This window comes from Neptunomonas qingdaonensis (assembly GCF_900113275.1).
Classification (GTDB): domain Bacteria; phylum Pseudomonadota; class Gammaproteobacteria; order Pseudomonadales; family Balneatricaceae; genus Neptunomonas; species Neptunomonas qingdaonensis.
Genome location: NZ_FOOU01000004.1, coordinates 288,358 through 346,028 on the forward strand (window position 1 = coordinate 288,358; position 57,671 = coordinate 346,028).

The window sequence follows — 57,671 nt, forward strand, 5'->3', positions numbered from 1 at the left end:
ACAAGAATAAACAGCAACGTTATCGCGTTGATTTCTCGGTTGCCTACCACTCCGATATCCGTAAACTCGTTGAAATCATTAAGGAAACAGTCGCTGCACACCCTCAAGTGATGAGCGGTGACAAACTACCGATAGAAGAGCGTCCTGATTGTGAAATTGATAGCTTTGGAGACTCGGGCGTTAACATGTTTGTAGAGTTCTGGATGGAAGGCATTGATGATGGTAAAAACCGAGTCGGTGGAGACCTTTTATTATCGATCTTTGAAGCGATGCGCGAAAATGGATTCGAAATTCCATTCCCACAACGCGAAGTACGTATTATTCAAGAGACTCAGCCCCATAACCCCGGGCCTTTTAAGTAATCGGGCAGCTTTGAACTGTAATAAGCTGCCCCTGCGCATCTCCTTATAGCCTGAAATATTGGCCGAAAGATGTCTAATACTACTTAATAACGTCATTAACCACGAATTCACGCTTAAGTTTTTTTGCTTGAGTAGTCTACTATCGACGACTTAACTAAAGACATCTTTTTGGAAGTCGAATGGGGCGATTAATAACTAATGTATTACGGTAAATGATATTTTGCCCCCAATAAACTTCTAAATAGTAAGGTATATTACTCATCGGAATACCACTAAACCAAAAGTTCCCTGCCCGATCGGTATAAACGGGTGTACTTCTTCCAAATTTTGGGTGTACCAATGAAACGGTGAGTCCCGGTGCCGGAGCGCCTTGCTGTGCTTTGCTGCATAGAGATCCTTGGACGACTGTGGTTTGTTGTTGGGCATGTGACATGTTAGTCACTAGAACTATCAAAAAAAACAGATAAGAACGTATGTGCGTTTTCATTGCTAGGTACCAAACGAAGGGACTGAGGTTAAAGGCGGCAAATTTTTAGGAATAGGTATAATGTTAGCGTTAGATGGCTTTATTTCATCTATAGCCTTGATGAGCTGGATAGGTTTTGTAAGCGTTATTTTATGACTGGAATCGCTAAATTTGTGAGGATGAACTTCTTCATTATATCCTGGTGCTGTAAACCTAAGAGCAAGTATTTCAATGTCTGGAGAAAATTTCCCTTCGATTTTTCCGTTTGTGCCTGACTTCACAACCCAGTTAAGTGGCATGGCAGTAACAGTGACCTGTTCTGAAATGTTCTCAATTTTGCCAGAGATATAAATAGGATCAGTTTGTTCAGGTTTAGAAAAATATATTGCTACAGAAGTGAAAATTAATCCAACTAAAAAAAAAGCAATACCAGGTGCTTGCGTACTAAGTTTGAGATCCTGTTTCCATTCAATACTTAACGCTTTTGTTGAATCGGTACCCGCGAGTGTGATAGCGCCTTTCCATATAAGCAGCATTCCTCCGATCACCATACAGAACCCAGAGAATGCTGCAGTTAAAATAGCAATTTCATTTACAGGCATTCTTATCTCTCCTTTATTTCGTTTAGTGTAATATACATCTTTCAGTATTATTTTTTTTCTAATGCAGCTAACTTGTTAGTACTGCGCAGAAGATATACCATCAAGCACGTCACCTCAAAAGGAACCTATAAGGAGATAATGCCCGAATACATCTCCTTGTATTTAAATTAATAAAAATCCACAAATAAACAGTTTATAAATAACTTTTAATAAGTAATATACAAAAAACGGGCCAAAGATAACTCATTGATAAGTATTTATTAAAAACCAAAATATGGGTCAATTAAAACCCACTAAAAAATATAGAATCGATAAAATCTTTAACAAATATTGGATATTTTTCAATTAATACAGACATTTAAATTGAGTTGAACTGAGATGCTTATTAATGGGTTATTTATAACCCGACATATAGTTGGCTGGGGATTTAGAACAAGTTATTTTTTTGGTTGTTCTCAGTTTGAGGAAAGTGAGGAAGACATAAAAGCATTATTAATGACTACCTCTACCTTCTCCTCGCTCCATAAGCCAATGTCCAAGCGAAGATAATAGAAACCGGCATGAGGGATACGGGCAGCCATAATCAACCTTATTGCTAAAGGTTAGTGACACACTTCAAAATTTCAATTTTAAATTTTACGCTGGAAGCGAAGCAAACCGTGAAAATGTATTTATATTGGTGGGCCTAGCTCTATCTAATAGCATCGCTAACCAATTGAATGTATATAAATATAATTAATAATATTTTTAAATTTTCTTCCAATCACTTTTCTTACCTACCTTCTCACTACTTCTTAAAGCGCCGAAAGATCACTGTATCACCAATCAAATTTAGCATCTCTGTATCTTTAGATGATCGCTAATCAGGTTATCACTCACTAAAATACTCGGCTGAGCTCTCATCTTCAGCTCCGTTACGCAAAGCGCTCTGCTCCAGGTGTATATTGCTTAGCCCAATGGAGGCACTCATATGCCGGAGACTTGATCGAAAGGCTGCTTTTTTATTTCCATTCCACTATTCTGAGAAACAATTATGCTCTAAATGAGAAATGACAATACCTTATTGATAAAAGTAAAATTATTGAGTGTATATTAATTTAATCGAGTTAATTTCATCACATTATTTTTAATGATATTCAGTACATTGTTAATGCTAATATGCAAGAACATCAAAATAACTGTACTATAAAGGGAGATATTTATGTTACCAAGGATTGCTTCGATATTATCGTTAATGATGATTTTTGGTATACCAATAGCTTATTCCAAGGACTTTAAAATAGGCCTAAAGGTTGCGCAAGTTGGGGGTTATGACAGCGCTTTATTAGCCTGGAAACCTCTTGCTGAGCAAGGATATGCAGCTCAATATAATTCTGGAGTCAACTCTGCCAATGTCCAAGGCGACAAAGTGACTGCTAATGATGAAGATGCCTCGAATAAGGCGAAAGTATCGATCAGAGTAAATGAGGTTATTCAAGCTAACTCTCAATCCGTGGTTCACGAAACACTGCTATCCGGTATCACGTCGTATTCTGGTTCGTTTCAGGATAAAAATACGTATTTAGGGAAGGTTACACCGCCCACTGAGATCCCCTATGGAGATCTCGCAGCGCTTAAATTAATGAAGCTGTTGCCAGAGTTTGACATATCCACATACACACGAAACGTTAATACAAGTATTGACTGGTCGGGTAATACGGGGGAGCGTCCCGAAATCGGTTTATTTCCAGATGACCATGCAGCGTTTATTGCAGGAGTCGATGTAAATATTGAGCTAATCAACGCTACTGCTGATCAAGCAATGCCCTCCACTTTTAGTTTTGGGCACTTTCCAAATCTATACTGGCTACCGTATTTAATGACAGGGGATGCTAAGTACATCGCGCATATGGAGGATCAATATATTCGTGTAACCTCTAAGATGGGCGTTCCTGTTAATGAGTTTGCAAACTGGTACGAGTCAGGCCGGTATTTCGCATGGTCTTTGCGTAATTTGGCACAGCTTGCGTATCTACAGCAAAAAGGTCTGACAACCCAGACGTACTACATAGATGCATTAAATTTCACTAAAACATATTTAACTAACAAGGCGTTAAACAATAGTGATCCCGCATATGATACATGGCGGGTACTTAAATTTAATTCGACGACATACAAATCTGTTGGTTTTACCGGATGGCAGGAGTCGATGATGGGTATCGTGATCAACTATGTTGCCCAGCTTGGTTTTACTGATTGGCTACCTATTTGTAAATGGCATTTTGTCCAGTTGCAACGAAGAATAGATTATTGGGGCTGGAAAGCTGTTGATGCTGATCATTTATGGTTTTATGAACGCGCTTCTGAACTAGGCCAAAGCGCAGAAATAACCAACTATGGTACTGCACGCGCTTGGGCAGCTAAAGCTGGTGAGACTGTTAAAGATTCGTGGGAGCGAGTCACTCCGTATCCATTAAGCAAAATGAATGTACAGGCCTACATAGACTGGCCTGAAGGCAAATTGCTGACAGTAAATGGGACAGTCGGTGGGCAAACATTCACCTATGCAAACAGAGCGCAGTATGCGGCTCATTGGGCGGCAATGGCGGCAAGGAACGGAATTGATGGAGCAGATATTATTGCCGATGCTTTACACGAAAAAATTAATGACCGTGGTGATGTATGGGATTACAAAAACAATCCTTCTGGATATCCATACACTGTTGAGCTAACACCAATATCTAACTTTAATTGGACTCCGGGGCGAAATGCAGATGGGATTGTGGTTGATGCAAGTTGGCAGCAATTGCCTATCGCTACTAAAGAGAATCCGATAGTTCATCGCATCACGGGTAGTGATCCTGTGGGGGAACTAACCTCTGATCTTATTTCAAAAGGCTTTAACCCTGCCTCTGATGACTACGGTAACGGAAAAGTGGCTGGTACGTTCTATGCTTGGGTAGGTCAAGCACTCGATCCGGTACAGAAAAAAGCATGGATTCCCTGGGGAGGAGGGCATGCAGACAGTTCTATGAACGGGGTATGGGAGTTAGATATCAACAAGCTGAAATGGTCTGTTGAGTCAATGCCATCAGATCCAGACGCTCTTGGATATGAGTGGTCAGATTCTTACAAAAACTCCGGGAGTTTTACTAAGTATCATGGCGGTTACACGCTCCCTGATGGAAGACCGCCATCGCAGCATACTTATGGAGGAGTATTCAAGTCTGGCGACTGGCTGGTGACTACTCGAAATAGGCGTTTCGCGTATAATATTGTAACTAAGGAATACAAAATTGAAGAGTGGAGTCGAAATGGCGCGCACATAACGCCGGATATACACAACTATGCGTTCGCATATGGTGACGTGGTGTATGGAGCGCTTAAACAAGCCAACGAGTGGGGTGGCTGGCATAAAATTCCCGACCCATCTAAGCCTGAAGTGGTTAATATTTCTGCCCCATCTTACGACGATATTAACTGGAATGGAGGTCATGCATTAACGCAAATCGGCTTTGACAAAATTATCGCTATCGGCTACAAAAACAGATATCAGATCTTTGATATGGCAGCGGAATCGTGGGGGCCTGTCACCTATATCACAGGTGACACTCCATCGGCCGGATACGGATATGAAAATGAATTACAAGGTCTTGTGTATATACCGAATTGGGGCGCTTCGGGATCTATTCTGAGGCAATACATGTACGGCAGCAGCAAGGGCAAATGGTTCGTATTGGATTTAGAAACCAACATACAAACTGCTATCGCCCTAGAAGGATCGCCCATCCAGTACACGCCTTGGGTAGGCCAAAAGGTTTTCACTATTGAGATAGGCGGCATAACGGCTATGATTTATACATCAGTCAGAAGCGGTGTCTCCCAAACTAGCATCATGAGGATTGAATAACTTTAACTAACACAGGGGTAATGCACGACAGATTGGCGGCGCTATTCGGAGCCGCTAATAGCGTTGACTATAACTCTAGGATATTGATGAACTATCAGATAGAGTCGAACTGAATGTAGGTATCTTAAGCCGTGACTTTCCCAATGGTATAACTGTAAATGCCGCGTCGGGTGAAGAGCTCAGCCAACCTTTGCTTTAGCTAGGCCAGTTTAGACGAACCTCAAAAACATCAGATACATATTCAAGAAACGCCAGCCCTACCATAATGCTTGTATTGGCTCGCATCCAGTGATGGTAATAGCCTATCAGGCCGGACAAAAACCAAAGGTACAAATTTTAGCGCTGCACGCACAGTTGACGTCCCTTCATAACTATCGAGCATCTGGAGCAATTTGCCTACTTTAGCAGGATCGGTAATGGCAGGGAAATGTTGTGTTTTATGTGTAGCCAGTGCCCCTTTCAAGTCAGGAGTAATATCTCGTTTCGCCCTCCCTGTCGCAACTGCATAACGAAACACCTGACCTGTGACCTGCTTTATCCTGTGTGCACTTTCTATAGCACCACGAGCTTCAACTCGGCGCAATACTGCTAATAGCTGTGGCGGGGTAATATCTGAATCGCCACTAGTTCTCTAGACACTTACAAGCCGTCTTTCAAATTGGTTTTCATACTCTATAGGCGGCAACATATTATTGGAACCATGTCGGCGCTTGCTGTTATAAAACATTTCAATGTAATCAAAAATATCTTGTCTGGCTTCGTTACGCGTATTGTAGATTCTACGCTTTATTCGTTCCCGTTTTAGTAACTGAAAAAAGCTTTCAGCGACGGCATTATCGTGACAATTTCCACGACGACTCATGCTTCCTTCTAGTCCGTTATCCTTAATAAATTCATGCCAGTCATGGCTTGTATATTGACTGCCTTGATCAGAATGAACCAATACTTTTGAACGGGGCTTACGCCGCCAGACTGCCATTAACAGAGCGTTTAATGCTAACTCCTTGGTCATGCGTGGTTGCATTGACCAACCCACCACACGACGGGAATACAGGTCGATGATAACGGCCAGGTATAACCAACCCTCCCGCGTGGGGAGTAGAGTAAGAGGCAGGGCGTAGTCGAACTATCTCCCTGCTTCTCCTCTCCGAACCGTACGTGCACCTTTCAGCGCATACGGCTCTCCACTTAATCGCGGCCAACGGCCATTGCAACATCAGCGTAGCGAGATGTGACGGTATTTCTGATCTCAACTCTACGATATGGATTTGATTCTGGTAGCCGCCAGCGAAAGGGTGACTTGGGGCTGCTAACCAAGTGGTATAACGCAGCTCCAAATAAGTAACCCAAGCCGGTTTTGCCGAATAAAACCCAAGTCTTAGCTTTTCCTGGCTCTGGCCGTTTACACCACTTCCTCAGTAATGATTTGACGCTGCAACGGTATTTTCGAGCCAGCCAATGCGCCAGTTTCCAGAAGATAATCCGATCAATCTTACTGTAAACCTTGGCGGTGAAATCAGTGTGTCGATAGAATTGCGCCCAGCCTTTGAGTTTCTGGTTGAGCTTTTCCACCTTATCGATCTTACTGACACTATAGTCAGCCGACAGCGCTTTACTCAATGAGTGAGTGAAAGCCTTGGCCTTATCCTTCGGAATTCCAGAGACCACTCGCATGTTACCCTTGGGACCGCGCTTTCGAATAATCCTGTGACCCAGAAACACAAAACCATCGTTCACGTGTGTCACATGGGTTTTCTCCATGTTCAGGGTGAGCTTTAGTTTACCTTCCAGAAAATCACGGCATTGATCACGAATAGCGTCGGCTTCCTGCTTGCTACCTTTGACAATAACTACAAAGTCATCGGCGTAGCGGCAGTAGGCAACGGCAGGCTTCCACTGCCTGTTTTCATCAATGGCAGGTTTCCGCCCGATCTTGATACTGTGATTCCAATACCAGCGATCTTTACGGGCCTTCTTACTGAGATAGCATTTTTCCAAGTACTGATCGAATTCATTGAGCATGATATTCGACAGCAGAGGAGAAATAACCCCGCCCTGTGGCACGCCCTCACTGGTTGCGCAGAATAGGTTACGCTCAATATGCCCTGCTCTGATAAAGTTCCAGAGTAGTGTATTGAAGCGATCACAGCTGATTCGCTTGCGCACGCACTTCATCAGTAAGCGATGGTGAACGGTGCCGAAATAACTCGACAGATCTCCTTCGATTACCCAGCGCCCTTTGCTCTGATTCGAGTCAGTCAGTTGTAACTTGACCGTTCGAATAGCATGGTGGACGCTGCGCTCAGGTCTGAAACCATAGGATAACGAGTGAAAATCGTTTTCCCATATAGGCTCCATCGCCATGAGCATGGCGCGTTGCACAATTCTGTCTCGCAGAGTGGGTATGCCCAGTGGGCGCTGCTTGCCATTTGCTTTCGGGATATACACTCGCCTTGCGGGTAGCGGCTGATAGTTACCCGATAGTAGATCTGTTCTGATCGTTTTCAGGTAATCATTCAGCCCCAACTGTAAGCGATCTTTGGTAATTCCATCGACACCAGCAGTGAGCGCTCCACGTGATGACAGAGTGATCTTGGCAGCATGTTCCAGCCACCGAGGATGACTAATTAGACGCAAGAGACGATCAACCCTGCGGTTTTTGTCCGTTGCTGTCCATGTTGCTAATTTGCGCTGCATTTCGCTGATTATCAAAGGTCTTCACCTCGTTAGGCCAGGTAATCTGCCTACGCAAATCAATTAAGCTGCGCCCCTTCGCCATGCGCTGGGCTTTCCCCAGCTCGGACTACTACGAGCGCTCCGCCAATCTGCTTGTCATCGGGGTCGTGCTCTCTTAACAGCCAAACAGACCTTCCCCAGTTTATCTATCTGAACTCAAGCATATTGGAGTGGATGCCGATCGCAGTCTTTAGCCCTATCTTTCTGTAGGGTGATGACGCCTAAACGTAGAGCTGTGTTATTACGTTTATCCAATGCTGAGCACATACATTTTACTCTGCATATCGGTCTCTCAGGGAAAATTATCACTGAGAAACAGCAGTCATATTGCCTGTTAATTCGTGTAGGCAATGGCGACATTTCAGCCCATAGATGCGTGTTAATCGGTTCATGTTCTTCATCCGTCCAGTACTCAGCCTTGAGGAGCATGTTGGCTTAACGAACTCGCCTCACTCCACGTTGTTAGCGGGTTACATCACCTTACCAGCATACGGTAAGTCACTGCCGCTCAGATTCAGTGGCTGCACAATCAGCCATTGAGATGAATCCGCTAGCTCCTGTCAGCGGGTTCACCTATTTTAAATAGACTCGTGGTTCATTTGAGCATCCATGCTCGCCCTGAACTATGGGCACACTGTACGTAATATCGGTTACCCACGCGTGGTTTGGCATCTGAACTGTAAACTGACGATCCAGCGTGTTGGCGGTGGTGATATGTGATGATTCCGTTCGGTATCGGGGTTTACGGTAGCCGACCTGAGCCTTCAACCCTGATAGTTTCATCAGCCGATGTACGCGGTTAATACCGACCTTCTCACCCATACTTCGCATATCGCTGTGGATCTTTCTATAGCCATAGACGCACCCTGATTCCAGCCAACACTGCTTGATGATGCCAGACTGCCTGTCATCTTGTTGTTGGCGCGATGACTTGGGAACAGCCAGCCAAGCATAGAAGCCGCTGGGGTGCACATCGAGCCGCCGAACAGGCCAGAAGTCCTTGTGATGCTTAATAAAGGTATACCTCAGTCGGACTGCTTCGCGAACCTACAGCAGCTTTTTTTAATATATCCCGCTCTTCAGTCACGCGTTTTAACTCTTTACGTAACCGCTGTAGCTCAGCGTGTTCGTCCGACTGTTTTTTAAACGTATTGGATTCAGGGCCGTATGTTTTTATCCATGCATACAAGCTGTGTGTGGTGGTACCGAGACGACTGCGACCTCAGCAACGCTATGGCCGCGTTCAGTGACTTGTCGTACGGCTTCAATTTTGAATTCTTCAGGGTATCGTTTACTGCTCATAAGCACCTCTCTAGTTAGCCATTTTATCTAACTAATAGGTGTCTACCAAACTAGTGGCGATTCAAACTTTCCCGAAGCACTAACCTAGAATAGGTTGGACCACGCAATTTAAGGCGCTTTCGACCCTATACAGCATACGGAAGATCTTGTTTGATGTTGCGACAAAGCGTGTATTACGTAAAGAAAACCTGATCCTAAATAGGCTGAATTAAGTAAACTGTCCCCGGATTCCTACTGGCTATACAGGATAAACCGAATAAAGCGCTCAGTACAAAAAGCTTCTGCCAAACTGGCAAAAAACAGACCAAAACCACACAGATAATAATTTTGATCAACAGCACCTCCCTGAAATCGGCATTGGCGAGTTTATGATGTATGATCGAACGCCAGATTATTGTAAGCAGCTTTGTGATATGAACAGTTTTTTACTGCCATTGCTGTAGGCTCCGACATGATTATGCCATTCAGAATAGTTTCCTTATATTACAGGAACACAAGACCCGGAATTTGAAACAGAGCACTAAGCGCAGGCTTTTTTCGGTACTACGATGGAGTGGTTAACGGAAGACTAAGAACGATAAGCGAGAACAGGACGTAATGACCGCAACCAAAAAAATCGAACTAGCCCTTCAGGGCGGTGGTTCCCACGGCGCCTTCACTTGGGGCGTCCTGGATCGGATTCTGCAGGATGATCGGATCGGGATCACAGCAATCAGTGGTACCAGCGCCGGTGCGATGAATGCCGTAGTGCTGGCCGATGGCCTGACCCGTGGCGGGCGCGACGCAGCGCGTGAAGCACTGGACGGGTTTTGGCGCGCGGTCAGCGACGCGGCCCAGTTCAGCCCGATCAAACCCGGACCGTTGGATCAGATGTTTGGCCGCTGGAGCCTTGATGCCTCCCCCGGCTACATAGGGATGCTCACGCTGGCGCGGCTGGCTTCGCCGTATCAATTGAATCCGTTCGACATCAACCCGCTGCGCGATGTGCTTGAAAAGCAGGTTGATTTTGATCAGGTAAACGCGTGCTCGGCCACCAATATATTCGTGGCAGCCACCAATGTCCGCACCGGCTTGCCGAGGGTATTCCGTCAGGGTGAAATCACCTTGGATGTGGTCATGGCTTCGGCCTGTCTGCCCGATATGTTCAAAGCAGTCGAGATTGATGGCGAGGCCTATTGGGACGGTGGCTTTACCAGCAATCCGGCGCTGTCTCCTCTGGTCGACGAAAACGATTGCCGCGACATGGTGATTGTCCAAATCAACCCCATCCGGCGCGACAAAGTGCCAACCACCGCCGCAGAGATCCGCGACCGGATGAACGAAATCTCTTTCAATTCCAGCCTGATCAAGGAATTGCGCTCGATCGCGTTGTTGCATCGTATCATTAACGCTGAGGGGCTAGAGGACGAACGCTATCGCGACATGCGCCTGCATCGCATCGGCGGCGAAGGGCTCGAGCATTTGTCGGCTTCTTCCAAGATGAACTCCGGGTTAGATTTCCTGCTGCATTTGCGTGACCTGGGACGCAAATCTGCCGATAGCTGGATCAAGACCAACTTCGCTGCACTGGGAGAACGGTCGACTTTCGATCCTGAAACGCTCTTCGAAGAATCTATCCGCCTTCCCGGTGCCCTAAAACGCAAAAATAAAGGCACCAAATGATGGGACTTGCCGGCATTCTTCTGGCGCTGGGATTGCTAATTTTCCTGGCCTACCGCGGTGTGTCTATATTACTCCTGGCGCCTCTGATGGCGATGTTGGCGGCCAGCTTCGCCACATCAGCTCTACTAGGGCTTTACACGCAAGTATTCATGACCTCGGCGGGTGGATTTGTTATATCGTTTTTTCCGCTGTTCTTGCTGGGCGCAATCTTTGGCCGATTGATGGACGACAGCGGCGCAGCAAAATCCATCGCTGCCGGTTTGGTGGCCCGGCTTGGGAGCGGACAGTCGATCCTAGCCGTGGTGCTGGCCTGCGCGATCCTGACCTATGGAGGTGTATCGCTGTTTGTCGTGGCTTTTGCGATCTATCCGATCGCCGCCTCGTTGTTTCGCGAGGCCGACATCCCCAAACGGTTGATCCCGGCCACGATTGCACTGGGGGCGTTCACATTTACCATGACGGCACTGCCGGGCACGCCGGCGATCCAGAATGCGATCCCGATGCCCTATTTCGGCACAACTCCCTTTGCCGCCCCCGGCATCGGCATTCTGGCCGCTCTGGTCATGTTCGGGGCTGGCCAGTGTTGGCTGATGCACCGCGCGGCGCGAGCGCGGGTTCGGGGCGAAGGCTATGGGATACATGACGACGCGACCGCCACACCGAACGACGCAATGCGGCAACGCTCAGCTGGCGAAGGCTATGACCTTGCGGAAATCAGTACGACTGATACGGTGGTGGCACCAGTCACTGCCGTGCCGGGATTTTCGCTCGCGGTGCTGCCCGTCGTCGTCGTGGTCGCCGCCAACTATGTGTTCTCGGGCATCGTGATCCCGTCCTGGAACATCGACTATCTATCAGAGCCGCTTTACGGTGCCGTCGGCCTGTCGAACGTGCTGGGGCTATGGTCGATCATTCTGGCGCTTTGTACGGCCATTCTGGTGCTGATTGCCCTGAACTGGAAGCGTCTCGCGTCCTTGCGAACATCACTGGATGCCGGGGCCAACGCCTCGGTTCTGCCGATCTTCAATACCGCGTCGCTGGTGGGCTTCGGGGCGGTCGTGGCCGCATTACCCGCCTTTGCTATGCTGCGCGAGGTGGTGTTGAATCTGGGCGGCGACAATCCTTTGATCTCGTTGGCGATCGCGGTCAATATTCTTGCAGGGATCACCGGGTCGGCCTCTGGCGGGATGAGCATCGCGCTGTCCACCCTAGGCGATACCTACCTTGAGATGGGGCATGCGGCAGGAATAGTACCGGACGCCCTGCACCGAATCACAGCGATTGCCACGGGTGGGCTGGATGCCTTGCCGCATAATGGCGCTGTGGTGACGCTACTGGCAATCTGCGGGCTGACACACCGCGACTCTTACGGCGATCTTGCGATGGTCGCAGTCATATTCCCGCTGGTCTCATTGGTGGTCGCAATCGTCGCAGCGACTATGTTCGGAGCGTTCTGAAAAACAGGCGGGGGCGAAGCATCTGTGCCTGACAACAGCCACAATGCTAAACCTGCGCCTGCCCGGATGTGCGATATAAAGGTATGACCAACACTACCCTGTATCGTTGATCCAATATCAACGCAGTGTTCCTGTCCCTTGTAGACAGAGATTTACGAATCAGTTTGGGTACTCTTGAGTCACACAAAAGCTTACGGAGAACCCGGTATTGGAATTGATAAATACCCAGTCGATTGGTAGTAAAATAAGAGGGGTTTTGGAACGTTTAAACTGCCATGTGCAACACACTCTGTATCACATTTTTGACTTCAAAAACGAAATAAACCAATAAAAACAAAGATTTGAGTGTAGATGGTGGAGCCTAGCTCTATCGAATAGAATCATTAACTATTTGAATATAAAAAAATATATTTAAAATTATTTATAGAATGCCCCCTAAAATGCCCCCTAAAATATTTTTGCTTTTTTTATCAGGATGTAGAGTATATCGGATTAATCAGACACTCTTATCTCTCAGCAATCCAAAACAGCACCTCAGTAAGTAATAAGATGTGAAAGAAAATCAAGAACCACCGAGGCTCTTGATATCAACTTATCAGAACGACAGGGGCAATAGCTGTTTACTGTATAGCTCTACAGCCTGTGGTGCCCGGAGCCGGAATTGAATACCATTATAATGCAATACCTGTAGAGCATGTGACGTAATTTTTCAACCATCAGTTAACATAATAAAAGTCGATATAAGCATAACTTGAAAAATCAAGTCAGATCCAAGCCGACGCATGAACACACACAGTAGGACAAGATAACAAGCCATATTTGTTTTTCTGCTTGCTTTTTCATTCTTTTTTTTGGATCTGCTAATTGATTTTTTAAGGCGCATATTAATAAATACTAGCCAAAACGCTACCCCCAAAGAAGCATGGTACCCATTATCTTCAGATATATGATTTTATGCTTGAGAGAATAAGTAGAGTTTTAAAATTTTATCAAGTTGAGCAGCATTTTGACTTTTACCCTTTAATTCCATAGCGTGCTTTTCAGTAAGTAATAGGCCTACGCAGTTAAGCTCATATGAGGCACCAATTGAGTCAATATAGAAGGTGCTTATGTCATACACGGAATCACTGCCAAAAGAAGATACTTTACAAAGTACGGGAAAGCGCTGTTGAAATAAAACTGGATAGATCTTTGTTCGTAGGTTTTCAAGCATCCATAGATACCTGTTTTTTTCTATTCCAGTGGAACCAGGAAGAACTTTCACTTTGATGAAAGGCGCGCATTTACCCTTGTGTCCCTTTAATACAGTCAGAGGACGATATTTATTTTTAACCCAATTGAACTCTGCATACATTGGTACAGACGTCCGTCCAGATCCACTACATTCATGTTTTGGCCAAGGAGGCCCTAAATCATCAAAAAAGACCTTTGATCCTGAATCATTTTGATAATAGAAGACATATCTTCCACATCCTTTACACCTAGTAGGACGGGTGTAAGTTTCGTTTTCAGACAGGTTTAACTGGGCATACTTAACTGGATAAACGCTGCCATCCTTACGAGTTCTGAAACCTGCCATCGTGTTATTAGCCTTTTTTCGTTATTCTTACTTATCTAAATAAAGCCACCAGCGGTGTTTTTCTGAATCACCACTAGCTGGTCTGGAATAGCTAGAAAAAGTGATAGTAAGTTAATTTAATCACGGTTCTGGCCTTAAAGTCGACGCATCCATACCATCACTTTGTAATGGTTCACTTTAAGTAGTTTCGTATTTTCTTTGTAAGTGATTGTCATAACTGGCATGCAATTCATTTTGGGTATAGCCAAAATGAATCAGGCGGAAATTATCTATGGGATTACAATTCCGGTCGCCTAGCTCTACCAAATAAAGAAAATAACCATTTTAATATATTAAAATATAATAACGATAAATTATAAAATGCCCCCCATATTTATTTCTTCTCTTTTTTTTATCTGACTGTAGGCTCAAATAATCTAACGCAAAAAACAGCACTAAACGTAAATTAGTCACGACACATATGAAATCTCTTCCACTTATTCCTTGGTTTCGATCATAGAGGGCTACGACCAACCCAGCACCATTTCACGAGACTAACATATAGATTTATGTAGAATACTCAGACCAAAAAATGCAAAGAAACTCTAAGCACTCTGAAGCTAAGGTTCGAGGAACGACGCGCAGATTAGGCTAGCTATTCAGCGCGAAAGATGAAATAGCCCCGTATTGTTTCATTCACCCCAGGACAGATCAAAACTCCCTCTAAGTGGTTCTAGCGATGTAGGCAAAGAATCATAACAAACTAATGCTAAATAAGTTGCTGCTCGTGTTGCACCTACGTAAAGATAGCGGTCAAACAAATCTGGCTTCTCAATAGCTAGCTTGTCTATTCCAGCGAAAAATACTGCTTCAAATTCAAGACCTTTGATGTGCTGAATATCAAATACACGGATATCAGTTCCCTCACCAAGGGCCTTTCCTTCCTCGCAAGCTACTACACTAAGATTAACGTGCTCTAGATAGTTAGCCAGCCTTTCTGCCATTGGTTTCACTTCTTCTTCAGAATTAACCAATACTGCAATGGTAGGTAATTGCTGAACGGCACGTTCAACCTCCATAATGCGTTCAGCGATCCAAGTTATAGATTTATCATCGCCTGCTTTTTCGCATAGCACCGGTTTGACACCAATATGATTGCTCTCCTCGGGGATCATACCTAAGGCACTTAGGTCGCCATTCTGTATGCGTAAGAGTTCGCCTGCAAATTCATTTAATATGCGGCTTTGTCGGTAAACGAGCTGAATCGGTTTTACCGAAATACGAGGTAAAATCCAAGTCAATTGTTGCTGACTGCGAATACCGGAAGACGTGATGCGCTGATTAAAGTCTCCACATGCAAAAAATGATTTACTCTTCAGAGACGTTAAACTCTCCATACAAGCTAGCTGTAACATCGAAAAATCAGTCGCTTCGTCTACCATAACTTGATTTTTAAACAGATCTGAAATAACCACCAAATAAGAATACTTAGTCTCATCGAGGGCTTTGCCCACAAAACCTTGTGTCATCAATTGTCGAGATTTTTTTAGCATTAACAAAATGATGACATCCAATTCAATGCTAGAAAGTTGAGTTGTATTGGTTACTTCGGTGTCATAGAAATTTTCTATAACTGTTTTTGTTTTGCGAAAATCTCGATAGCTCGTAGATACATCAGACACATAACGTTTATGACTATTCACAAAACGGCGCAAACCATTTTGAAAGCTTATGTGCTTGCCGATCTCAACCAGAATATTGTCACTGGGTATGGACGTTTCAAGAAATCGAATAATTGATAACGATCTCGATTTCGTTGGCATGCTACGTTTTAGATACTTAGTTCTTGCTAAAGCTCGGATTGCCGACAAGTAGGCTTTCACCGCGACTTGTATCGCATTGCTGCTCAGTACAGATGCGTCTTCTTGCTCATCATCATCGAACAGCTCTTCGTCATCCGGTTCATTTTCCTGCTGAAGAGTTTCTAGGTACTTAGCTAATCTATGAAAAATCTCTTTGTCTTTGTTATACAGGCGATTCCGTTCTTTCTTTAATAAATCTTCGGCTATAGTTTTTGAATCACTTAATGCCGACTTATAGGCGTCTTCAAATGTTTCTAGGTCACGGTAAATATCTATCAATTTACGCGATTCAATTTCGCCACCTAATTTTTGTAGATTTTTTGATATGGTAGCAGCAGTATCTGGGGCTGCTGTGGTGGCGATGACTATTCCGTCTTTAAGTTGGTCTTTTAATCGTTGTTCATGAAAGCCCTCAAAGGATTCATACCAACGGCTAGCATCCTCAATCACCGCAGGGGCTAGGTTGGATAAATCGTTCTTTAATGTGAACTTTCCGCCGTTAGCTGTGCGTAATATCCCCAAAGTATTTCGCGCAATATCGTTGCGAAAGCTTATCCATGTCCTAATATGAGAATCGGTTGCTGGCACTTGTTCCCGACTAAACGCCTCTTTCAAGTAATGTTTAAGCAACTCTGAAGGGGTAAACATTATCCAACTAGACTGATGTTGTTCTTGATCTTTAGATGTTTCGGCAAACCGCTTTTCTTCTGCCTCAAGAGACTCTACATCCAGCTTTTGCCCCAAACGCTTAATTAACGTGGTGGTTTTACCTGTTCCGGGAGGCCCAAGAATGATAAGTTGGCTATTCAAGGGTAGTCGAAAAATTTCGCCTTGGAACTGATCCAATATGGGCTGATCCCGCAAGCCCATCGCAGTGCGAACTTGGTGACTAATGCCAGCTGAAACACCACTTTGAGCCTCTGCCTGCTCCAATAATTGATCAAGTTCATCGGCACTTTCAAAATCGTTTGCTTGTAAAAGAGCGCGCAATGATTCGATAGAATAAGTGCCACTATAGTAATGGCGATACTGAGTATGGTTTGAATCCCATCCATCGGCTTCCTTTTTTGGTCGAAAGCTGGTTTTCTCGATCACATAAAAAAGTTGAGCTTTTCCCTCGATAGTAATTTTAGCTTCGTCACCTAATGCTACTTCGGCTAATCGACCAATTGGCGAGCGATAACTTGCAAACGCTCTTCCAGAAGGGAGCGGTAAATTAGCATTACGTGCAATATAAATTACTTTTTGATTCTCGTTGTCGTCCCCAATAACTAGTCTAGCAATCGCTGGCTCATGACAAAGTTTGATTAATTGCTCACGGTTAGCTTGTTTAATGCTAGCAAGATTTTGAAAGGCTTGATTTCCGGTAAGCGTATTGCCACTAGCAAAGCTATCCGTCCCCATATTGTTTTCAAAGCTCAGTTTATTCGTTGCGTTGTCCTCAATTTCTGAGAAAGTAGACAGCGCGTCCTCTGCAAGTGTAGAAAAATCAATATCCGCCATTTCTAACATCCTTATCTATGAATGACCAAACTTACCAAGGCATTCATGAGTCGAAATAAGGGCCGGTGGTAGGCAATAGTTTCATTCACGTTCATTTTGTTTCACTCCACCCACACATCATCAGCTCATTAAAATCACGGCGGGATAAAACATCAGAACAGTCCCGCCAGTCTTTTTCGGAAGGCTCCATCGTAGAGGTGTAACGAAGATCAAAACCATTGGCTTGTTTTTGTGCATTTATGTACTCGTCCATCTTCTCACCCATGGTTTCGATATCTTCAATCCATTCATCCTTGATGGTGTCGGGTAGTGAACCAAACAAGTTATAACGATCTTGCATGCGTTCTGAAAGCTTGTCATAGACTTTCTCATCAACGGTTTGCTCGTTAACTAGGTTCAGCATATCGACTTTATCGCGTACCTGACCAAAACGTTTAATTCGACCAATTCTTTGTTCCAGTTTAGTTGGGTTCCAAGGCAGGTCAATATTCATCAGCGTGCCCAGTGTTTGTAGGTTCAAACCTTCACAAGCAGCGTCAGTGGCTACCATAATTTCCAGTTGATGCTCTGCAACCATCCGCTTTAAGGTTTCGCGTTCAATATTGACGCTATCACCTTTTTGATACAGCCGACTTCTGCCTGCACCTGCGTATAAACCAACAGGCTGATCTGGGTAACGAGTCGCTAATGAATCTGCCACCCATTTGGCGGTGTCGTAGTATTGGCTAAAAATAATAACGCCATGCTTGAGCCATTGTTCTTTTTCAAGGTAATGGATAATAGCCTGAAGTTTGGGATCCTCTTCAATTCTTTCTAAACGAACAATCATGCGTTCAAGTACGGCAATATCATCTGGGCTTTCTGCCTTAAGCTCAATGGTTTGGTCGTCTTTTTCTTCTTGGATGGTTCTGCCTTCCAATAGTTTTTTAGCGGTATTAAGGCCTGCTGAAATACTGGAGCAAATTCTTTGCTCCATGAGGTTTTTCATGAAGCCACTGCCTTTACCACTTTGCGCAAGTGCTTTTCCAAAATTGCGAGCCTCCGCATAAGCTTGTCGAAAATCTTCGCTGGTCCTCAGCGCTTTACCTTCAAACAAACTATTAAACTTGTGTTCCTCTTTTGCTAGATTTCGATCGGGGTGAACATCAACACCAATACGCGGTAATAGGTTGGCGTCTTCAAGTGTTACTCGTTTTCGTAACACGATATGACGAATAAAGGGATTCTCCCGCTGAAAAAAGTTAGCGCCCGAAATATCCCGATCCAGCTCATCTTCCAAGTAATCTCTAGAGTCGTCAGACAAATCTGTCAGAGGATTTTTAATGTCCCATTTTTTGCCATTGATAAGCTCAAGATCTTCTCGGATGGAACGAAACAATTTTCTTGAATGCTGTTCGTTTGAAGAGTCCACCACCGGTAATGGCGAGCGCAATAGCTCCCAGGCAAAACTAGGCTCAATTACGCGCTGTTCACCGGAAAGGATAGGTAATACTTCTTTCGGCCTGTGCCATTTTGTAAAGTCATTGCCTAATACCAAATTGTCGCTGCCTTGGTGCAAAATCCCCATGAGATCCCATAGGTCCTCTGGGCGTGTTTGTATCGGTGTGGCAGTGCCTAACAGAACATGATCAGACCGAGCTGCAATATCCCGCATAAAGGCAAGCAAATTATTATGTGAACCTGCATCTTTACCAAAGCCTTGTCGGCTTCTGGCTTTGTGTGCTTCATCTAAAATAGAAAGGCCAAAACGCAAGCCAAGCAAATAATCCTTTTCTAAGGATTCTTGCATCATTAAACCAGTTGAAACGATGCCGATACGTAATGGACATTTGGCGATAAACGCTTGGCCGGAAGGCGAAATAAGTCTGCCTTCTGGATCTAGCCAGGCTTTCTTTTGTGTATGCCAACGAGCGCAGGGAATACCCAGCTTGTCGATCATTTCTGTTTGCCATTGCTCACATAAGGTAGCCGGGCAAAAAATAATAACAGGCTTTCTTTTTTTGTTTTCTTTGTCGCTTAGTAAGCATAAGCTCAAAGCCGCGGTGCCCATAGAGAGGGTTTTACCTAAACCAACTTCATCGGCTATCAACAATCGTACAATGCCGTGGTTATGGTAATGTCGAACACACTCACTCACAAAACCCTGTTGCCACGGTTGTAATGAAAAGCCTTGACGATAAAGCGGTGACTCAATAAGAGCTGCTGGCGCCAGATCATCATCGTCTTCAATCTCATCAAAGACGACTTCACGACGATAGCCCCTGCGTTTTACTTCTCGAATAACCGCATCCGGTAGTTGCCGAGCAGCATTCCAAAGAAACTCGAACTCTTCTTCTATCCACGCGACACCCTCCGGCGAATCATCTTCCCACAGGATTTCATAGTGCCTTTGCCACCCGCTACTGGTTTCATTCATAGAGCCCATAAAGCCCAGCTTGCGACCATCTGCGCATTCAATGACACCGGCTTTACCGTGTAAAAAACCGCAAATACTATCAGGGGCAACGCGAATAACCTGACCATGCTTGGCTAAAAAACTGTCAAGTCTTCGGTAGCGATCTCGGTTTAACAGTGCTTCGGTTTCTATATCATGCTCGTTCCAGCGTCCAATCATTTTTGACTCACGCAGCTGAGCAATCTTTAGGTCGTCTGGATGAATATCGACATTACAAACAATTTTAACTTCAGGAATGGCTTCAATCAGTTCGTTCGCAACCTCAAATAAGGAGCTCGTAAAGTAGCCCGCTATGCGTTTATAGCTGCGGGCGCCTTTTAGATGCTCCAGTAAAAAGCTACTGTCGAGCCGATGGGTGCGTGAAGAAAACCGTCTGATTGCCATATTATTATTTGCTCTTAGTCCATAGACTTTTCATTGCTCTGTTTTTAGTTGCCTATTTTTAAATTTCGCACACTAATTACCTAGAGCCCGCATATTGCGTAACCGCGCTCCCAGTACTTCTGCCACATCACGCGTGGCTTTTTCGGGCGCTTTGTTTTCAATAAAGGTCAGTACATCAATCAATAATGCACGTATCTCCATAAAATCGGGGAGGTCCGCCTGTAGTTGGCTGATCACCGCTTGTGGGTCGGCTTCTGCTAACAGTTGTTGCAAACCAATAATCAAGTGCCCAAGCCAAGTTGAACCAATCTCGTTACTTTCGGTGAGGTCGCGCGAGGTAAATTCAGGGATGCGTTTTAGCTGAGCTTTGTTAGCCGCCATACTTCCCATCACTCTTGCGTAGTCTTCCACACGGAAGGCTTTAGCGAAGTTTTGATAATTATCTAATTTAGCAGCTCCGGTGGTCTCAATATCCATCATGCGCAGATAAAAACGCTGAATACCGCTGAGTTTCTGCCAAGTGTCGGTCGTTAAACCCTCAGGGACTAACAAACTATTGGCGGCTTCAGCAGCCTGCTGCACAATTTCGTCAACAACTGTCACTTCACCTTTAGTGCGAGGCCTCAACGCAAAAGCGGTGACATCTTCGCCACCAATATGGGTGTAAGACGTCAGTACTTTTAGGGCAGCGGCGTAACCCGCCATTTGTAAGTCGGAGTCGTTAAACACAGGCTCGCCCATCTTGTCTTTCACCTCGTCGTTCAGGTGCATCATGGTTTCGATCTGATGTTTAACTTCGGCACGCACGGCAGGCAATAGCCGCTGTTTAAAGCCCGCGTTTTCTCCCGATGGGCGTTTGCGCAGCATCAAAATAACGGTGCCCTGTACGTATCCACCTTTTTTCAACTCAGTGCTGGTTTCTGTAGCGATATACCATGCACCGACTACTTGTAGGCCAGCCGCCCAGAATATGCCAATCATGTCAGACCAAACACCCGTATCTTGGTGGGTGAACATAACGCACTGCATTCCGTTGTCAGGCATTTTTTTTGTCATTGCGGAATAAGACTCCGCCATACCCTTTCTAAAGTCATTACCGGAGCCTTTTACTGCAAGTGCCCGTCGAGAATCCCAAGTCCATTCATCAAAAGGTTTTGGGGGGTATTTTCGAAACCAAGCGATAAAAAACTCAGTAATTTCGTGGTACATCACTGCATCAGCATATGGTGGATCGGTAATGAAAATATCTGCAGGTATTGGGTTTTTTGCTTCCCTTGTAACTACTTGAAAATTGGTTTTTGACAGGTCAGAGTACCTAGCATTTCCTAACCCCCACTGGGAAAGAAGGAAATATGAGCTTCTGGAACCGTAATTTATAAAAGGGTCTAATGCCTGGTTATAGAAAAGATTTTCAGGTTTGTCCCAGCCAGTATGCCAATGACAACACTTGTTATTCCAATCTGCAACTTTCGCTGCATAGACAGTCATGCAAGCAGGCTCGCTACTTGAAAGAGAATATTCGTTGATCAGTTTTTGAATTAAAAGCTGTCTTGAATTGAACAAGTGATGCCAATATGTCCAACCTCTTGTTCTCGTAGGCTCATCGGTTTTGTCACCTGGCTCTATTTCCATATCGGGCACGAGCCCTTGCTCCTGCCAATTAGCGAGATTTTCGTGAACTATTCTATCTACCTTCTCTTCACGGGCTAAATCGGCCTCCGTCACTTTTTTAAAGAACGTTATTGGGCGTGTTGAATCTATAGTATCCTTGTCAACCCAGTGGATGGCATATAACCTATCACGATAGATGTCCGTATCTAAATATCGAAAATCTGCCTTGTCCCACCTTCTAAGGCTGTTTAGCCACTTCCCGTCGGGGCCCTTACGGTCGCCACGAATAGTTTTCAGCGGATTTTTGTATTCCTTTCCATTTAGCGTATATATTAAAAATCCGTTCTGAACGGTGCCATTTTCTGCAGCTTTTAACTCAGATTTAGAGCAATCAGAAATAACATCTATTTGAAATGACTTGGTTTCAATATTGGGTATAACTTTAGCTATAACACCTTTATTTTTTGAGATAACCCAGCTTGGAGACATTGGTATTCTCCAGCCAGTTTCAGGACACGTCGTCTCTAAGCAATATAAGAAGGACTTTGCGCGATTTCCTTCACTATCATGCTCGATTTGTAATTCAGTTATAGCTTCATCAACTTTTATGTAAACGTATTCTTGAGCTTGGGAAAACTCTTTCCTTTTATCTTCTGAAGCACCAATGATATTGAGAGCCCCCCAAGTTAACATACAAGCGACAGGATTAAGATCAGATGCTATTGCGTCACAGCCAATTCTTGCTGCTTCAAATGGTATTGAGCCACCACCACTAAATGTGTCTGCAACTTTAGGCCTGCGTCCATATTTCAAAATACCCAGTTGTTCAATGAGTTCTTGGTGAGATGATGCATTAACACCGTAACTTACATAGTGTTTATTTATCGTTGGCCAAATGTGCTCATATAACCATCCTTGATCTACCTCTTCAGGTCGCTTACATAGTAATGATTTCTCTTCGTAGCCTTTAATTTGACCAAGAAATAGAGTTAACAAATGAAGTTTGTCTTTTTCCTCAATGTCACGGCGCCAACGGAGTTTTAACCCTGAGGAATCAGGGTTTAACGGGAAGGCTAATGCGTTAATTTCGGGAAACCGATCGTCGTCAACTTTAATATTATGGGAGAAAGAGTCCCATGGGTTGTGTAGGTTTATTTTCTCGGCTATATCTTTCGGCTTTATTAAATTCTGAATCAGGGCACGCTTGGCAAGACTCTGGTCATCAAATGCCATCAGTAGTTCAAAAATTTCTAAATCTTTTTCAGTGTTATCTGTTTGAGGTAAAAGACTACCAAGCACTACCGCTCTGACTAAAATCAGAGGCTTACGACCTTTCCAATAGGACCCTAAACCTGTGAGCGTTTGCCCTAAGTTTGCTTTTCTTTCTTTTTGTGCCTCGAAAGATACTTTTTGTGCTGGAAATACTGCCTCAATCAGTGCAGGCGCATCTTTCAGCGCAAAAGGTGTTAGCTGTGTCATTTAATCTTCATCTCCAAACAGATCGAGCATGGACAAATTGCCTTGATCGAAACCATCGCTCTGTAATGTATTGCGTACTATTTTGCGGCCGCGTGGTTTTAGTTGGTCGCTCTGTGCAACATCGCCTAGCGCATGTCGTAGTGCAACACGCCAACCTTTTTCACCGTCTTTTATGCCGCCGGTACTCATGGCTGTCATGCCAAAAAGCCACCAGCGCTCTTCGGGCCTGAGTGCAAGCCAATTCCGAACCGCGACGGGAATATTCTCCATCGCCATACTTTCAATAGCCCAGGCTAATACGCATAACTCTTTCCCCAACAATCGATCGACAACATTCTCTCCGACTGACCATGCTGAGGTTTTAACGTTGTGACTTTTTAGCCGGGCATTAAAGGTTCGCTGTACTTCTGAGCGTATGGCTGTCCACCTTGGTCTATCAATAATGACACGGTCAATTACTGCAAATTCATCGCTCTGCGCTTGTAGGCCGAGGTATTCACTGATTTGGACTTTGCCGCTATTGGCTTTGGGAATAATGACTTTAAAGTGATGGGGATCACTGGATGCAGGCACACCAAAGCCCAGCATTGGATGTGTAGCCGCTGTCTTTTCTGTGGTGAGTGTTGCCTTTGCCATTATTGTTTCCTCATTGCTTTTATACGTAGAGGGCTAAAAGCCCTATGCATTTATTCATATTGCGCGATGTCTCCTGGTCGAAGTTCGATGCCGACTAGTTTTGCGAACTCTTTTGCTTCAAAGCCGTTCTCAAAGTCGATGCCATCTTTGACTGCTATGGCAACGGGCGCATCTGCTTCATTGAGTACATCACGCAAGCTATTCACTATTTTTTCGATCATAGCTGCAGTGATCTGGCGTTCACCAAAACGAATGCCCACGGTGTTTTCTCCCTCTCCAATTTCGATACGCACCCCTTTGAAGTGCGTGGAAGTCTGATCTCGAAAACGGTTGATTACGCCAAATACTTTATCAGTGCTATCGAGTGGAACACGTTTGGTACTGCTCAAACGAGCTGGTTTTGTGTCGTCGATCTGTACCGTTTTATCGCCACTGTGGGGTATTGAAAAATCAGCTGTTTTGGTAGCTTCGCCGGATTTCGCATAAACCAGTAGGCGAGCTACATCGGAGCCTATTTCAAACGGCGCGTAATATGCTTTACCGTCTTTTGGATTGGAGCCATCAAGAGTATAAAGCATCTGCGCGTTTGGCGTGCATTGCAGGGTGATTTTCCGCTTGTCGGCCAAGGGTTCTACTTGGTGACGAATTTTTAAATCCGCTACCCAACGTGTAGCGGTACCGCTTTCATATTTGCCGCTAGGGTCTTTTACCCAGAAGTAAAGCGTGCCTTCACTGGAACTGAAGTTTTCTAAATCATCTATTTGCGGGTCAGTTTCCAAAACTTCTGGCTTTGTTGAATAGTGAATCACTGGGCTTTCACCTGCATTACGCGGTGTTAAGCTAATGCGCGATTCGCCAGTATCCGGATTGGTACTGAGCAGCGATACATTGACACTGGTTTTTTCTTTCGGGTAGGGCCCTTTTTCAATATAACCATCTTCTCCTAAACGCCAGCGCCCTTGTTTAAGCGCTTCTGTTTTAAGGGTATCCATGCCGCCGCTGCCAGGCATCCAGGGCCAACCTGAGTTGCACTTGGCTCTATTAACAACGTCTTTCCATGGCGTGCGACGGTTGTTTGCTCCTGATGGCCATAATTCGGATTCAGCCATAGCAAAATATTGATTGAAATCGTCTTTGAGATCCGCTGCTAGTTTGTAATTTGCGCGTGGGTCGGCCATTAGTTTTTCTATTTGAGTTTCGGCAGACTGATCGCCTTCACCTACTTTTAAGCCATTGTCGATGGTAACTTTGAGAAGTCGCTCAGATCCGTCCATCTCATCAACACCAGGAAAAAGGATCGTGTTGTAGGCTGCCGAAAGTGCTTTGGTAAAGCGGCCTTCGGCTTCTTCAAGCCGGTCTCGCGCTTCTTCATACAGAGTGTCGCCAGCTTTTAAGCGTTTACCAATTTGCTCTATGGCATAAAGCTCGCGCAAACGATCTTCTACGGCATCTGCCATTAGGCTGTCCTGCCCCGTTAGAACCAATAAGTTGTTCTTTTCTTGCTGGAACTCGAAGAAGTTGGTGAGTTCGCTTGGTGGCACTTTGCCATCGGGCTTAATGACGATTAATACACGAGGACCGCTTAGTTTTAATTCGTCCATGCGTGGCAAAATTTGTACTTCTTGATAGGCATTACGTTTGTTGGGTTGCAAAATGCCTTTCAATCGATTGATTAACGCGCCATCTATTTTTGGTTGAGGAATTTCTTTCGCGTTACGTTCGATTTGACGCGATAAGTTTTCCGTTTCTTTTATAAAAAAGCGTTGATCTTCACGATGCAGATACCAAGCCTGCTCACGAAGTTTTTGCATGACATCTAAAAACTCGTCGGCTTTACGATTGGGAGCTGTTAAAAATTCAATAATCTCGCTTTCAGATAGGCCAATTCGGCCGCCAACGGCACGGGATAATGATGATGATAGCAAAAGCGTCATGACTTGCTGTGCTGCATCACTATCAATTTCATCGTCTAACGTTTCAGAAATTGAATTGCCATTGTCTGCAATGTCTCTTGTTACTGCTGGGACTAGTTTTGGAGATATCCGTTCTATTTCGTCTTTAACTTGTTCATCGTTTAAATCGAGATGCTGAGTACCAATAAGAAATACGTCATCGGTTTTACGTTGATCAACGCTTTTCAGTAAGCGTGCGGTAAATTGCATTAATCCGCGTGTTTGACGAAAGCCTTCGTTTTCTTTAAAGAGAGCGACAAGGTGTTTAAATGAAGGGTGGAAGGGATAGGTTTCTCTAACTTGCTCCGCAATCTGCTCAATGCTCGATGCTATGATGTACCCGCCATCTTCAGCCTTTTTGATTTGTTGTGCATACTCTTCCGCGATTTCACTGATGACATGTTCATCTGGCATTTCATCAATCAGGCGCTTTTTTAGTATTTCATAAATTTCATTACCCGACAGTTGAACCGGGGTAATGGTCATTGATTGACGACGGGTTTCTTGCTGAAGGTTAGAGATTGAATCCGTCAGTGCTTTTGTTTGCGCTTTATAGCTGCCTGATAAGTTTGCAATGACAATACAACAATTTGGCAATTCCAGTGCGGCGCTCATTAATGCGCTTAAGCTGTATACCACCATGTTTGCCAGTGTGCCTGAACCATAGACCTGTGTACTTGCATTATCTAAGTACGGAGGTAACTCATCGATCATAATTAGTGTCGGGGTATCACCAATAATGTCTTTCCACTTTTGTTGGTCAACGGATTTAGGGCCGTTGATCCAGTACTCTTTAATTTCTTCAGCAGCACCGAGTTGTGTTGCAATTTCGCCCCAAATATAATTATCAGGGTTATTTCGACCATTGAATGCAGCAATACGAGCATTGCCAAAATCTATGCGGTTATTCAGGTCTTCGGGCAGAACGCCTGGTCGCAGGTGAGCGTGTTTGGCCAACAAACCTAAGGCGATCATCATGTGTGTTTTACCGCCCCCCATGGCTTGGGTGAGTTCAAACACGGCTTGGTCGGACTTACCTGACAACCTCAACATTCCTTCACGAAAAAGCTGGTCCATCCCGTGAGTTATGAAGTTACGTAAGAAGAATTCGCTACCATCGCCAGCATCCGTAATAAGATCCGCCAGGTTCTCGATTCCTTGGCTCATTCTGTAATCCTTAACAACAGGATTAAAACTACATGCCTGTTTAACCGTCTTGATCATTATGAACATTCTCCGTGTTGTTCTGATTTTTGGAAGTATTTATAGCTATACCGTTTTTCTCGCAATGTTCTAAAATCATCACTTCTACCATGTTTGCGATAGACCGATGATCTGCTTGAGCAGCTGCGCGCAACGCTTCCTTCAATTTTGGATCAACTCTTATGGTCAGCGTCGCAGTTTTGGTGGTAGCCATCATACTCTCCGAAAAGACTGCAAATGTACTGCAACATACATCATTAAAATAGGTACATCAACGACTACAACTTTAAGTATCTATTTGATATAAGCAACACCGATAAAAATCACCTCCTCCGATACGATTCAAACATTTTTCAGATACATATTACCTCTATGCAATGGCTATCAAAGCCACTGTTGAGTGTAGTCGACAAGCTTAAAACGGCATCGACAGCTCACCATTATTTAGTCAATAAAGGAGGCTTTATGCCGTTCGCATTTTTCGCCGGTTTTATAACGGGTGCGGGAATCTATTTCGCCATTAAGGAGAGCACTAATGTTCGCACTGTTAGCCGCTAAACCGGTAACTGAACTTTTCGTACTGGGGGTTATTGCTGGCTACAACTGGGCTAAAAGCCTGGATTAGCGCTTAGTTAACTAACCCGCTACAAAACCATTCTTAACCATCGCGATAGAAGTGGACTCCAACAGTCCACTTCCCTTTCAACGCTGTATTCAATTTTTACCGATAGCGGCGTTAAGTCCGCCCTACCCGCTATCCAATAAAAGGATTCTGACTATGCAAAACAGATCACAACCGGTCTATGTGACAGAGGGACCGTTAACTACCCATCAAGTCCTGGAGAAAGCCTCTTCTATCTTGGCTGAGCAATTTACTGAATCGGATGTTTATTCCGAACCAACGAAAACCAAGGAGTTTCTGGAATTTAAACTCGCTCACTACGAGCGAGAAGTTTTCGGCATCATGTTGCTGGATAACCGTCATCGACTGATCGATTACAAAGAGTTGTTCTTCGGTACGATTGACGCTGCGAGCATCTATCCCAGAGAGGTCGTGAAGGCCGTACTAGCTGATAATGCAGCTGCTGTCATCTTTGCGCACAATCATCCCTCAGGCGTAGCTGAGCCCTCTACCGCAGATAAATTGATAACCAAAAGGCTGGTGGATGCATTACAACTAATTGATGTTCGTGTGCTCGATCACATCATCGTGGGTCAGACATCGTTTTCATTTGCAGAACGAGGGTTACTGTAAGTACAAACCACCAGCCGGCATAAAACCAAGTTCCCAATTTAGTCTTTTGGGAACTTTACAAGCCCCGTCACATAAGGCTTTGCGGGATTTACTGCCTCCGAAGTACTCATAACTACCCTCTCAACAGAAAAAAGGAACTTAGACATGGCTGAAGTTCTTGCGGTTAAAAATGTTGATACGATCAAACTGATTAGCCACCTATTAGAGATACGACATAGCAAACAGATGTCGGATATCTGGAATATAGGTATAAACCTGGCATTACGTATATCTGACTTACTGTCTATTAAGTTTAATGACATATCAGAGGATCGATTAATTATTCAAGAATCCAAAACAGGCAAAATAGCCAGCATACAGCTCAACCCGAAAGCACTCGAGATCATCCATCGAATACGTCAGGAGCACCCATCCCATATTTATCTCTTTCAGTCATATCGTAATAAACAAGCAATTAATCGTATCCCAAGACCTCTAACACGACGCGCCGTCGGTAAAGCATTTGCGTCGATTGGAGAAGAAGTAAAGTTAGACCTTGGAACGCATTCAATGAGAAAGACCCGAGGTTATCACCTCTATCAAAGCACAAAGGATATAGCTCGGGTGATGCAGATGCTCCGACACAGCTCTGAAAGAGTGACTTTGAGGTATATCGGTGTAACACAGGATGATATTGATAAAGACTTTAAAGAATTGGTCTTGTAAGTAACAGCCGGCATTATGTCGGCTGTTACTTCATGCCAGGCTAGATACTAGTGAACGAGTGCTCTCGCGTTCATATTCCATTTTTTTTTTGAAATGTAGCCCATGAAGCAAATACATTAGATAATTTGTAGTAGCCATCAGACTTGATTTGGCACTTGGGTGTATCAGTGATAGATTAAATCTGACAGCTGTCGACCCAAGTGTTCTTTCTAGCCGGGGGCACTCAATTACAAAACGGATGAAAGATCATGGAAGATGTTGCGACAAAGCGCATCATCTTACGTAAAAGAAAATCTGGGCCTAGAAGTAGGCTGGATTAATTAAGTAAACTGTCCCCGGATCCTCTGTCCCCGGATCCTCACAAAAATCCAGGGGATTAATTAAGTATTATCCAATGCTTATTTAAAGTCTCAAGGGCTTTATGCACTACGTGATGGTTGGATCAAGCTTCACCATTCTCAGTGAAACGCCCTGTGCGGATCTGATGCAGGGTGTTGTGGGGGCTGAGGGTTAGATACCTTCGGCTACCCGATTAGATGTTGCTTCCGCCATAATTTTTTCCGGTTGTAAAAATTACGAAGTGGTTTTCATAAATTGGTACGTTCTGCCTTCGGCCTTCAGAGCCTCAATCGATTTGCCTTGACATCCCTTGCTAGATTGAGAGTGCCCTCCGTAATCTAAATAAGTTGTATCCGGGTTAAATCTAACGTATCTGAATTCAGTCGAGTACACCTGCGAGTACCATGCTGGACCTGAAGTGTCTCGCGGTGCGCCATGGAGAACATACAATGCATTCCACGCGTTTCCGCAATTAATTGCGTGAGGCCATTTTATATTTGGTTCGTACCTAGAACTTAGAGCATTGATTTTTTCTTCAACCGTAACCAAGCGCTTTACCGCTTCTGGGTCAGATGCGGTATTAATTAGTTGTTGAATAAGCTTTATCTTCTTTTCTGCCTCGGTTCCTCCAAGATTATTTACGTTCTCGAAAAGTTTGTCTAATTCCGCAGAGATCTCCAAAAATTTTTTTATTATGCTCCTCGAGGTTTTTTAAGCTTTCAGCATTACCTGTTTTCAGCTTCTCTAATTCTTTACGCTCTTGTTCTAGTTCGGCTCTTGTTTTTCCGATGTCTTCGGCCGCAGACATAAATCTGTGATTCAGTTCATTTACCCCAATTACCGACAAGAGGACGCCCACCAAGATACCGGCGGCTCCAGTAAGGACACTTTTTTGATTTTCATCCAACGTTCTGTCTCCTGATAGCTTAATCTTGAATACATTTAGAATTTCACTCAGAGCAAATTAGCTGGCATTACATCTAACGCTTGCAGCAGGGGACGCGAAGTGAGGAACGAGCGAAGCGTTCCCGCTGACTGCACTTGTTATGCATAGCCATGATCTACACCTCCTTAATAATTATGCTAAGGCCTGTGCTATCTGACTCGTATGTTCTGTCAGATCCACATCCGACAATAAAGCGGACTTTATCACCAGCTTCAACATCTCGTTCAATATCAAAGGGGGCTTCTGATCCTGCACCAAACCCAGCAACATTACCTTCCCACAGCGGGGTGTTTTCGTTTAGCACTATGCGTGCACTGGTAGTAGTGCCAGTTTTTTCATTATTAAGGCCTTCGAATGCCCCTTTTATACTGACCCTAATATCACTTGGTGACACCCATTGAAGGGTGCTGTGAGAGCACGTCTTACCAGGGTGCAGGACAAGTTTTGTCGTGGGAAAATAAAAGGCACCACCTTTAAAAGAACGTTTTTCACCAGAGTTGTTTTTGACGATGCTTAGCCCTGGCTCTGCTTCGCCTGGCAGCCACATTTGTAACCCATTTTCAATTTTGTGGAGTTCAAACATGCGAAACTGATTTTCATCACTACGTATGTATCCATAGCTCCAGTCCTTAGATGGATTGCTAGATATTGAAAAATCAGTTATAGCGTTGGACTCGTATGATTGTGAAACGGGGAAAGGACCAATAAGTTCAAGAAGCCGCTCTTTTAAAATCAGTAGAGAAGATACTATTGCAATTAACCCCAATATTAATGCATGCACTTTGGTAAAGGGGCGCTTTTCATGTGATTTTTCGGGTGAATTATTGGCCATGGTTTACCTCCTTAAGTAATGCATAACAGTCTGTTTATGAGGAACGGTCCTAATAATAATTATTATCAGGAATCCTTATAATTCCGCGAATAATTCCTCACAAACTCTAGTTTCCTGATATTTATAAAAAATAATACACACGGAACTCCCCCAAAAAATTAATAGGGAAAGAATAACGAAGTTCTTATTGAGTTCCTGCACAACAGGCTAAGCGCTAAGCCTCACTGGCACTCTTTACTTCTTATAACTAGACCTACAAGTTACGTGCCAATAGTCTTTATTACCTAAAAGTTTGAAATAAATGAAAATATTTAATAGGACCTCATCCTATATTTACCTAAGTGGGTCAAAATACCCCCAACATTTTCAATAGATAACTACAACAGCTTGATCTTTTGAAGATCAATCAAAGGGTTACTGATGAGCGGAGCAGGGGCATAAACAACCCAGCTATTGTAGGTAACAAAGCAAGTTATATTTATTACGTAAATGACACATAAAAAGGTGTCGATGGAATTTTAGGGACGTATTAGATGTGCTTTTAACGCCTTCTAAGCGACGCGATATAGCTGCCTAAATAGCGAGGAATGGGCACTGCCAGCTGATATATGACGGCTCCTGGCACCCACCTGCCTAAACGCTTGACCTTGCTCCATTCAGAACCATTTTAGGCGCTTTCGACCCCAAGGAGACATTAACGCCGCGTTAAGTAGTGAGCAAGGCTACCACCTAACCTAGACCATTACTCCGTAAACACAAAATCCAACGATGGAATGAAAAATGCCATGCGTTGGGAATCTGTCTTAAACGCTTTGTGTACGCCCAGCATGGGCATGAACTAATGAGGTGAAAGTCCTCTGTAGGAAGGTCACCATCCATAGCGATTTATATCGCCATTAGATGTTAACTACTAGCGAATGGCAAGGGCTTAACCGTGAGGTTTGGTCTGGAGGAAGCCGGACGCAAAACTGCGAGCTGATGAACAAAAACATCATATGAGGCGTAGGCTGGAGGCGAGTTGGCACAAGACGACGAAGCCATGTGATCTAACGGCCACCGTAAATGATGCAGTTGCGCAGGGACAGTTCATGCTCTTATCTGGGGAGATCTGCTTAACAAGCGATCGGTAAATTACCAGTTCTCAGCCACTGGTTTCAACAGGCTCGGCAAGCAGGCCTCATCCTCCTACTTGAGCAAACACGATGAAAACCGGTAGCGCTTTGTGGGGCAACCCGCTGAGTGATTAAGCAGAAGTCAGCAGACGGCATAGTAACCAAACGCTCACCGTAATGGGTGAGACAGGGTGAAGGCCTGAACCTGAAAATCAGTGAGGAGCCTGCGTAGCTCAACTGTTTCATGCCCGACCGGGTTGAGAAACATTGGCGCAAAAGCAGAAACCAGCATTGGAGTTAGTTGGAGCTAATCGGCCAGCTTACTTTAAATATTTTCAAGAAACGCCCTGTGCGGATCCGGTGTGCTTGCATACCCGAAGGGTACAGGGTGTTGTAGGGGCCGAGGGTTAGAGACCCTCGGCTACCTGATTATGACGATATACCGAATAAGCCTAAGTTGTAATCTCCATTTCCACTTTGATAATCATCGCCTAGTTTCTCAAAATTTGTTCTGGTAAATATTTTGTGCATTCCTAAATTATCAGATCTAGTTGTCGCATAACACCCGTGACTACTTATTTCTTCTATTAATGCATTTACTATTTGAGTAGAAAAACCTTTTCTTCTGTGTGACTTAGACACAAAAATCCAACCTGCTTCATATTTATACTTACTTAGTAATTCTGAAACTCCCGCCTTTTCAAAAACACCTTTTTGGTAAGTGTCTCGAGGAACTTTAATTGCTCCAGTTGCAGCTAACTCACCATCAACTTTCAAAAAAATCAAACGATGAGCCCCTAGCATTAAATTTCGAAATCCAGCAGCTTGAACTTCACCTGCTTCAACTACAATTTTTTCGAAATAATTTAATTCTGCTAACTCACAGTCATTTGGTAATTTAACTTCAATCTGCATACTCATCCTTTCGTCATAACGCTTCAAACACCGGCACCGTTCACGGTGTCCGAGTGCTTTGACTTGATACTTATTTAGACTGCTCACAATAAGCTCTTTTACTTTTTCAATCTTTCTAAGTGATTGATTGGTATAACCCTTCAAGTTGAGGTAAACCTAGAAAATAAGATGGCCTTGAATTTCCGTAGTTTCCTTGCGCGTTTCTGCGTAACGACGTACGAATTAAAATGCAGCATAACTCAGCTCTCGTAACCCCAACATAATGCAGGTTAGTATCTTCGGCTAGGCTTGGGTAGTTAATGTCATCCCAGTTATCACCTGGAATTCTATGTGGAAAAGACCACTCTTCCATATCTAAATGCAATATTATTTTGAATTCTAGGCCTTTAGATTTATGAAGTGTCATTAACTGAACTTCATCTTTAGCTATTGGCTTGAACAGCTTAACCCATGTATCTTTGCTCCAGATAAGCCTCACAGCATCATTTTCTTCTTCAAATTCATCAAACCCGATTAGTTCAAGTAAGCCGTTACTCTTCTCAATGAAAGCCTCTAGTATAGCTTCTGCTCGGATACCCTTTAACTGTCTTCGTATGTCTGCCATATTTCTCGCTGGCAGTTGAAAGAAATACTTTTCTATTACGTCCTGAGCGGTTGGAATAGCTCCGTACTTATATAATAGCAAATCTGAATAAACGTCAGCACATTCAGTTCCTATGTCATTGAGGGGGCTGTCAGTATATAGTCGGTGATTATGGGTTAAACCAGTTGAAAATTCTCTTAACGATATCTCCTTCTTAGCTAGGATAGCTACATCAGATGCATTGTTAATTGTGTTTTTTTCTAACCAATCGTCTATCCATGGTGAAACATGTTCTGCAGCATTTTTTAAGCTTCCATTAATAAGACGCCGAAACACATAAATATCATCTTCATGAGCTATCAATTTGTATCCCGGATCAAGAACACGGGAAGCATAATTAACAATTGATGGGTGGCATCTATGGTTTAAGTCGAGTTCAAAGTGCTGAAAGTTAGCATTGTCTTCGGTTAAGGCTAGCAAGAATTCTGGCTGACTTCCCCTGAATTGATATATCGACTGGTCAATGTCTCCAACTGCCGTTGCGATTAATCCAAGCTCTTTTATTTTTATGAATAGTTCATGCTGAGCTTGAGACGAGTCTTGGTATTCATCGATAAAAACATGCGAGTAACGTGCTCTTATATAGCGCCGTGCGGAAACCGAGTTGTTAAGAATGAATAATGACAATGCAGCAAAACTACTCATCCACAATATACCTGCATCGTATAATGCTTTAAAACCAGCATCAGAACTAAGTTCATCACAAGTGGGTGAATTGTATTTTCCTGATAAGTAAAGTTGCTGATGAGAGTCTAGTTCCTTAACTATCTTACAATCAGACGGTTTGCCATACCATATTCGACCTAAAAATGGCAATATCAATTCTTTCAAGCAAAAGCTATCTATTGTGCCGAAAAAGCTCAGCTTTGTGTCGTGAGCATTCTCTTTACAGCGCTTCTTAAGCTCCTCACTCGCTTTTTTCGTAAAAGTAATAGCAATTACACCTTTATGGCTAGATAGATTCGGTGTAATCCCTCGGATTTTTTCCTTCATCACGGTGGTTTTTCCGCTACCAGGGCAAGCTGTAATGACAATACTATCTTCACAGTCAATCGCCGCCTGCTGCTGCAGTGTTGGATTAAAAGTGCTCATTAATAAGACCTTCTCATCTCTACTAGCTTGTGCAATGGTTTTGCTAATTCACCTCTATTCAGCTTATGAAGATCTCTTGAAATAGATTTAAGCAACTTTCTCATCCTTAGCGCTTTTTTTCCTTGAAGGTACTTGATTGCGGAATCATCGTCAGATTTTCCAACCGCTGTTTGTACTTCATCAGATAGTTCTTCAACTAAATCAGTTTCTAAATCAACTTTAGATAAAAATATTCCTTTGTCATTCAGCAGATCAGAAGCGGTTTGCCACTCTCCATTGTCCACAGTATCTTGAGGAGAAAACTCGGTATAGCCTCTATCGAATGGGTCTTCTCCTATAAGACTTAAACAACGATTAATGCCTGCATGCTGCCATTCATTTTTACCTGATATCTTTGAAACATCGTTATCAGTTCTCATCATCCATGGAATTTGAAGCGCATCGAGTATAGATATGAATACTTTAAAAGAAATACCGTCGACGGAAAGGATTGACAAGTTCTCAAAATCAAGATCAATACTCAAGGCTTTAGATAGTGACTGATAAAAGAGCATTTCAGATGGCCCCTCGACTAAGAATATACCGTCAGAGAAAAATGCTTCAGCTGGCAAAATACTCATTCTGTAACTCATATCTTCCCAACCTGACTCAATACAATCTGAACATCCCTCACTAGCAGCTAGCGTTGATGAATTTTGGTGAAGTAACCGTATGATAGAGTCAGGCGAAAAATTAACAGTTATCTGTGGTGAGTGGGAAGAAATAATCGTTTGACCGGGCAACTCATCAATTAAATAAGTTGCCAACTTTCTCTGTTGATGAGGGTGCAAATGTGCTTCTGGTTCTTCGATAACATAGAAGATAACTTCGTTTTCTAAATCATGTTCTTGTGCACTTTTTGCTTTCCATAAAGCTAACAGTATTTGATTATTTCGCCCATCTCCACCGAGCATCACGTTAGAGCCATTGGTATTAGCACCAAGCTGTAGCTTTTCTATAAAGTCATTTACCTGAATTGCACCCGTATCAAGTTGCACCTCATAATTAGCATAATGATGAGCTAACTTCTTTAGTTCGTCATTAACGTCATTCATTGCTTTATCTACATAAACCAATTGAGACACTTTATCATTGAGATTTTCTAAGTCACTACTGATCTCAGCAAGTAAATCATCATCTTCTTGCTTCTCATCGTCAGAAAGTGACTCTTGAGCAATTTTTAACAGCTGCCGCTTTTCTTTACGGATGAACCTTTCTAAATCACGTTGAGACTCAATATATTTTAAGTGCATGTGTTTTAGATAAAAACGACTGTTTATTTCTTGTAGATCATCAACTGAAGGACCAACAAATAGTTTATAACTTAGGCTGCTACGTACTGCGGTATATCGTAAAAAGGTTTCATTATTTTCACTAACGCTTCCCTTAAGAACCGAAATAACAGCGTCTTCGGTGATATCTGAAAACTTAACGGTAATTGATATTTCGTCGCTAACACCGGTCGGATTAATATGAAAATCAAGCTCACTCGGCTCGATATCCACTTCAGATAAGCTTTTGTCTAATAGTATTCTTAATGCATGGAGTAAATTGCTTTTCCCCACATCGTTAGCGCCAATAATTAAAGTGTTCTTGTTAAAGTTAATATTCGAATTGGAAAAATTTCTAAATCCTTCTAAATGCACCTTACTTATTTTCAATTCTCTTTCCTTAATAGACAATGGCAGAGCTAATCTAATTACTATCTTGAAACTCATTGCTGTGTATCTGCAAATGACGTGTAACAATTAAGCAGTTATGCGGATGACATCGCCATCGACATAACTGTCTGTTGAACTGAACCTTGATCACTAGGGAATTTGCTTTTTAACGGTTTGTTTTCCCTGTGAACCCTGTGGAGTGTCACGTACTGTTATCAGCTTCCCAGCGGCCACAGATACATGTCTCAGTTCACTTTTTTATCGCTCTTGATGCTTGTTTTACCCTTTCGCTTGCCAATAGACAAGCCTTGATCCTCGGGCGTCCCTGATAAAGGTCCGATTACCCCACAATGCTGATTCAGGGCGTTCAGAGGGTTCACTTCTCATCTGCGTATGAATCGTCACCTGTTCTCTAGACTCTTATCCAACCGTTTTTCGAATTGGTTTTCATACTCTATAGGCGCTGAATAGCGCCATATTTGTTGAACCTAACTTGGCTAGAAACAGAAGAGCCAAAAAAAACATCGTCTATTTATATATAGGTTACTTTATTACCGCTAATTACAATTATGTCTTCTCCCACAAGCCTTTCAATTAAAGCTTCAATATCCTTATCTTCTATCCCACCTTGAAATTGAAACATCGCACCTATGAAATTCATAAGTGATTGTTTTTTTGATGGTTTAGACTTAAGAAGTCTTTCCTTCACATAAGCAACAGCATCCATATTTTTGGAATCAACTGATTCTTGATTTTTCTTTTCTTGTGGTTGCTCAACAATGTAAGCGATTCGCTTATCAGGATTAAGGCTTTCTTCCTCCTTAATCGCTGCTTGAATTAAGTACTGTGCCAGCTTCATTTTTTCACGGTATGTAAGCTTGTCTGATGCAAGCCGGATTATTTCATAACTCATTCCAAAAAACCTTATAGGGGTCTAAAGTCCAAATGGACAGAAACATACGCTAAGCTATAAGCTTCTGATATATCCCAACATTATAGATATCAAAATATAGTCTTAAATTGAGTTTTTTATATCACTTTCTGATTATTTACAGAAAAAATCTAAGATTCGTGTTTCGGAACCGAAACTGGCACTGAGGTTAAGCGGATGTGATCCGCTATATTAGAATCCTCTAAAATTCCGTTTTTGGCACGAACCTGCCAGTAACCCCTTGAGAATCCATTAGCGCCAAACCCAACATTATGCAGGTTTATTAGGATAAGCTATTATTTATGGAGTTTAAGGATTTTCACAAAACAAGGATGTTAGAAAATGCAGATATTTACACAAGAAAGTGGCAGTTCTTTGATGATTGGTGATGATGTCACTGTCACAGTTTTAGCGTTAAAGGGTAAGGCTGTACTTCTTGGCACTGAAGCTCCAAAAGACATACCTGTACATCGTAACGAGCTTTATCAACGCATACATGGCTTAGACAGCAATAGATCTGGTGATGTTTGGATATACACCGCGCCAAAAGCCGTATTAAGATTGTTATCCAACAAATTACGTCAAGAATCAGTCATAAACACTTCTGTTCACTTTCGAAAGTGAACAGAAGTGTTTATGACTGTCATTCGTCTCTTGTAACACTCCAGAGACTGCATTCTTATAGATTTTAAGGGTCTAGATCAGTGGGGAAAAAATTGTCTTATAAGCCTTATTGGTTAGGAAAATAGTTCGGTAATCAATTTCAAGAGGTAGGCCTAGATGATTCAGGACTTGTACTGGTCAGCACTAACAAACAGCCAACAATACTCGCTTGGCATCATGCCAGCAGTAAAGTCCGCCATACACCCGGCATTATGTTCTACAAGGTGGTATTTGAATCAGCTGGAAATACAATCTCCGTTGGGAGGTTACAGAAAAGCAACGCGTTAACGTTGTCGTCGGTATTTATAGAAAATATTACACCTATCATTCCTTAACTACCGCAAAGGTACTCAGCAAAAATGATTCTTGGGCTCGCTTTAGTCATCGCTATAACAGACGGTGACACTATCAAAGTACTCGACGCTTCCAACGTCCAACATAAAGTCCGTCTAGCTTCTATCGACGCACCTGAGCGTAAGCAACCGTATGGTACAAAGTCGAAACAGGAACTAGCTTCGCTGGTGGGTAAACGACGTGTAACCCTAGACTGCCCAAGCGTCGACAGATACAAACGTCTCATCTGCACAGTGTGGTCTGGTGGTGAGGACGTGAACCGCCTTATGGTCGACCGTGGGGCTGCGTGGGTCTACCGCCAATACTACAAGGGTACTGATTATTACGAAGCTGAGAAGGCCGCACAAAGTCAACAGCGAGGACTTTGGAAGACGTCTGAGTACCAAGCAATGCCACCTTGGGAATGGCGTAAAGCTAAACGGCAGAAATGACTGAACTTCGAGGTATACGGAGGTAAATTAACTATTAATACCATACGAATGCACTTAAAAATTCTTTCAAGGATAGGACCCAATACGCCCCTATGATTAAGCTTATCAAAAGTGGCCATATTGCAGACTTAGCATCCTGCGCAAAAGACCTTACGCAAGAAGACATACGTCAGGCATTTCCCCCCTCAATCACAGACAAAATTTTGTTTGCCACCGTATTGTATATCACAAACCAAAAACAGGGTGCCAGTGCATTAGGGTTAAGTTAGGTTAGGTTAGGTTAGGTAGCTATAAAAACCCGAATTGACTGAACGTGAACACTTAGGGCAAAAAGACTGGGGCCCCAATGCGGCCCCCCCCCCCTGGTGTTAACATTCGATCAGAACCGTTCAACTTCAGCGGTATGCGCTACGCGCTATTAACCGTTGCGTAATTCCCATATGAAATGAATATGCTTCGTCAGCTGACAAATAATATGCGGCTTGCGGATACAAATTCATTGGTCCTAAGTCGCCATGTACGACCCACCAAGAACTGTCTTCAGTTTTTACATTCCAAACGTGTATTTCAACACCAAGATCGTTAAAAGTTTGTTCAACCTGCATAAACTTAATATTATCTAAACCATTACCTTTTAAATATTTCGTGATTTTTTCTTTAATTTCTTTTCTATATTTGGGAGTCATAATTAATTCCTAAAACTGATTAATGCACGAGAAAAATATAACAGCTTATTCAAGAACTTTTAGCTAAGTCCAAATTACCCATGCACACTACCGTAGTGAAAAGTCATTATTTAGAAGGAGGAATAACCTCATCCTAACTAAGTGGTGTTACTTGAGCAGTTAGGCCTGCCGATCCCTTTCAGCAATTCTCTCTTCTATCCATTGGCGAATCTCACCGTCAACCCAACCAACTGCCTTATGTCCGAGTGAAACAGGGGATGGGAAAAGATGCTCATTTATCTTCCGGTAAATGCTCGACCGCGAAAGCCCTGTGCGAACAATGACCTCGCCTAGTTTGATTATTGTTACTCTGTTATCCATTGATCCATCTCCCTGCCTTTAATAAGCCCCCTTGCAACTTTTTCCTGTTAAGCTGTCTTGAAATGACTCGCCAGTCCCAGTAGATCGTTAGTAATAGAGGTGTTAATCCATGACTTTTGTGCAGCTTTCCCTGGCTGGCGTTAAGTCTGTTATACCGCTTTTCTTCTGTTTTACGGCCAAGCCCTACAGCCTCTTTGACCGAAAAAACGACTTTTTTACACGTTATCTTTCTCATCTGCTTTTTCTCTCTTGCTTCATATTAAGTATGCCTATAGTGCATTGTGGCGTCGGTAAGGGCTTTAGTGCTGCTGACAAGAATAAATACTTAAGCAGGTGTGTTGATTTAAATGCTATTTTGTGATTTTTAAATTTAATGCAAGCGTAACGAAATGTTTACTTCTACCGTGAGCAAGGTGGGGGGTACTAGATAAAAAAGGTGGATGCACCTGGAATGGATTTTAAACTGGGCATATACCGCAGGGGTGGGAGGCTTTAATCCACCTAGCTGCTTACAAATACGGCTACCATATCAATTAAGTTATCTAGGAGTTTGTTCGGTAGGGACACAGGGATTAGCCTGCTTCGGATAGATGTGGGGTTATGGTTTTACCCTGATTTTTCGACCGCCTCGTAGAAGTGGATAATCTACGTCTGCAAAGCACATACAGGTCCAATTTACGAAAAAATATTCAGCAGAGTACAAGCCTGAGGCAATTTCTCTAGCCCTCCTACCTGATATATCTGTCGCTGAAGTTGTTAGACACTTGTGAGATAACTCGGGCACTTTATACCGCTTAATAAAATAAAGCACAAAACCAGAACCGAATCTAAGGAAGATGTACTAGACTAAATTTGGAGTTTGTATAACGCAAGCTAACTCATGTTGCTCTTAATTAACTGACGTGCCGTAAAACCAGATTGAAACCAGCACTTGCTTTCTGTCGTTGAGGAAACCAATACTCAGTTCGAAATGGCACCTTAAGGCATCCGATACTTTGAAATAATGAGGGTGAAGATGGAAAAACAACTTGGACAAGATTCATCAGACCGACAGGAGAATGAGAACGTATCCCGAGGATATAGAAATCTCAGCCTCGCTATAGAACGACCACGTATTCTACTGCATTCTGAGATACAACAAAGAGAGATTTATGATTTACTTTTTTTGGAGATAGACGATGACAAGTGGGGCTATGACTCCGAAATAAAGAAGTTACAAGAGTGTCCTGATACGCTGTTGAATAAATGCATAGATAAACCAGATCAAAGTGGGTTCGTGCTTAATTTTCCGGAAAAAAGTTATGACGACTATATTGAAAGGCAAAAATTAGCCTGCCTCAAGCATATTGCGTTCCAAGACATTGTCATTGGAGATTTGATCAAGATTTACGAGCATTCTTTAAAACCGGTGCTAACCGCCCCCCCCCCAGCACTAACTTTACTCTCTGAATGGGATGAAGGTCTTTTTTACCTGATGCGTTCGTTCGCGAGCGTTTCTGAGCACTTAACCGCCCTTCGTATGATCAAAAAGAGGGAGCAATCTAGCCAAGATAGAGCTAAGGGCGGTAAAGCAAAAAATCTAGGATTGCATAGAAATGAGAAGTATTTACTAATCAAAACTTTGGTTAAGATTCTTTTACATAACGAGCATTTTCGTACCCACCTTGGCACTCGCAATGAGCTCATTGATCTCTATGTTAAGCACATTATGATGTTCTGGGATCAATGGCCTTTTTTTCATTTTGATAAGGCCGAGTTACAGGGGATTGTGACAGACATACTGTCTGATCAGGGAGTGATCAAGATTCTGAAGAGGAGTTTATTTGAGAGAGGGCGAAGAGTGCCTATGCTCAGGCCACCAAACGTCTGTCGGTCACATAATGATTTGATGGAAGATCGACAAAAGTGGCAGGAGGGATTGATTTCAGCTCTTAAGCTTATTTTGGAAACGAAGTTTGATGAGGTGTCAGACCAACACCTAACAAGAATTAATTCTGCATCTCCAGAAGAGATTCGTATTTGGTTATGTCGTACTCTTAAAGCCAAGACTGTAGATGAGTCCCTTATTCAAATATTTAATCGTCCCCCAAACCCATCATAAGTACACTCTCTGGCGAAACCTTAGCGAAGCCCTGCTATTCAAGCAAAATATAACAAAAGGAGGCTAACTGCCTCCTTTTAAATACCTTTTTACTGAATCGATACAGGTGGTGCAGGCGGTGCAGGTAATGGGCCCAGTTGGGGCATCAAATCAACCATCCTTGTCTTGCCAACTTGAAATAGTACTATTTCATGATGAGCGAGCATTACGTCAATAGCGCCACGAAGACGATTCTTGTTTCTGAGGGCTGATGGACCACACTGCCTAATATGGTTATATGGAACTACTCTGTTATTAAATGAGCGAAGTTCATCAAGCCATACTCCAAGTAAGCAAGCATCTTGCACTTCTTGAGGAGGTGGCATTAGGACTTGTTGAAAATGCTCTGAAAAGGCAACACATAACTCGATTGCAATTCGGAGAGTATTCTCTGAGATATCTCCCTCATACTGCTCAAAAATATGTACTAAGGCAGCGACCCGAGCGACAATGTCATTAAGTTTTGTTGCGTGATCAGGACATTCCTGAAAACGCCCCCCATACTGCATCTGTTGCTCTATCTCATTAGTTAATTGATACCATAATGCTTCAGCTTCAGGGGCGAAATTCAATACTGTTCGAGGGTGATTGGGCTCACTCAATAGAATCAGGTTTTCTTCTGCTAAATCTTTGAGCCGCTCTTCCGCTAATTCCCAGCTTTTATTCTGCGCTACTGCATCTGGATGGAAGTATCTTGAGCCCCTTAGTTGAGGAGGATTTGCAACAATGAATCGAGCCAGCCACCCAGAATCACGGTCTTGTGGTTTCAAGTGCTGAGCCAGAACACCAGGCTGAACCATTAACAATGCGGAAACACGTACACCGTGAAGCAGAATATCAGGTTTTGATACTCGGTTTACGATTGTATCATCACCTGAAAAGAAATTATTAAGGTGACCTTTAGCTTGGTTCATTGTACTTCTAAAAAATATATCAGCCTCATCAGTTACAAAAGCAGCAGTTGGAATTTCTTCGTTCAGCCCCTGAAAAAGTGCTTCAGGTGTTGAATTTTGATATAGAATTCGGAAAGCCCTTGGCTTCTTAGGCTTAATTGTGAAATGTTCTTGAACATCTTCTTTCTGCTTGGTTGCAGTACCACCATTTTTAGAAATAGTAGCGCGAACTTTCTGTTTTAAAATATCATGATCTAGCTGCCAAGCTTCTAAATCAATCGCATACTGTTCCATGCTTATAAGATATTTGTGGTGTTCCCTTGTTTGTAATTTCTTCAACGGTCCCATCACCAAGTTTTCTACAGCCGTTTTCCCTTCACCTGAAGGGCTCACTACAAACATGTATAGAGAGATAGGGCGAATAGCCCCATAAGGTAGCCGAACGTCATAACGACCTTGTGAGGATATAGCAATACCACTCAGTAGAGTGGCTAATGACATTTCTTGACTGACCTGTCGTTGTAAGCTGAGATCGCAACAGGCTTGCCATAATAGTGTTGGCTCCATACAAAAAGAGTTGAATTGCCCCGGTGATGGCAAGACGCGCGGGTTTGGAAAAATCAGCATGTTTATATCTCCTAATCAATAACAAAATTTTATTGCAGTAACTAGAGGTCACCGCAACGAGCGCTATATTGACTCAGAGACGAGCAGGCTACGTGCTACCTGCTTAATACTAATTATAATTAAGCACGACTATTGATTTATTTTTTTAAATAATATAGGGATGAGTATTTTCATAGGCTTTGTTCTTCCATAGCTGCTATTTCTGCTGTTTGTAGCAAAAATAGCAGCGTTCAACGAGAAAAAGCCCCTGGATTTGCGATACTAGCAGCCCACTGGTCAGAAGTTACATACCTGAAGATGGGGTCTTTTTTCTATTTATATTTTCTTTAGTTATATATGTGAGCCTTTTTCGCTGATCAACTACATGAAGAGCACTAATAAACTAGCCCCCTTCCTTCGGTCAGTTCTATGGTGTTTTTCACTAGCTCAGATCACTCAGCCACCAATATCAATCGGGTTCGCTACCTTCGTCCTTACTCTCAGCCCTCAGTGTCCACGCACTGATGTAAAGGCGACGAATGAAAATCACTGCGTGAGCTTAGCCTTTCGGCCTGCGTGGTAGATGAGATGGTCGGAGCAAGCCCCCCCCCCTGCACACTTCTATGCCTTTAAATAACAGGAGCTGCACTTCTAGCTTGATGAAGAGGCAGCCGAGTTACATCTAAATATCCCTTCTAACTAAGACGCAACCATAGGCCTGTAATTGAAAAGTATTCGTCTGACATGCTTTAGCCCACCAGATAAATTTTTTATCCGCCATAGCCACAGATTAACACCCTACAAATTCAGTGCCGTTAGCACTTTTCAGTAAGTGACTCTCAAACCGAGATACTCTTTTACGAAGTCGAAAAATCATGTCAGAAAATCTATTAATTAAAACTCATTATTTTCTACGATATTTTTGAAAATACTGCTTTTTTAAAATCATCGATGATAGTCATTTTCCTAACTCACGTGGACGCCCTCCCAAATTACTAACCGACTCTTGTAGCTGCCCTTTTCCCATTGTTCGATAATTAATTTTTTTCCGACCTTTAAACCGTTTAGGTAACTCTAAACGCATAAAGTAATCAGCCTTTGAGAAATAGCTGGCTATATGCCTCAAACCATTCCTAGCATTACCATCGGTACAATGAACCTGACCCCTAGCATCATTTTGGTAGTGACTGCTGCTCCCATTCACATTGAAGTAGGCTCCTCGCCCCTCTGTGATCTCATTAGACCAATACTCCCCAATATTTTCACCTATAGTGGCATCACGACACCTTGTTGAACTATTAAAAAAAAACAAAACGTGAAAGTGATATCGCCTGAGTACTCCATACTCGAGCTTCCAAATGTAGCCTAATAACCCATTAAAGATTGTGTTATTCCTTCTGTTACGCAGTAGCCTTTCCATATCAGACTTAACTTTTTCAAACTCATCAGCTTCTAGACCAACATCCTTATTATTTAAAATAGACTTCTTCATTGCATCGTTGTACTTTCTTTTATAGCTTAGATCTACCCTGACCACTAACAATCTAGATCTTTTTTCAAAAAGCTTATCTATATACGAAAGCATACTTCTGTAATTTTTATCACATGTTTTTTTAACTTTTAATTTAAGTTTTTTAAACGAAGGACTATTAATTTTATCCGAAAGCCTCATAAAACATTTGTATATTCTATTTTCAAGATCAGTATAATCCCTATCACTAGACTCACCACAATTAACACTATTCAACTTATTGACTTTATCATAGGCCTCTATTGACCGATCTACGTCATCCATCCATTGCATATACGCTGTAATATTTGGAGAGAAAGCCCTCACTGTAAGCAATCCTCGACGTTTGTAATCTCTAACAGACATGAAATACCTAAAGAACTGATCAACGACTTTACTTGTCAATGAAAGCTTATCAGGATAACCAATATTTAATTTCCTATAGATTTTTTTACCCTCTCCACACTTACGACCAGAAAGACCCACAAAATAAACATCGCCAATATCAAACTTATTAATCATCTTATCTATTTTAACAAGTACCCTTCCTATATCCCTGTCGTCTGTAACTTCTAATTTATCTTCGTTAATTTCATAATTCCATTTATCATCCAACATACAATCTAATTCTTCATAGCCACACATATCTTTCAATTCCTATACATTTTGTATAAGCAATATACTGTCTATATTGCTTATAATAATATTATGTAGGTTATGACTAATTACTTTAATAATATAAGATCCAAAACCACAAACATTATTAAAAAAACAATAAGTCACTACAACTCCAGATCCTATTAACAATAATTTCAATACACTCCTTCATAGAATATGTACATAGTTAGTAGAAAATTACATATCAAATAAATAAATCTTAGATATATATCACCTACTTGAGAACAGCACACAGTTGTCCTTCCGGGTTATTTAACCTGGTTCTTATGCTCATTCTTAGGAGAATCTATATGTCACATTCATGTCCCGCCTGCTCTTCAATGCAGGTAATTACACGAAACGTCGGGCGTAAAGTTGGCGGTATCACTGGCGGCGTTGCAGGTACCGCCAGTGGTGTGGCGGGGGCAACGTCCGGTGCGCAAGCCGGTTTCATCGCTGGAGCTGCAGGGGGTCCTGTTGGCATGGCTTTGGGCGGTATTGCCGGCGCGTTGTTTGGCGGTTTAATCGGCGGTACTACCGGCAGCATAGCCGGAGCAAACATCGGTAAAGTTATCGATGACCGTGTACTAGACAATTTCGAGTGTCAGAACTGTGGTCACTCCTTCCATGTCGACCAGTAACACCAACACTGATCATCCCCTCATTTAACTACTTTATTTATATCACTGATTCCACGACACCCGGCATTGAGTCGGGCCTTATTCCGTTCTGAAACAGGAGTTCGTTATGACGACACATCACACACACGCAAAGACTCAAGCTGAAAACCTACACCTTCTCAACACAACCAAACGCCGCCATGGACAGGCCCATCGTTTGGTGAATACCCGTCAGATAGATCGGAATACCTGGTTAACCATTCGTAAAATCGGTATCGGCAGTTCGGACGCTGCCTCAGCGGTGGGGCTCAATCCATATAAATCCCAACTTGAACTCTGGATGGAAAAAACAGGACGACTTAATTCAACACTAGACAATGATGCCAACCATCCCGATAACGATGACAACACCCCGCTATTCTGGGGCACGGTGTTAGAGCCAATTGTGGCGGAACATTACGCTAAGCGTACCGGCCATAAGGTGCGCCGGGTCAATGCGATATTGCAGCACAAGGATTACCCCTGGATGCTAGCCAATTTAGATCGCGAGGTAGCTGGTTCCAGTGAGGTCCAGATACTGGAATGTAAAACAGCGGGGATCAATGGAGCCAAACTCTGGCGTGACGGTGTGCCGGAATATGTGCAGTTGCAAGTAATGCATCAGCTAGCGATCACCGGACAGGACGCAGCTGATGTGGCTGTGCTTGTCGGAGGCAATGAACTGCGTATCTTCCGTCTAATACGGGACGAAGCCTTAATTGATCGACTGGTTGCATTGGAGTCGGAGTTCTGGCGGCATGTCACTGAAGATACGCCTCCTCCGGCGGATGCCAGCGATTCCGCTCAACGAGCCTTACGTAGCCTATACCCCGATGATGACCATGAAGTATTGGATCTAACGGAGCAGCCGGCGTTGGCTCAAGCCTTTGAGCAATTAAAGGAGGTTCGATCGATGATTGAGGGTGCAAAGAAAGAGGAGGCTCAATTCAAGCATCAACTACAACAAGCCATGGGTACCGCCAGCGAAGCGCTGTTCCCCGCAGGTCGCATCACTTGGAAGAAAAGTACCGACACTCGAGCTGTAGACCTGGCCCGACTCAAACAAGAACAACCTGAGGTAGTAAAGCAATACTCGAATCTAAAGCCAGGCAGTCGTCGCTTTGTAGTACACCAACGCTGAACCATACCCCCCCAAAAAAACCCACACAGCATTAAGGTTGTCGTGGGTTTTTTTATTATGTTAGGAGATAAATCATGTTGAAAGGTCTCGCAATAACCCCACCGATACTCGGGCGTATCTCGATTGGTAAAATCATTGAAAAGGACGGTAAACGCCTACCGAAAAAAGACGACCAGTTTACCCTGACGTCCCAGATACAGACACGAGAAGGCTGGCTGGCACACCCACTCGATGAGCTGTTAAGGACAACCCAGGATGGTAAGTTACGCCGCATCCCGATCCGGCTTTTGTTTAATGAGCCCGATCTGAATCTCAGGGCAGATTACTCCATGTTTGATCGAAATATGGCTCGCCCCCTGTGTGTAGGCGATGGTGAGCAATGTCGACGAAGAACAAAAGACGGTATGCAAACACTCCCATGTCCCAGTCCTGATGGCTGCGAGCTGGCTCAGGGTGGACGATGTAAACCTTATGCTCGATTTAATGTTGTAGTGGGTGATGAAGATCCTCTGGGTACCTTTATCTTTCGCACAACAGGCTTTAACTCGATCCGTACTCTAGCAGCACGACTACAGTATTTTAAAGCCGTCTCGAATAATAAGCTGGCGTGTCTACCGTTGGAACTTCGGTTACGAGGAAAGTCGACTCGGCAGAGTCACGGAGCCCCGATCTACTATGTCGATATCACGCTGCGTGAAAATATGGGACTGGAAGAGGCATTAGCTAAAGCACAGCAAATGGCAATAGATCGCCATGAGGTTGGTTTTGACCAACTCGCACTGGATCAAACTGCCCGACAGGGTTTTGCCAATGGCATTTTTGAAGAACAAGAAGAAGATGCGGCCGCAATCGTGGAGGAGTTTTATCCACAAACCGGTGATGACTCCGTCCCCAACAACGCTCAGGACAAAACGGACTCACTCAGACCTGGACTGGACTCGGCAAGCCTGACCCAGAAGCTAGTCGCTAAATCACGCCGCATACAAACATCACAGTAGGCACGCCCTTTCATCAGACATTTCAACTTCTAATGACAAGACATCCCATAACGTCATGACATGATCGTCCAGATCCTCTCTGACTCACTTACAACGTTTTAACAACATAATACCCTGCCGGGATCTTGCACCCCGAGAGGGTGCGTTCCGTGCTGGCCTGGAGGCTTAACATGAATACTTTATCCCGTGACCAACTTTATCGTAATGCACCGGCTATCTTTGCTGATGCGCCGGATCTGTCCGTTTCTAACCGCTATGGTTTTGTACCGACTATCAACGTGGTAGATGCCTTAAAAGGTGAAGGCTGGCATCCTGTCCGGGCACAACAGACCCGAGTTCGCAATCCCGAGCATAAAAACACCACCCGTCATATGGTGCGCTTTAGACAGGATCCAGACCGTCAGATCTTGGTGGGTGACAGCATTGCCGAATTAGTACTGACCAACAGTCATGACCGCACCGCCGCATATCAACTGGATCTGGGACTTTTTCGACTGATCTGTAGTAACGGCATGGTTACTCCAGTAGGAGACATGGGTGGTATTCGCGTCCGCCATGGTAAACAAGTTGTAGACCAGATACTGGATGGTTCTATTGCACTGATTGACGAAATACCCAACATCGCCGGTACCGTTGAGAAATTCCAATCCATGCGGTTAACACCAGAGGAGTCGCACATCTTCGCTCAATCTGCTCTCACTATGCGTTACGGCGAAGATTGGAAAGAGGTCAGTCCTATTCAACCTGATGCACTGTTAAAAGCTCGCCGATCTGAAGACCGAGATCACAATCTCTGGCGCATCTACAACCGCACTCAGGAAAATCTGCTTAAAGGCGGTTTACCCGGTCGATCCAACAGTGGACGTCACACTCGCACTCGAGCCATCCGTTCAGTGACCGAAGATGTGCGTCTTAACCGTGCACTCTGGCAGCTGACAGAACACTTTGCACACCTGAAAGATCAGCCAAGAGCGACTTAAAAAGGTGATCATCACAACCCACCCATTCATTGCAGGATAGCTACCCTGCAATGAATAAAACCTGATGACGTTTGCTTAAATGTTAGTTCGTTACTGGATAAGTGGGAGGAGACTACTAAATACACCAGAAGCAGTATTAAAATACCATTTGATGATATAAATATAAATAAATCTGAGGTTATCCAAGTTTTCAGCTTGATCCGCATGAAACATGCAGAAAAGGTGCTCTCAAGCAAAAAAGCTCGCAATTACACGCTTCTTATTCAATTTTTAATCACGTCTCTGATTGGGCTTTTTTTTTAACGATATCTGCTCGTCTCGTTCAGCTATGCATTCGGGAATCCAGTCCATAATTTCTGATTTTAGCCAACCAACCCCTCTTTCTCCTGCCGGCAAAGAATGAGGGAAGGTACCTTCTGCCATTTTCCTATAAATACTTGAGCGGGAAAGTCCTGTAATATTAATAACTTATGAAAGATTGATGATCTGTATGATCGTGACTCCATAGTTCTGTTCATGCAATAGTTCTTCTTTGTAGAAATTTACCGTTCAGGCTTCATAATGAGAGATCATCATCTAGTTTAGATTCCAGAAATACCTCTAAAAGTAGTCACTTAGGGGAGCTACGTTTGCACTAGAAGCGGTCATTGTACTTGAGCTCTTAACTGATCTAAGTAATCAGCCCACCGTTGCATCATTTTAGTGCGTTGCGCCAGGTGTGAAGTGCGGTTATAAGCACGGCCAAGAGAATCTTTCACCGCATGGGCTAACTGATGCTCTATTAACTCCACCCGTTCCTCCAATACCTCATCAAGCAAGGTACGAGCCATTGCCCTGAAGCCGTGACCAGTCATTTCCTCTTTACTGATGCCCATGTTACGGAAAGCCGAAAGGATGGCGTTATCACTCATAGGGCGGCGCGGACTTCTGGCTGAAGGGAAAACATACCCACCCCAATGGCCTGTCAAAAGCTTTTGCTCCTCTAATACTTCAATTGCCTGACGACTGAGGGGAACAATATGATCTACCCCCATTTTCATTTTCTCTGCGGGTATACGCCACTCTGCTTTTTCAAAGTCTATTTCTGGCCATTCTGCATGTCGTAATTCTTTGGGCCGAACAAAGACCAAAGGAGCTAATTTTAGCGCTGCACGCACAGTTGACGTCCCTTCATAACTATCTAGCATCTGTAGCAATTTACCGACTTTGGCAGGATCGGTAATGGCAGGGAAATGTTGTGTTTTATGTGTAGCCAGTGCCCCTTTCAAGTCAGGAGTAATATCTCGTTTCGCTCGCCCTGTCGCAACGGCATAACGAAACACCTGACCTGTGACCTGCTTTATCCTGTGTGCACTTTCTATAGCACCACGGGCTTCAACACGGCGCAATACTGCTAATAGTTGGGGCGGGGTAATATCATCCAGCGACAGAGTGCCCATATAGGGTAATAGATCACGCTGGATAGCACGCAAAACTTTGTCGGTATAACTTTCAGACCAATTCGCAGATTGTTGCTTATGCCACTCTAAAGCTATCGTTTCAAAATTATTCAGTTGTGCTTCTGTCTGATTAGCCTTCTTGGCCTTTTTTGCCTGCGAAGGGTCTATACCTTGTTCTAACTGATCTTTTGCCAAATCAGTAGCTTTACGAGCATCTTTAAGCGTAATCCTAGGATACATCCCTATTGCTAGGCGCTTCTCTTTACCGGAAAAGCGGTATTTAAGTCTCCAGCATTTTGAACCAGCTGGTGTTACCTCTAGATACAATCCTTTAGCGTCACTTAGCCGGTAGGCTTTCTCTCTAGACTTTGCTTGTCTAATTTGAGTATCAGTCAATGCCATACTGCCTCCATTGTCAATAGTGGGGGCATTTTGTAGAAAATTTTTAATCTTAAAGAAAATGCCCCCAGAAATGCCCCCTGCTTACCCCGGATCTGGGGGCACCTTATGGGACTACTTAGGACACAGTATAAACGAAAAAGCCCGCAATGAGCGGGCTTCTAGGACAATTTGGGACGCTATGATACAAGATATTGGTGGAGCCTAGCGGGATCGAACCGCTGACCTGTTCGCTGCCAGCGAACCGCTCTCCCAGCTGAGCTAAGGCCCCATCTTTAAGCACACTTGGAGGGAAAAATAAGTGTGCCTTGAAACGACGCGTATCATCCCATATTTCAGATTAATGTCAAACACATTTTTAAGCTTTATTTAAGAGATTCAACCCATTGGCACACTTAACATCAAGAGGTAATATCAAAACGTAACACCAACAAGTAACCCAACGCTTTCTGATCCCCATACAGCAGCTTTAGCTGTCGACTTTTTTCTGATTCAGTGCCTATATCACCTGTTTATGATGTAAGGCAGTGACCTATGCGTTGTATTTAGGCAAGATGGAATAATAAACCGATACAAACAACAGACAAAAGGACTCTGCAATGATTGCTGTTAAAAGAGTAGTTCTGGATGTTTTAAAGCCTCACCACCCTAACGCGCTTGAGTTTTGCCAGGCATTAAGCGCTGCTGTTGAAGGTAGCACGGTTAGAGTGGCCGTTATTGCTGTAGACGAAAAAACTGAATCACTGGAAGTATCCGTTGAAGCAGCGTTAATTGATTTTGATCTTCTGCAAAAAGTGATTAATAAAATGGGTGGTGCGTTGCATAGCATTGATGAGGTCGAAGTTAAAAACGAGCCAAGTACCTGACGCTTATGAATATTCTCAGGAAAGCTGAGTTTCTGTTCAAGATTACCCGCTCTCAAGGGATTGCACGGCGATATTTTGTTGTTAATGGTTTTGATGGCGCGTTAACCATGCTCGGGTTGATTCTCGGCTTCCAGTTCAGCTCTTCTGCCCCACTCAGCGTTACCATTAACGCCTGCATGGGTGCGGCAATCGCCTTAGGTGTGAGTGGTGTCAGCAGCGCCTATATTAGTGAAGTCGCTGAAAAGCGGCGCGCTCTTCTCAAACTGGAAGAGGCTATGTTAAAAGATCTGCAGGAATCGGCTCATTCAGAAGCAGCCCGCTGGGTACCGATGATGATTGCGCTGGTCAACGGTTCTGCTCCGCTATTAATATCGTTAGTGATCCTCAGCCCTTTGTTATTAACCCAAGCGGGGATTGCGTTACCGGTTTCCCCTCTGTTTTTAGCCATTGTTTTAGCCTTGATTATTGTTTTCCTGCTGGGTGTTTTTTTGGGTCGGATCTCTGGCATATCCTGGCTGCGCAGTGGATTACAAACCCTGTTTATCGCTATGACGACGGCCCTTCTTATTTTCCTATTTACAGGTGACTAGCCGTGCGCACCTTAGAGTACTGCCATAAAACATCGGCTGAAACACTCCAACTACTCGAAGCTAAAACCCGCGGATTAAGCAGCGAGCAGGCAGCAACTAAGCTTAATACAGTGGGTGAAAATGCGTTGCCCGAAGCTCAGCGCCGTTCTTTATTTACTCTTATCATTAAACAATTTAATGATTTTATGATCCTGATTTTATTAGCTGCGGCTGCCATTTCAGGTTTTATAGGTGATGTGCAGGATACCATTGCCATTCTGGTAATTGTTTGTCTGAATGCCATCATTGGTGCCGTTCAGGCATTTAAGGCCGAGCGTGCGGTGGCAGCGCTTAAAAAGATGGCGGCATCAAAAGCCAAGGTCATACGCGATGGTGCGATCAGGCAGATTGATGCTGCTGAGTTGGTACCCGGTGATATCGTGATCTTAGAAGCAGGTAATATTGTGCCTGCCGATCTGCGTTTATTAGAAGCCGAAGGGCTGCAGATAGATGAGTCCACACTAACCGGTGAGTCGGTGCCCGCAGCTAAACAACCGTTAGAGCTGGCTGATAAAAATCATACTTTAGGCGACTGCAGCAATATCGCTTTCAAAAGTACCGTGACCACACGTGGCCGGGGTAATGGCGTGGTTGTGACTACCGGTATTAACACCGAAATAGGCCAGATTGCCACTATTCTGCATACCGATAAAGATGTTCAAACACCATTACAAAAGCGCTTAAGCCTATTCGGCAGACATCTGGCACTGGCGATTCTGGCGATTTGCGCCATTATTTTTATAGCCGGCATGTTACAGGGGCAACCCATTTTTAGCATGCTGTTAACCTCAATCAGCCTGGCGGTTGCGGCCATGCCTGAGGCACTGCCGGCGGTGGTGACCATTTCACTGGCGTTTGGTGCGCGCAAGCTTATTCAACATCACGCACTGGTGCGCAACTTACCGGCAGTCGAAACCTTAGGCTCAGTTACCTTTATCTGCACCGATAAAACCGGCACCCTTACGCAAAACCAGATGACGGCAGAATCCTTTGTTGGTGCCAATCTTGCTCCGGTTTTTTCATCCGATTCTGCCTTACAACAAGTGTTGGGGCAGGCCCTGGCTTTAAGTAACGATATCATCATCAATACCGACACACCGGCTGGAGAGCCCACTGAGCTGGCGCTTTTTAATGCCGCATTAGCCTTTGGTTTTGATAAGAAACAACTTGAAGCAAGCATGCCCCGCCTGGCAGAACTCGCTTTTGACAGCGAACGTAAACAAATGACCACCTTGCACCAAGGCACTGAGGGAGTTGTTGCCTTTGTAAAAGGAGCACCGGAAAAAGTACTTCAACAATGCACACATGCACTCGGTGAACAGGGCGTTGTAGAGGATAATTTTCAACCCGATACGATGCTGAATACTGCCGAGGAATTGGCCAGTCAGGGATATCGTGTCATCGCTTTTGCCCAGCGTACCTTTGATCACTTACCTGCAACCATAGACCATAACATCGAACAACAGCTCTGTTTCTTAGGATTAGTCACATTGATCGACCCTCCCAGAGAGGAAGCACGTGCCGCCGTGGATGATTGTAAATCTGCAGGCATAACGCCCGTGATGATCACAGGCGATCACCCGGGAACGGCGATGGCCATTGCAACACGGCTGGGGATCAACAACCCGACTTCCACTGTAATGACCGGACAAGCGTTGGAAGCACTCTCGCAAGAGGATTTTTTACGTTTGGTCGAAACCACAACGGTGTATGCCAGAGTCAGCCCCCAGCAGAAATTACGCATTGTTGAGGCGCTTCAATACAAAAAACAATTTGTGGCCATGACAGGCGATGGTGTGAATGATGCGCCTGCTTTAAAGCGTGCCAATATTGGTATCGCGATGGGAGGCAAAGGAACCGATGTCGCACGCGAAGCGGCCGACATGGTGCTTCTGGATAATAACTTTGCCAGTATCGTGCTTGCAATCAAAGCCGGGCGGCGCATTTTTGATAATATTCGAAAATTTATAAAATACACCATGAGTTCCAATGCAGGCGAAATATGGACATTGTTTTTAGCACCTTTTATGGGTTTACCTATTCCCTTGCTACCTATTCATATTTTGTGGATCAATCTGGTGACCGATGGCCTGCCCGGCCTGGCCTACACGGCAGAACCGGCTGAAAAAGGCGTGATGCAACGCCCCCCACGGCCAACCGATGAGAACATTTTTGCGCACGGAATGTGGCAATATATTATCTGGACAGGGCTGTTAATTGGTGGCATTTCGATAGCAGCACAAGCCTGGTCGATTGCTCAGGGACAGGCATACTGGCAAACAATTGTGTTTACCGTACTGACTCTTTCACAGCTGTTCCACTCACTCGCGGTAAGAAGCGAAACCACCTCACTGTTGTCGCTAGGGCTGTTTTCTAATAAGCCTATGTTACTGGCCATAGGCCTGACTATTCTGGCGCAAATGGCGGTGATTTACGTTCCGGCGTTTAACTCAGTATTTCATACACAACCGCTGCCACTGTTTGATTTGATCGCCTGCTTTGCCATCTCAATGCTGGTGTTAGTAGCCGTCGAGTTACAAAAATTATTTTTACGCAGAAAAAATGCACAGATATAAAAGCAGATATAAAAAAGGCCTGCGAGAGCAGACCTTTGTTTTAGCGATAAAATAATTACTCGATAGCGGCAGCAATATCGCGAAACTCTTTTTCCCAGCGCTTCGCTTCTTTCTTCGATGGGCCACCCAGCAAATTGACGGCATGGCGCAAACGCGCACGGCTCATATCCGGGCCAAGAATCGACATGGAGTCCATCACGGATACGGTCTGATTAGTACCTGCAATCGCGATAAACAATGGGAACAAGAAGTCACGCAGTTTGTAACCCATCTGCTCTGCCAGCTGCTTTAGCTGTGCAAAAAGGTGATCTTTATCCCAGTTGTTTTCGGTATCCAGGAACCAGACGCTGAATTGCAATATCCGCTTAGCATCGTCCAGCGTAACGCTTTTGTGCTCAAAGTCTGATTCTTTAATCGGCAACATGCCCGACAAGAAGAAACCGGCCAACGGTGCAACATCAGAGAACTTTTCAACACGCTGCTGGATCAGTGGTACGATCTGCATCAGGTATTCAGGGTTGAGTGCCCATTCTTGAAATTTGGCAGCAAATTGCTCGTGCGTGAGGTCTTCACGCAGCCATACACCATTCAACCAGCTGAGTTTTTCCTGATCAAAAACAGGGCCACCTAATGAAACACGGGTAATATCGAAGTGAGAGAACATCTCATCACTGCTGAACTTTTCACGCTCATCCGGCATCGACCACCCCATACGGCCCAGATAGTTAAGTAGCGCTTCAGCCATAAAGCCCATACGTTGATAATACAAAATACTGGTCGGGTTCTTACGCTTAGATAGCTTGGATTTATCCGGGTTACGCAACAGCGGCATGTGGCAGAGTACCGGCATGTCCCAGCCAAAGTACTGGTACAATAACTTGTGTTTAGGCGCTGAGTTGATCCACTCCTCACCCCGGATAACATGCGTGATCTCCATCAGGTGATCATCAACTACGTTGGCCAGATGATAGGTTGGCATGCCATCGGATTTAAGCAGGATCTGCGCATCGACCATACCCCACTCCAGTTCGATAGGGCCACGCAGCAGGTCATCGACGACACAAACGCCCTCACCTTCAGGCACGACCATACGGATAACAAACGGGGCACCGGCTGCTTTGCGTTTTTCTACTTCTTCAGCAGGTAAGGCTAAGTCACTTTGCTTGAGTGCTGTATGTCCACCCGCCGCCCGACGCGCATCGCGCAATACATCCAGCTCTTCAGAGGTGCGGTAGCAATGGAACGCATGACCTTTTTCAACCAGATCATGCGCATACTGAGCATACATTCCCTTACGTTCACTTTGGCGATAAGGGCCATGCGGGCCGCCAACATCCGGGCCTTCATCCCACTCCAGCCCTAACCAGCGTAATGAATCCAGAATCTTCTGTTCTGATTCAGCCGTACTGCGCGTCTGGTCTGTATCTTCTATACGTAAGATAAACTGCCCACCGTGCTGACGGGCAAACGCCAGATTAAAGAGTGCAATATAGGCTGTGCCTACATGCGGGTCGCCTGTTGGAGAAGGCGCAACGCGAGTACGTACTGTCATTATTTTCCTGCCAAAGCTTACGTGGTTGCCAAAAGAGTATAAAAATAAAGGCGCATTATACAGTTGCCCGCCGTCACGTGCCATGCAATGGGCATGAATGACGATAAGAGTTACCTGCATTTGAAACGATGAATGGCCCGGATATTGCTTATACATTGTCAATTATCAATTTTTAAACGCAGGTGATCCACGTGAAAAACAGATTAACTGTGCTTGTCATCGATGAAGACAAGGAACGTGCCGCCTTACTGGAACAGGCATTGCGAGATCAGGGATACGAGGTACTTGGCCGGCTGCATTCTACTGATCTTATGGCCGATAAAGTCGATGTGTTAAAGCCGGACATTATTATTATTGATTTGGACTCTCCCGACAGAGATGTTCTGGAAAACATGGCTTTGATGAACCAAAGCTGCCCCCGCCCTGTCATTATGTTTGCTGAACAAGGTGATCAGGCCACAATAGAAAAGGCGATTCGCTCAGGCGTGAGCGCTTATGTCGTAGACGGTCTTGAGCAGCATCGCATTAAAGCAATTTTAGATG

At 43.9% G+C, this 57,671-nt stretch carries 41 protein-coding genes, 1 tRNA gene and 2 pseudogenes (2 of these 44 only partly in view); 18 read left to right on the forward strand and 26 right to left on the reverse strand.

What is annotated here, in order from left to right; genetic code table 11:
* A protein-coding gene (locus BM099_RS08260) for a mechanosensitive ion channel family protein (protein ID WP_090726619.1) crosses the window boundary here: on the forward strand, positions 1-362 show its end. The gene continues 967 nt to the left of window position 1, outside the view; the window shows 362 of its 1,329 coding nt (coding positions 968-1,329); the start codon falls outside the window, past its left edge; its stop codon occupies positions 360-362.
* Between the two features lie 489 nt (positions 363-851).
* Here the strand turns inward: BM099_RS08260 and BM099_RS08265 are convergent, their stop codons facing one another.
* Positions 852-1,430 (reverse strand): hypothetical protein, encoded by a 579-nt coding sequence (locus BM099_RS08265; protein WP_090726621.1) that lies wholly within the window; start codon positions 1,428-1,430, stop codon positions 852-854.
* A 1,201-nt stretch (positions 1,431-2,631) separates the two neighbouring features.
* Between BM099_RS08265 and BM099_RS08270 the strand changes: the two genes are divergently transcribed.
* The gene (locus tag BM099_RS08270; protein WP_090726623.1) at positions 2,632-5,319 is read left to right on the forward strand and encodes a hypothetical protein; all 2,688 of its coding nucleotides are present in this window, start codon (positions 2,632-2,634) and stop codon (positions 5,317-5,319) included.
* A 241-nt stretch (positions 5,320-5,560) separates the two neighbouring features.
* On the opposite strand, the gene BM099_RS08275 is transcribed toward BM099_RS08270, so the two are convergent.
* The 4 genes and pseudogenes from BM099_RS08275 to BM099_RS20660 form a co-directional block, all read right to left on the reverse strand.
* Positions 5,561-5,929 (reverse strand): tyrosine-type recombinase/integrase, encoded by a 369-nt coding sequence (locus tag BM099_RS08275; RefSeq protein ID WP_415860145.1) that lies wholly within the window; start codon positions 5,927-5,929, stop codon positions 5,561-5,563.
* A gap of 21 nt (positions 5,930-5,950) precedes the next feature.
* Positions 5,951-6,427, reverse strand: a pseudogene (locus tag BM099_RS08280) (IS3 family transposase); the annotation flags it as partial.
* An 80-nt stretch (positions 6,428-6,507) separates the two neighbouring features.
* Positions 6,508-8,031 (reverse strand): group II intron reverse transcriptase/maturase, encoded by a 1,524-nt coding sequence (gene ltrA, locus BM099_RS08285; RefSeq protein ID WP_090726627.1) that lies wholly within the window; start codon positions 8,029-8,031, stop codon positions 6,508-6,510.
* 660 nt (positions 8,032-8,691) lie between these two features.
* Positions 8,692-9,357, reverse strand: a pseudogene (locus BM099_RS20660) (IS3 family transposase); the annotation flags it as partial.
* Between the two features lie 597 nt (positions 9,358-9,954).
* On the opposite strand from BM099_RS20660, the gene BM099_RS08300 reads away from it, so the two are divergent.
* Positions 9,955-11,019: a patatin-like phospholipase family protein gene (locus BM099_RS08300; protein WP_090726636.1), complete on the forward strand. Its 1,065-nt coding sequence runs from the start codon at positions 9,955-9,957 to the stop codon at positions 11,017-11,019.
* On the forward strand, positions 11,016-12,476 hold the full coding sequence (locus tag BM099_RS08305) for a GntP family permease (protein WP_090726639.1): 1,461 nt from the start codon (positions 11,016-11,018) through the stop codon (positions 12,474-12,476). Before BM099_RS08300 ends, BM099_RS08305 begins: the two co-directional genes overlap by 4 nt.
* A gap of 952 nt (positions 12,477-13,428) precedes the next feature.
* Here BM099_RS08305 and BM099_RS08310 read toward each other — a convergent pair.
* The 7 genes from BM099_RS08310 to BM099_RS08340 form a co-directional block, all read right to left on the reverse strand.
* Positions 13,429-14,055 carry a hypothetical protein gene (locus tag BM099_RS08310; protein WP_090726642.1) on the reverse strand — a complete coding sequence of 209 codons (627 nt, stop codon included), beginning with the start codon at positions 14,053-14,055 and terminating at the stop codon, positions 13,429-13,431.
* Positions 14,056-14,726: 671 nt separating this feature from the next.
* Entirely contained in the window at positions 14,727-17,399 is a 2,673-nt protein-coding gene (locus BM099_RS08315; RefSeq protein WP_177201120.1) for an ATP-binding domain-containing protein, read from the reverse strand.
* Between the two features lie 91 nt (positions 17,400-17,490).
* The gene (locus tag BM099_RS08320) at positions 17,491-20,238 is read right to left on the reverse strand and encodes a phospholipase D-like domain-containing anti-phage protein (protein ID WP_090726646.1); all 2,748 of its coding nucleotides are present in this window, start codon (positions 20,236-20,238) and stop codon (positions 17,491-17,493) included.
* 72 nt (positions 20,239-20,310) lie between these two features.
* Positions 20,311-23,328: an anti-phage-associated DUF1156 domain-containing protein gene (locus BM099_RS08325; protein ID WP_090726649.1), complete on the reverse strand. Its 3,018-nt coding sequence runs from the start codon at positions 23,326-23,328 to the stop codon at positions 20,311-20,313.
* A complete protein-coding gene (locus BM099_RS08330) occupies positions 23,329-23,964 on the reverse strand; it encodes an anti-phage-associated DUF3780 domain-containing protein (RefSeq protein WP_090726652.1) in 636 nt (211 codons plus the stop codon). It lies immediately after the preceding gene.
* 50 nt (positions 23,965-24,014) lie between these two features.
* Positions 24,015-27,083, reverse strand: coding sequence for an anti-phage-associated DUF499 domain-containing protein (locus tag BM099_RS08335; RefSeq protein WP_218150140.1), 3,069 nt, complete (start codon positions 27,081-27,083; stop codon positions 24,015-24,017).
* 40 nt (positions 27,084-27,123) lie between these two features.
* Positions 27,124-27,333 carry a type II toxin-antitoxin system antitoxin gene (locus tag BM099_RS08340; protein ID WP_090726656.1) on the reverse strand — a complete coding sequence of 70 codons (210 nt, stop codon included), beginning with the start codon at positions 27,331-27,333 and terminating at the stop codon, positions 27,124-27,126.
* A gap of 564 nt (positions 27,334-27,897) precedes the next feature.
* Here BM099_RS08340 and radC point away from each other — a divergent pair.
* Both radC and BM099_RS08350 read left to right on the forward strand, forming a co-directional pair.
* Positions 27,898-28,374 carry a RadC family protein gene (gene radC / locus BM099_RS08345; protein WP_090726657.1) on the forward strand — a complete coding sequence of 159 codons (477 nt, stop codon included), beginning with the start codon at positions 27,898-27,900 and terminating at the stop codon, positions 28,372-28,374.
* 144 nt (positions 28,375-28,518) lie between these two features.
* Positions 28,519-29,079, forward strand: a complete 561-nt coding sequence (locus tag BM099_RS08350; protein WP_090726660.1) for a tyrosine-type recombinase/integrase — start codon at positions 28,519-28,521, stop codon at positions 29,077-29,079.
* Positions 29,080-30,052: 973 nt separating this feature from the next.
* On the opposite strand, the gene BM099_RS08360 is transcribed toward BM099_RS08350, so the two are convergent.
* The 6 genes from BM099_RS08360 to BM099_RS08385 form a co-directional block, all read right to left on the reverse strand.
* Entirely contained in the window at positions 30,053-30,325 is a 273-nt protein-coding gene (locus BM099_RS08360) for a hypothetical protein (RefSeq protein WP_090726665.1), read from the reverse strand.
* Positions 30,326-30,479: 154 nt separating this feature from the next.
* Positions 30,480-31,196, reverse strand: a complete 717-nt coding sequence (locus BM099_RS08365) for a hypothetical protein (protein ID WP_090726668.1) — start codon at positions 31,194-31,196, stop codon at positions 30,480-30,482.
* Between the two features lie 1,541 nt (positions 31,197-32,737).
* Positions 32,738-33,223: a GNAT family N-acetyltransferase gene (locus tag BM099_RS08370; RefSeq protein WP_177201121.1), complete on the reverse strand. Its 486-nt coding sequence runs from the start codon at positions 33,221-33,223 to the stop codon at positions 32,738-32,740.
* A gap of 115 nt (positions 33,224-33,338) precedes the next feature.
* Positions 33,339-34,958: a UvrD-helicase domain-containing protein gene (locus BM099_RS08375; protein WP_090726672.1), complete on the reverse strand. Its 1,620-nt coding sequence runs from the start codon at positions 34,956-34,958 to the stop codon at positions 33,339-33,341.
* A complete protein-coding gene (locus tag BM099_RS08380) occupies positions 34,958-36,658 on the reverse strand; it encodes an ATP-dependent nuclease (RefSeq protein WP_090726674.1) in 1,701 nt (566 codons plus the stop codon). The genes BM099_RS08375 and BM099_RS08380 overlap by 1 nt, the downstream gene beginning before the upstream one ends.
* 532 nt (positions 36,659-37,190) lie before the next feature.
* Positions 37,191-37,571 (reverse strand): hypothetical protein, encoded by a 381-nt coding sequence (locus tag BM099_RS08385; protein ID WP_090726676.1) that lies wholly within the window; start codon positions 37,569-37,571, stop codon positions 37,191-37,193.
* Positions 37,572-37,931: 360 nt separating this feature from the next.
* Between BM099_RS08385 and BM099_RS20880 the strand changes: the two genes are divergently transcribed.
* Entirely contained in the window at positions 37,932-38,213 is a 282-nt protein-coding gene (locus BM099_RS20880; protein WP_090726678.1) for a carbon storage regulator, read from the forward strand.
* Between the two features lie 398 nt (positions 38,214-38,611).
* Positions 38,612-39,037, forward strand: a complete 426-nt coding sequence (locus BM099_RS20905; protein WP_090726679.1) for a thermonuclease family protein — start codon at positions 38,612-38,614, stop codon at positions 39,035-39,037.
* Between the two features lie 395 nt (positions 39,038-39,432).
* Here BM099_RS20905 and BM099_RS08400 read toward each other — a convergent pair whose 3' ends face one another.
* Complete coding sequence (locus BM099_RS08400) at positions 39,433-39,723, reverse strand: hypothetical protein (protein WP_177201122.1); 291 nt, start codon at positions 39,721-39,723, stop codon at positions 39,433-39,435.
* A 159-nt stretch (positions 39,724-39,882) separates the two neighbouring features.
* Positions 39,883-40,083 carry an AlpA family phage regulatory protein gene (locus BM099_RS08405; RefSeq protein ID WP_090726682.1) on the reverse strand — a complete coding sequence of 67 codons (201 nt, stop codon included), beginning with the start codon at positions 40,081-40,083 and terminating at the stop codon, positions 39,883-39,885.
* A 109-nt stretch (positions 40,084-40,192) separates the two neighbouring features.
* Between BM099_RS08405 and BM099_RS20285 the strand changes: the two genes are divergently transcribed.
* Together BM099_RS20285 and BM099_RS08415 are read left to right on the forward strand one after the other, a co-directional pair.
* Positions 40,193-40,444, forward strand: a complete 252-nt coding sequence (locus BM099_RS20285; protein ID WP_143083749.1) for a hypothetical protein — start codon at positions 40,193-40,195, stop codon at positions 40,442-40,444.
* 654 nt (positions 40,445-41,098) lie between these two features.
* Positions 41,099-42,184: a hypothetical protein gene (locus BM099_RS08415; protein WP_090726686.1), complete on the forward strand. Its 1,086-nt coding sequence runs from the start codon at positions 41,099-41,101 to the stop codon at positions 42,182-42,184.
* 89 nt (positions 42,185-42,273) lie between these two features.
* Here the strand turns inward: BM099_RS08415 and BM099_RS08420 are convergent, their stop codons facing one another.
* Together BM099_RS08420 and BM099_RS08425 are read right to left on the reverse strand one after the other, a co-directional pair.
* Positions 42,274-43,743, reverse strand: coding sequence for a YfjI family protein (locus tag BM099_RS08420; protein WP_090726689.1), 1,470 nt, complete (start codon positions 43,741-43,743; stop codon positions 42,274-42,276).
* Between the two features lie 937 nt (positions 43,744-44,680).
* Positions 44,681-45,877, reverse strand: coding sequence for a YagK/YfjJ domain-containing protein (locus tag BM099_RS08425; protein ID WP_090726694.1), 1,197 nt, complete (start codon positions 45,875-45,877; stop codon positions 44,681-44,683).
* 323 nt (positions 45,878-46,200) lie between these two features.
* Between BM099_RS08425 and BM099_RS08430 the strand changes: the two genes are divergently transcribed.
* The 4 genes from BM099_RS08430 (at position 46,201) to BM099_RS08445 (ending at position 49,667) form a co-directional block, all read left to right on the forward strand.
* A complete protein-coding gene (locus BM099_RS08430) occupies positions 46,201-46,530 on the forward strand; it encodes a hypothetical protein (RefSeq protein WP_090726697.1) in 330 nt (109 codons plus the stop codon).
* A gap of 106 nt (positions 46,531-46,636) precedes the next feature.
* Positions 46,637-47,689, forward strand: a complete 1,053-nt coding sequence (locus BM099_RS08435; RefSeq protein WP_090726699.1) for a YqaJ viral recombinase family nuclease — start codon at positions 46,637-46,639, stop codon at positions 47,687-47,689.
* 74 nt (positions 47,690-47,763) lie between these two features.
* Positions 47,764-48,687: a recombination directionality factor gene (locus BM099_RS08440; protein WP_090726702.1), complete on the forward strand. Its 924-nt coding sequence runs from the start codon at positions 47,764-47,766 to the stop codon at positions 48,685-48,687.
* A gap of 170 nt (positions 48,688-48,857) precedes the next feature.
* A complete protein-coding gene (locus tag BM099_RS08445; protein ID WP_090726704.1) occupies positions 48,858-49,667 on the forward strand; it encodes a DUF932 domain-containing protein in 810 nt (269 codons plus the stop codon).
* 270 nt (positions 49,668-49,937) lie between these two features.
* On the opposite strand, the gene BM099_RS20800 is transcribed toward BM099_RS08445, so the two are convergent.
* The 3 genes from BM099_RS20800 to BM099_RS08460 all read right to left on the reverse strand — a co-directional run bounded on the left by BM099_RS20800 (position 49,938) and on the right by BM099_RS08460 (position 51,776).
* Positions 49,938-50,132, reverse strand: coding sequence for an AlpA family phage regulatory protein (locus BM099_RS20800; RefSeq protein ID WP_332311458.1), 195 nt, complete (start codon positions 50,130-50,132; stop codon positions 49,938-49,940).
* A 179-nt stretch (positions 50,133-50,311) separates the two neighbouring features.
* On the reverse strand, positions 50,312-51,508 hold the full coding sequence (locus tag BM099_RS08455) for a tyrosine-type recombinase/integrase (RefSeq protein WP_090726707.1): 1,197 nt from the start codon (positions 51,506-51,508) through the stop codon (positions 50,312-50,314).
* A 192-nt stretch (positions 51,509-51,700) separates the two neighbouring features.
* Positions 51,701-51,776 (reverse strand) — tRNA-Ala (locus BM099_RS08460).
* Positions 51,777-52,104: 328 nt separating this feature from the next.
* Between BM099_RS08460 and BM099_RS08465 the strand changes: the two genes are divergently transcribed.
* From BM099_RS08465 to BM099_RS08475, 3 genes are read left to right on the forward strand one after another with little or no spacing between them, the layout of a single operon-like run.
* A complete protein-coding gene (locus BM099_RS08465) occupies positions 52,105-52,371 on the forward strand; it encodes a DUF211 domain-containing protein (protein ID WP_090726709.1) in 267 nt (88 codons plus the stop codon).
* A gap of 5 nt (positions 52,372-52,376) precedes the next feature.
* Positions 52,377-52,961 carry a VIT1/CCC1 transporter family protein gene (locus BM099_RS08470; protein WP_090726710.1) on the forward strand — a complete coding sequence of 195 codons (585 nt, stop codon included), beginning with the start codon at positions 52,377-52,379 and terminating at the stop codon, positions 52,959-52,961.
* Positions 52,962-52,963: 2 nt separating this feature from the next.
* On the forward strand, positions 52,964-55,576 hold the full coding sequence (locus BM099_RS08475) for a cation-translocating P-type ATPase (RefSeq protein WP_090726712.1): 2,613 nt from the start codon (positions 52,964-52,966) through the stop codon (positions 55,574-55,576).
* A 55-nt stretch (positions 55,577-55,631) separates the two neighbouring features.
* Here the strand turns inward: BM099_RS08475 and gltX are convergent, their stop codons facing one another.
* Entirely contained in the window at positions 55,632-57,128 is a 1,497-nt protein-coding gene (gltX, locus tag BM099_RS08480; RefSeq protein ID WP_090726836.1) for a glutamate--tRNA ligase, read from the reverse strand.
* Positions 57,129-57,319: 191 nt separating this feature from the next.
* Between gltX and BM099_RS08485 the strand changes: the two genes are divergently transcribed.
* Positions 57,320-57,671, forward strand: partial view of an ANTAR domain-containing response regulator gene (locus BM099_RS08485; protein ID WP_244889928.1) — the 5' portion only. Its footprint extends 254 nt past the window's final position; the window shows 352 of its 606 coding nt (coding positions 1-352); the start codon lies at positions 57,320-57,322; its stop codon lies off the right edge, out of view.

Coding starts and splice junctions, on each gene's coding strand:
- BM099_RS08265 (WP_090726621.1), bottom strand. CDS start 1,430: ATGCCTGTAAATGAAATTGCTATTTTAACTGCAGCATTCTCTGGGTTC.
- BM099_RS08270 (WP_090726623.1), top strand. CDS start 2,632: ATGTTACCAAGGATTGCTTCGATATTATCGTTAATGATGATTTTTGGT.
- BM099_RS08300 (WP_090726636.1), top strand. CDS start 9,955: ATGACCGCAACCAAAAAAATCGAACTAGCCCTTCAGGGCGGTGGTTCC.
- BM099_RS08305 (WP_090726639.1), top strand. CDS start 11,016: ATGATGGGACTTGCCGGCATTCTTCTGGCGCTGGGATTGCTAATTTTC.
- BM099_RS08310 (WP_090726642.1), bottom strand. CDS start 14,055: ATGGCAGGTTTCAGAACTCGTAAGGATGGCAGCGTTTATCCAGTTAAG.
- BM099_RS08315 (WP_177201120.1), bottom strand. CDS start 17,399: ATGGCGGATATTGATTTTTCTACACTTGCAGAGGACGCGCTGTCTACT.
- BM099_RS08320 (WP_090726646.1), bottom strand. CDS start 20,238: ATGGCAATCAGACGGTTTTCTTCACGCACCCATCGGCTCGACAGTAGC.
- BM099_RS08325 (WP_090726649.1), bottom strand. CDS start 23,328: ATGACACAGCTAACACCTTTTGCGCTGAAAGATGCGCCTGCACTGATT.
- BM099_RS08330 (WP_090726652.1), bottom strand. CDS start 23,964: ATGGCAAAGGCAACACTCACCACAGAAAAGACAGCGGCTACACATCCA.
- BM099_RS08335 (WP_218150140.1), bottom strand. CDS start 27,083: ATGAGCCAAGGAATCGAGAACCTGGCGGATCTTATTACGGATGCTGGC.
- BM099_RS08340 (WP_090726656.1), bottom strand. CDS start 27,333: ATGGCTACCACCAAAACTGCGACGCTGACCATAAGAGTTGATCCAAAA.
- radC (WP_090726657.1), top strand. CDS start 27,898: ATGCAAAACAGATCACAACCGGTCTATGTGACAGAGGGACCGTTAACT.
- BM099_RS08350 (WP_090726660.1), top strand. CDS start 28,519: ATGGCTGAAGTTCTTGCGGTTAAAAATGTTGATACGATCAAACTGATT.
- BM099_RS08365 (WP_090726668.1), bottom strand. CDS start 31,196: ATGGCCAATAATTCACCCGAAAAATCACATGAAAAGCGCCCCTTTACC.
- BM099_RS08370 (WP_177201121.1), bottom strand. CDS start 33,223: ATGCAGATTGAAGTTAAATTACCAAATGACTGTGAGTTAGCAGAATTA.
- BM099_RS08375 (WP_090726672.1), bottom strand. CDS start 34,958: ATGAGCACTTTTAATCCAACACTGCAGCAGCAGGCGGCGATTGACTGT.
- BM099_RS08385 (WP_090726676.1), bottom strand. CDS start 37,571: ATGAGTTATGAAATAATCCGGCTTGCATCAGACAAGCTTACATACCGT.
- BM099_RS20880 (WP_090726678.1), top strand. CDS start 37,932: ATGCAGATATTTACACAAGAAAGTGGCAGTTCTTTGATGATTGGTGAT.
- BM099_RS20905 (WP_090726679.1), top strand. CDS start 38,612: ATGATTCTTGGGCTCGCTTTAGTCATCGCTATAACAGACGGTGACACT.
- BM099_RS08400 (WP_177201122.1), bottom strand. CDS start 39,723: ATGACTCCCAAATATAGAAAAGAAATTAAAGAAAAAATCACGAAATAT.
- BM099_RS08405 (WP_090726682.1), bottom strand. CDS start 40,083: ATGGATAACAGAGTAACAATAATCAAACTAGGCGAGGTCATTGTTCGC.
- BM099_RS20285 (WP_143083749.1), top strand. CDS start 40,193: ATGACTTTTGTGCAGCTTTCCCTGGCTGGCGTTAAGTCTGTTATACCG.
- BM099_RS08415 (WP_090726686.1), top strand. CDS start 41,099: ATGGAAAAACAACTTGGACAAGATTCATCAGACCGACAGGAGAATGAG.
- BM099_RS08420 (WP_090726689.1), bottom strand. CDS start 43,743: ATGCTGATTTTTCCAAACCCGCGCGTCTTGCCATCACCGGGGCAATTC.
- BM099_RS08425 (WP_090726694.1), bottom strand. CDS start 45,877: ATGTGTGGCTATGAAGAATTAGATTGTATGTTGGATGATAAATGGAAT.
- BM099_RS08430 (WP_090726697.1), top strand. CDS start 46,201: ATGTCACATTCATGTCCCGCCTGCTCTTCAATGCAGGTAATTACACGA.
- BM099_RS08435 (WP_090726699.1), top strand. CDS start 46,637: ATGACGACACATCACACACACGCAAAGACTCAAGCTGAAAACCTACAC.
- BM099_RS08440 (WP_090726702.1), top strand. CDS start 47,764: ATGTTGAAAGGTCTCGCAATAACCCCACCGATACTCGGGCGTATCTCG.
- BM099_RS08445 (WP_090726704.1), top strand. CDS start 48,858: ATGAATACTTTATCCCGTGACCAACTTTATCGTAATGCACCGGCTATC.
- BM099_RS08455 (WP_090726707.1), bottom strand. CDS start 51,508: ATGGCATTGACTGATACTCAAATTAGACAAGCAAAGTCTAGAGAGAAA.
- BM099_RS08465 (WP_090726709.1), top strand. CDS start 52,105: ATGATTGCTGTTAAAAGAGTAGTTCTGGATGTTTTAAAGCCTCACCAC.
- BM099_RS08470 (WP_090726710.1), top strand. CDS start 52,377: ATGAATATTCTCAGGAAAGCTGAGTTTCTGTTCAAGATTACCCGCTCT.
- gltX (WP_090726836.1), bottom strand. CDS start 57,128: ATGACAGTACGTACTCGCGTTGCGCCTTCTCCAACAGGCGACCCGCAT.